Raw genomic sequence first — 57,671 nt, forward strand, 5'->3', positions numbered from 1 at the left:
AGTTGCTTTAGCACGACCTAAATCACTAGAATATACTTTGGCAAATGGCACTCGATTGATCGTTTTTCCAACATGAGAAACATTATTAACTCCCTCATGAGTTAACAAAGAATCTGACCAACCTTGTATTTTTTGACAAGTATTAAAATATGTTTCACCGTGACGAACAAAATATAATTGAACTTTTTTTAACATTTCAATTACCCAACTTTTCTCGCAATTGCATGGCCATCTCAAAATTATCTGTAAAAATACCAGTCATTTGAAGAGAAAATAATTTTTTCATCTGTTCTTCATCATTAATCGTCCAAATCCGCTGTTCAATATTAGTTTCCGATAAAGACTCGTAGTTTAAATGTAATGCTTGAAGATGATTATCTGATATCACTTTTTCTGGATTTAATACCTTAAAAGGGCTTAAGAATGCTAGGTTCTGTGTGTTATCAATTTGATACAAACGATTTAAGGTTTGAATATTAAAAGAAGAAAATACTATTGGCTGTTTAAAATCATAGTTTTTAAGTGTATTTAATACTATTTCTTCTATACCTGGATATTCGACTTGATCTGTTTTTAATTCAATATTTAATTGAATATTCGAATGATTAAAAACTGCTAACACATCGTCAAGGGTTGGGATATGTTCATCATGAATTTTATTTTGACTTTTTCTGTTTTCATCGTTTACTAGATAAACAGTGTGTAAATCTGCAAAATTGACATCTTTAATATATCCAGAACTGTCAGTTGTTCGATCTAACTTTTCGTCATGAATAATAACAGGAATATTATCCTTTGTTAAATGTACATCAAATTCAACAGCTTCACCATTTTGTGCTAGATATTCAAATCCAGCAATGGAATTTTCAACAAATTTCACTGGCATACCGCGATGACCAAAAATTTTTGTTGACATGTGTTATTCTCCTGTTTGTTCGTTTGCTTCCTTAATATCAGCAGTTGTTTGCTTAGCCGCCTTGCTAAGCTCCGAATCAACATCCTTACCATTAATAACATTTTCCATGGCATTTTGTGTATTAACACGTTCTTTGGACATTGCTGTAATCAATGCACCTGCACTAGCTGCGTTAATCTTTGTTGCTTTCAATTGGTTTACTGGTGCTGCCAAAATAGGTGTTTCCTTAAAGGCATCTTTCAGTAGTTTCGTATCATATGATTTAGTATTAACAGCAAAGTACCCTGTGTCAATTGACCACTGTGCTTGTTCCTTAGCCGATGTAGCAAACTTCAAAAATTCAAGTGAGCCTTTTTGAACTTTAGTAGACTTACCCTTTGAAAGCCAGATACTAGCACCACCAATAACAACACCGTTGGCTTTTGTACCTTCTGGATGAGGCAAATAAGTTACGCCAACATTAAAATTAGCATTTTTCTTGATATTACCTAATGAAGCTGATGAGTTCATAAACATATCTATTTGACCAGAAGTAAAGGCTGAAACTTCACTGTCTCCTGCATTTGCGCCGGTTCCATAATCAACTAATGTACCAGCTGTAGCATTTGTTTTTATCCAGTTGAGAATGTTTTTACCAGCTTTATTATTAAAGGTAGCTTTGGTAGCTGTCTTTTTACGACCGTTGTTATTGTTGACTAACGTTTGATTTTGATTAGCAAGCAATTCCTCAAAAGTCCATCCGTAAGGAAGAATTGATAACTTTGCACTACCAGTTTTTTCTTTCAGCTTTTTTGCAGCAGCAGTGACTTGTTCATAAGTTGGATTTGTTGGCAAATCATCAATACCTGCATCTTTAAAGGCATCCTTATTGTAATAAAGCACTGGTGCACTTGAGTTGAAAGGCATTGAATACAATTTTCCATCAATAGTATAATAATTCAAAATGTTTTTTCGCAAATTTTTAGTATTATAATTATACTTTTTAATCAATGTCTCCATAGGCTCAATCATACCTGATGTAGATAATTGCTTAGTTGAAATTTCGTTTGACTGGAATAAGTCGGGTGCCTTACTTGTGCCACCAACAGACAAAAACTTTGGTAATGCTTCAACATATTGCCCCTGAAATTCTGGTGTAACTTTATACTTTGTTTGTGACGCATTGAAATCATTAACAATACGTTCAATTGCTTGTTGGTTTTGTCCCGTCATCGAATGCCAAAAAACAATGTTTTGACGTTTAGTTTCTGCAGCATGAACCTGCGTTAATGGCAACAGAGAGCTCAATCCGATAGTTGCCAGCGCAGTATACTTTGCAAAATTCTTAAACATTTTATATTCTCCTATTTACTATATCAATTAATAAACTCTTCTCTATGAAAAGGTAAATAAACTATTTAATTACACCGTTTGTTAAACCCTTTTTAAAATATTTCTGACCTAAGAATATGATCAACAAGGTCGGAATGACTGAAACAATTGTTGCCGCCATAATCAGTCCCCAATTACTTGCTGTATCTTGCGAACGTAATTGTCTCAACCCAATTTGTACCGTTCGAACCTTATCATTTGTTGTGGAAATCAGTGGCCACAAGTACATATTCCAATTTGTTAAAAAGCTATACAACGCAAACGTAATAATGCTAACTCTTGTATAAGGCATTACAACTCTTGTAGCAAATTGAAAATGATTTAACCCCTCAATGTCACTTAATTGTCGTAAAGCCGTAGGAATTTGTTCAAAGCTTGTCTTCATCATAAATGTACCGAAGGCCGAAGCCAAAAATGGCAATCCTATTGCTGCGTACGTATTCAATAAGTTCAAATCACGCATTGTTGCAAAATTAGGAATAATTTGAGCTTCAAATGGCAACATCATCGTACTTAAAAATAATATAAAGGCAACTTTTTTAAATTTAAAATTCAAAAAAACAAACGCATAGGCTGCCATAATAGACAAAATAACTTGTCCAATCATAACTAGTCCCGAAACAATAAAACTATGCAATAGAAATTTAGTCATCGGTGTATTAGTAAAAACTTTAACATAATTTCCAAATTCAAGATGTTTGGGCCAGAGATTTCCCTGAGCAATGGATTGACTTGAAGACAAACTCAACGAAATACCTAAAAAAAGTGGTAACAACAATAATATTGTTAAAATAATTAGTGAAATTAGGCGAAAGGTTTTTTGAAAGTTACTAGTTTGCATTTTTAGCCCCTTTCTTATTTTTCACATAAAATTGAATCATCGTGAATACCATAATAATTACTGTCAAAATAACAGATTGTGCACTTGCTCGACCAACACTATGGTTGACGAAGGCGTCTTGATAAATAGCATATACTAGCAAATTAGTATGATAATCCGGACCACCGGAGGTTAAAATATCAACTTGTCCAAATGTTTGAAATGCATTAATCAACGTTACAACAGTAACAAAAAATATCGTAGCACTGGTTGCTGGAATCGTAATTTTTCTAAGTCTCATCCACCAAGATGCGCCATCTAAATCAGCAACTTGATACAAGTCTTGTGGAATCCCCTGAATGGCGCCTAGTAAAATTAAAAATGAAAATCCAAGATTCATCCAAACTGTTGTACCAATAATTGCTACCAGTGACCATGTTTGATCAGACAAAAAATTGATTTGTGGTAAATGTAGTAAAGTAAGTATTTTACTAAACAAACCAATTTGTGGATTAAACATAAACAACCATAAAATTGAAGCAACAGTTACAGAAACACCCATCGTCGATGAAAACATGGTTCGAAAGATGGCGATTCCTTTCATTTTTTGGCTAGCAAGTACAGCCATCAGATATGACATGATTAACGTTAATATCGTTGAGAAAAATACAAATATCAATGTCACTGTAAATGATGTACCAAAACTGTCTGAACTAAACAAATTTGAGAAATTTTTAAACCCTATAAACTTAATTGGATTTCCCATTAAATCAGTTAATTGCATGCTAAGAATAAATGTTTTTACCATTGGATAAAAAACAAAAATTCCTAGAATAATGAACGACGGTAACAATAGTGACCATGCCAATAAATTTTGACTTGTCAATTGCACCTTTTTATTTTTTTTCATAATATCTTAATCCAACTTCTTAACGGGTATTTTTTTAAATAGCAGCTAACTCTGATTGACCAATTTTAATCAAATTGCCTTCTGGTGTGAAAAGTAATACCTTATCTAGCAAGATATCGAAGTTAACTGAATCCCCCAAAGTTAAATTAATTTGTTCACTGGCTTTAATTCTAAAAGATTTACCAAAACCAATCTCAACTTCTATATTTGTGCCATCCCCCAATGGCTCAATATGCGTCACTTTCCCTGTTAGCTTTCCAGTATTATTCATAACTATATTTTCTGGACGAACACCTAACTTAAAATTACCTTGAACATGTTCAAAATTAAATGGCATTTTGAAAGTATTATTTAATTCTAAAACATCATTTTTAATACTGACATCTACTAAGTTGATTGCTGGAGATCCAAAGAAATCAGCTACAAATGTATTGGCAGGAACATTATAAAGATCTAAGGGCGAACCAATTTGCTCTATCTTACCATCATTCAATAACATGACTTGATCGCCCATCGTCATTGCTTCTGTTTGATCATGTGTGACATAGATAACTGTTATACCAAGTTGCTGTTGTAGTGAACGTATCTCTTTGCGCATTTCAGCTCGAAGTTTAGCATCTAAATTTGATAATGGTTCATCCATTAATATAATTTGCGCATCAGATACTAATGCTCGCGCCAAAGAAACACGTTGTCGCTGACCACCAGATAAATTACCTGGTTTTTTATCTTTATATTCTTCTAAATGAACTAAATTTAATACTTCACTTAGTTTTTTTTGTTGAATATCTTTAGCAGTATGTCTAGCTGCTAAACCAAATACGATATTTTCTGAAACTGTCAAATTAGGCATTAATGCATAATTTTGAAAGACCATAGACAAATTTCTGTCTTTTGGCGGTAATTGTGTTACATCTTTACCATCAATAACAATTGCTCCCTCGTCTATGGGGATAAATCCTGCAATAGCATTTAAAATAGTACTTTTACCTGATCCTGATGCACCAACTAATATATAGAATTGTCCATTTTCAATTGTTGTATTAATATCTGTTAAAACCTCTTCTCCATTTTCATACGTCTTTTTCAAATGTTGCAATTCAATCGACATATCATTAGCTCTCTTTCATTTCGCATCGATGACATTATATTTGTTAACATTTCAACTATAACAACTGTTTGTAAATGCAAATACTAAAAAATGTAAATTTTATAAACGCAGAGTAATCAATACGTATTTTTTGCGTAAAAAAACATCACATGACTATTTAAAGCCTGCGATGTTTAAAAAATGTAGTTTTTTATGAAATTTAGTTGGCTGCATATTCGCTCAATACGTGATCAATTTCAAGCAACTCCTCTGGTGAAAATAATAGATTGTCCAAAGCTTTGACATTTTCTATGACCTGTTTTGGATTACTAGCACCAATCAAAACACTAGCTAATTCAGGAATTCGTAAATTCCAAGCAAGTGCCATTTGTGGTAACGTTTGACCTCTCCTTTGTGCAATTTGATTCAACTTTTGCACCGTATTAATTGTTGGTTCAACTTTTTCTTTTGTCAAAAAGGGAATTGTTGCTTTGTTCGCACGTGAATTATTTGGAATACCTTTCAAGTATTTATCTGACAACAGTCCTTGAGCTAGTGAACTAAATCCGACCGCACCTTTTTTGTTTTCTCCTAATGTCGTAAACAAATCTTGTTCGGCTTTACGATCAAACATGTTGTAACGTGGTTGATGAATGATGAATGGCGTCTTTAACTCTTTAAAAATATCGATAATCTCTTGTGTTTCTTGACTTGAATAATTAGAAATACCAATATAAAGCGCTTTCCCTTGACGAACCAGTTGGTCTAAAGCTTGTGCAGTTTCTTCAACCGGCGTCATCGGATCAGGGCGGTGACTATAAAAAATATCAAAATAGTCTAAACCAGTGCGTCTTAAGCTTTGATCTGCACTGGCAACGATGCTTTTTCGAGAATTCCAATTACCATAAGGCCCTGGCCACATTTCGTGACCAGCCTTGCTTGCAATGACCATCTCATCACGGTAAGGTTTCATATCCGTAGCCATAATCCTGCCGAAATTTTCTTCAGCACTTCCTGGTATAGGACCGTAATTATTGGCTAAATCAAAATACGTGATACCCAAATCAAAAGCTTGGTGAATAATTTCCTTTTGGTTTTCGTAGGGATCCACACTACCAAAATTATTCCAAAGTCCCAAACTAATAGCTGAAATCTGTAATCCACTATTGCCAACTCTGTTATATATCATTTTATCGTAACGATTTTTATTAGCGCTATACATTTGCTTCTCCTTCTGTATTTGACCACGAAAAACTATAATGATAATGCTCGTTTGATAATAAAAACTCTGGCGACACGCTTGGAGACCAAGAATCATCTCCACCAACACCCATATGATAGCCATCAATGTTCAACCAAACACCCTCTTCAGGTTTTAATAGGTGTCGATGAGTAGCAGCCGACAATTGTTCTTGACTAAATCGACTCAAATTAAATGAAAAACGTCGTTCAAGTGCCCGAATGACATAATGATCAAATTTAAGATACGCAACTTCTGTTCGCAAGCCATTTTCACTAGGAAAAACATACGGTGTATAAAGTTCCTTCAAGGAAGCATCCCATTTACCACGAATAGCCGATGAACGCCTATCTGGATAGTTTTCCATTGGCCCCAATCCACTATACGCCACTGCGTCAGTCGTTGCGTTAATTTGAACACTCAATCCAATACGTGCTGGTTGTGGATCGGCAACTTGCCGCCAAACATCCACATACACTTTTAAATCACCAACATGATTTATTAGATATTCTTTACTGGATGTAAACATGATATGTTGATCAATAGGTGATAAAAATTGATGCTGTGTCGTGATTCGTACTTCACCCTTTACTGCTGTCCAGTTGAATTGCACAAGCTTTTCATTCAAGTGATTGAACCCAGTTGCTTGCCATCTTTCAAGCCAGGCATTTGGATCAATATTTGTCACCTCACTCACCCCAATATCATTGTCTAAAGCCGCTCTACTAAATTGATCTTTCAATGGAGTCAGTATTTTTTCCTGTCCATTCTTTATCCAATTAGATAACCAACCTGTACGCTTATTAAATTGCCAGATAGCATCATTTAAAGAAATGGACAAGGAATTTTCCTCATCATTTATTAGGAAATTTCCATAATCATCAAATGATGGTACGTCACTAATCATTAATGGTTTATTTCTCAAAATAAACTGCTTGTAAGCAAGTAATGTTCCAGAGCGGATAAGGCCATCGGTGCTATCTTGAACAATCTGACAGTTCATGTAGACATCTTCATTATTGTTATCGGAGAAATTTAAACTGACTCTCTCTTCAGTTTGGGGTGCCAAATTGAGTTTGATTTTTTTAGTCTCAATCACCTGATCATTTGACAAAATTTGATAAATTAAGGTTGCATCATTGACTGTTTTGAATAAGTACTTATTTGAGACAGTCATATAGTTAACTTTTCCAGTTGGATCTTTTTCCAGTTGGAAAGCGAAATATTGTTGACAGTATTTGGCCTCCAGCAAAGCTGGTTTTGGGGTGCGATCGGGAAATAATAATCCATCCAAGCTAAATTGGCGATCATTAGGATAATCACCAAAATCGCCACCATAAGCATAATATGATTGACCTTCGTTATTTTTTGTAAGCAAGCCCTGATCTACCCAATCCCAAATGAAGCCACCCTGAAGTCTTGGATATTTTTCGAAAGCCTCCCAATATTTATTAAATCCACCTAAACTATTCCCCATGCTATGCGCATACTCACACAATATCAGTGGTCGATTTTCTTTTGGCAAACCAATCCATTTTTTAATAGCCCATTTTGAGTTGACCTCTTCCACTTGATCTTGGTCAACACGTGCATACATCGGTGCAATAATGTCCGTTGCCGGTGTATCAGCACCACCACCCTCATACTGAATTGGACGAGAAGGGTCGGTCTTTTTAAGCCATTGATACATTGCATCATGATTATGTCCATAGCCAGACTCATTCCCCAAAGACCAAATAATAATGGATGGATGATTATAGTCTCTCTGAACCATTCGTGTCACTCGTTCCATCATCAGTGGTAAGTATTTAGGATCATTTGTAAGGTAATTCATTGGCCTGACACCATGTGTCTCGATATTTGCCTCATCTACTAAATATAATCCATATTGATCACATAGCTCGTACCATCGTGAAGCGTTAGGATAATGAGAAAGCCTTACTGCATTAAAATTATGCTCCTTCATCATCCGAATATCATCAATCATTGTTTTTTCATCAACATAATATCCTGTTTTTGAATTAAATTCATGCTTATTGACACCACGAATTAATAACGGTTGATTATTTAAAGTCAGTAAACCATCTTTAATCTGAACCTTTCTTATGCCAACTTTCTTATTTTCAATCTGATAGTTTTCTTCCTCATTGTGCAAAGAAACTTTTATATCATATAAATTTGGTACTTCAGCCGACCATAATGCCGGATTTTTTACTGGTAATTCTAAACTAACTTGATCATCATTAGCACCACGTTCGTCGATTACTCGATTACCAAATTGTTCTGTCGTTTTGAACAAACTCATACCATGGTAAAATAATTCAGCAGTCACACTCAAGTTATCCGCCGAATTTCCAACTAATTGTGCCCTAACCTCAACGGTCGCATCATCCAGATCTTCATCCAGTTTTGTCTCAATTGCTAAATCCTGAAATCTTGTTTTTGGAACACGAATGAGATCAACATCACGAAAAATCCCTGACATTCGCCACATATCTTGATCTTCAAAATAGCTCGCCTTGCTCCACTTCAACACCAAAACCGCAATACGATTTTCACCAACTCGCAATTCTTCAGTGATGTCAAATTCTGCTGGTAAGCGACTGTCTTCTGAATAGCCAACCCACTCTCCGTTAACCCAAAGATAAAAGGCAGAGCCAACGCCATTAAAGACAACATGCGATTCTGTATTATCTGCTAACCATTTATTATCAAGAAAGATTTTTTTGGAATAAGCGCCAATCGGATTCTCAGTCGGCACATACGGTGGATTTACAGGGAATGGATAAGTAACGTTTGTATAAACAGGAACATCGTAGTCCCCCTGTAACTGCCAATTACTAGGAACATGAATATTTTTTGACGTAGGCAAGTCTTTTTCTCGCCATTCTTCATCAATTTCTGATAGGTTTTCAAAATAACTAAACTGCCAAGGACCATTAAGGCTTTTTCGTGGTTGTTTAATTTCCTGTTTTTCTCGTTCATTAGTGTAGCTCATACTCGTGTGTAGTGGTAATCGATTCCAATTCGTTACCACTGGATTTTCCCAATCATGGCGCGCTAATATTTGTTTTATACTTGTCATATTTAATCCTCGAGAATTCTTCTGCCAAATTATACACACATCTTATCATCGATGCTCAAAAATGTAAACGCTTACTTATTGAAGTTCATCTACTTTTGGGACGCAAAGAACTTGTTAACCCTTTATTCATCACTATTGAATAGGTTGAATACGACAGCAACTGCAACTATAATGAAGGAATTAGAAGTGTTGTATTAATTTCATTGATTCATTGGAGGAAATAATGGACAAGAATAATAATCCACACGTGTTAAAAAAAATACCTTTGTCTTTACGCCACCACATGACGATTCCTTGGGCCAGTTTTATTAAAAGCGAAAATATTCCAGCTAAAAAGGCTAGCCTCCAGGAGCGTGCCTCAATTGTTGGTCGAATTGGTATTCTCATGTTGTCTTGCGGTACTGGAGCATGGCGTGTGCGAGATGCAATGAATAAAGTTGCTAGAAAACTAGATCTTACATGCTCTGCCGATATTGGATTAATTTCATTGGAATATACTTGTTTTAGCAGTAATCAAAGTTATACTCAAGTATTATCCCTGCCAAATACAGGTGTAAATACCGACAAGCTAAATATTTTAGAGCATTTCGTTAACAATATCCAAGATGATTTTTCATCTTTAACTATTGGTCAAATTCATCATACGATTAACGACATTCAAAATCGACCAAAGCAGTATACGCCGCTCATCTCGGGTCTCGCTGCTGCTCTAGCATGTAGTGCGTTCATTTTTTTACTTGGCGGTGGTATTCCAGAGATGATCTGTTCATTCATTGGTGCTGGGATTGGAAACTATGTCCGTTCAATTTTAGGTAAACATGCTATAACTACTATTGTGGGCGTCGCTATCAGTGTTGCCACGGCATGTATCACCTATATGTTTGCATTTAGAATATTCGAATTTTATTTCCATATTTTAGCTCAGCATGAAGCCGGATATATTGGGGCTATGCTCTTCGTTATTCCTGGTTTTCCTTTTATTACTAGCATGTTAGATATCTCGAAATTAGACATGCGTTCTGGTTTGGAAAGGCTAGCTTACGCCATAATGATCACGCTAATTGCCACATTAGTGGGCTGGTTAGTCGCTTCGCTGGTTCAGTTTCGACCAGCAAATTTTTTGCCACTTGGCTTATCGTCAGTCACACTGATGTTACTTCGTATCCCAGCCAGTTTTTGCGGTGTATTTGGTTTCTCAATCATGTTTAATAGCTCGAAAAAAATGGCTGCTGTGGCTGGATGCATTGGTGCAATTGCCAACACTTTGCGACTAGAACTAGTCGATTTAACTACTATTCCTCCCGCAGCGGCGGCATTTGTTGCCGCGTTAGTTGCCGGATTAATCGCATCCATGGTCAATCGTTACAATGGCTATCCAAGAATTTCCTTAACTGTTCCTTCCATCGTCATTATGGTGCCTGGTTTATATATCTATCGTGCAGTATACAGTATTGGTAATAACCAAATTGGTGTTGGCGCGCTATGGATGACCAAGGCTGCTTTAATTATCATGTTCTTACCACTCGGATTGTTTGTGGCACGTGCCATACTAGATAAAGACTGGCGGCATTTTGATTAATATAAACAAAAAAAGCAGTAATACGCTAAATCAGAGTATTACTGCTTTTTTAAACAAGTATCAATATCCTTTATCTAGATCAACGACATTTTGAACAAACGTACCATTAGCCATAAATGAAGGGACGTTTTTTTCAAACAAACGAAATAGCCCACCAACACGACCAGCACTTTCTTGTTCACCCCAACTCGTATGTTGTGTCAATAAGATTTGTGGTCGCTCAAATAATGGATGATTCATTGGTAATGGTTCAGGTGTTGTGACGTCTAATGCAGCATATTTGACACGAGAATCATCAATTGCTGAAAGTAGATCGTCCTGATTCAAAGTTGTGCCACGCCCAATATTGATAAACAAAAACAATTGATTAAATTGTTGGAAAAAATGCTCATCAAAAAAGTTTTCGGTTTCTTTTGTCCCTGGTAACCCGTCAACAACAACTTGCGATTTAGCTAGCGCTTCTTGATAATCAGAAATTGCATAAGTTGCATCGAACCCTTCAACTGGACGACCTGTAGTATTTACACCAAAAACTACACCGCCCAATGATTTTACAGCGTGAGCAATTTGCTGCCCAATTCGACCAGTACCAAACACCAAAACTGGTAATTCACTCATCAAATACTGATCTGTAAAAGGTTCCCAATGTTTTCGTGTAGTATAAACATTTAAGCCACGAGCAAAGTGGAGAATATAGCCCAAAACAGTTTGAGCTATAGGTATCGCTTTTAACCCACTCGCATTTGTCACAGTAATTTGACGCTCCTGTAGTGTTTTCAAGGGTAAGTAGTCAACACCAGCCGATTGCGCCTGAATCCACTTTAATTTAGATTCTGGGTTAGCAAGGATTTTATGTCCAATTTCTGTATCCCAAGCATAACTTATCAATACCTCAGGTAATTGTTCATCGGTAATTGTGTCTGGTGTCACAACGCTAATATCATATTGTGCAAGAAATTCACGGTTTTCTTGCGTAATTGCTTTCACTGCCAGTAATAATGCCATTTTAATTCATCTCCAATAATACTTGATTTATCACTGATATGATAAATAATTTTAGTGATGTTGTGCGATGACCTAATTCATAGGGTTCAGCACTACCTTTAATTATACGAGATTTCTAAATAATTAACATTAAAAAGATTCCTCGTTAGCTATTGCACAATTCTCTTCTAAGCGTTATAGTAGTTTTATCATATTTTTCTAAGAAAGAAGGACGTATTATGTCAGAACAACGAAAGGCTAAAGCTGAAGATTTTGATTGGGACAACTTGGGATTTGAATACCATGACCTTCCTTATCGTTTTCGTGCCTATTATAAAGATGGTAAGTGGAGCGAAGGTAGTCTTGAAACAGACTCAAACATTCCAGTTAATGAGGCAGCAACCGGACTTCATTATGGTCAAACAATTTTCGAGGGGTTGAAAGTTTATCGCCGTAAGGATGGTGGTGCAAACATTTTCCGTCCTGACCGTAATGCAAAGCGTCTACAAAATTCAGCCGCTCGTTTGATGATGGCTCCCGTCCCCGAAGAACTTTTTGTGCGTGCTTTAAAAGAAGTTACGAAGGCAAACCAAGGTTTTATACCACCCTACGGAACTGGCGCAACACTTTATCTACGTCCTTTTGAATTTGGTGGTGGTCCAGTTGTCGGCGTGCATCCAGCAGATAATTATGTCTTTGAAGTATACGCAACCCCTGTCGGTGCTTACTACAAGGGTGGATTAACACCAACAGCCTACGTTACTAATCATTATGATCGTGCTGCTCACGGTGGTACTGGTGCAGCCAAGGCCGGTGGTAACTATGGTGCCTCAATGCTTGCTGGTGATGAAGCCCATGCTGCTGGTTATTCTGATGTTGTTTACTTGGATCCTCGTTTGCATGAGAATATTGAGGAATTGGGATCAGCCAACTTCTTCGGTATCACAAAGGATGGTCGCTTCTTAACACCAAAGTCACCTTCAATCTTGCCATCTGTAACCAAATATTCATTGCTTCAAGTAGCTGAAGAACTTGGCCTAAAAGCTGAAGAAACAACTATTTCAATCAATGATCTTGATCAGTTTGCTGAAGCTGGTGCAATGGGAACTGCTGCTGTAATTTCTCCTGTAGGTTCAATTACACATAACGGTAACAAGCACGTATTCTATTCTGAAACAGAAGTTGGTCCTTGGACACAAAAGCTTTACGATCGTTTGACAGCCATCCAATATGGTGACCAAGAAGGTCCCAAAGGCTGGGCAGTCGACGTACCACTTGATTAATATACTAAAAAACGAAACGTCTTAGTGACGTTTTTTATTTTGTATCTAAAAAGTATTGACAGCACTGCAGATTCTTGTTATTCTATTATAGTTGTTTGATTCAAGCAAATAACAAATTGATCATGGCTCGTTGGTCAAGTGGTTAAGACGCCGCCCTTTCACGGCAGAATCGAGAGTTCGATTCTCTCACGAGCTACTAATTAAGTTACAACTTCGGTTGTAGCTTTTTTGTTTTTATATCAATAAATCAAAAAATAAGAGCCTAAGACGGGCTCTTATTTTTGCTTAATCACAAATGATTTCTTGTTTTTTTGTTTAGCTGCAGATACTTTTGCTTTTGATTCTTTTTTATGAGTTACGGGCCGATGATTCTTACTCTTATTCTTATTTTTGGAACGCTCGTTCACCTCAGGAACACGAGGATTAATATTTTCTAGAACAAAGTACGGTGCGCCAAAATTCGCATATTCATATAGATAATCCTGTAACGATTGAATTTTATCATGATTATTCACTGCTCTATTATTATTATAAAAGCCCTTCAAGCGTAATTGTTCAGCAGAAATATCCCCTACAATATAATCATACTGAGCTAATAGCGGTGTGTATCGTATGGCCAGTTTATCTTCATCAAAAGCATCTTTAAAGTCTTCTACTATTTCTAGCGTCAAACGGTCAATTTCCACCTCATTACCCAGCTTTTTAACTTTATAAGCCCCTTTGCGTTCCTCTTGTTGTTTGAGCGTACGTTCTTTTAGTGTGTCGTGATCCATTAGTTATCCTTATATTTATTCGCATAATAATTTGCCATAAGTTCACGCAAAAGTAGATTTAATTCTATTTTTGCTGGCGCTTGCGCTACATCTGGGAAAAAAGAAATCCACTTGTAATGATCGAGTGTTGCTATTTTATACAATTTACCTTTATCAATCGCCTCTCCATTATACAAAACTTCACCATTCTTTTGTCGATCAATACCATCAAAGCGCATATAACCAAAAATTTTACCTCGAAACCCACTACCTTTCATAGGGTACTGCGCTAGGTTAGTCATCTGTTCGTCAATACTTTGTAATAAGGACAGTAGTTTTTCTCCAGATATGGTAATTAGCATTGGATTAATTGCGTGCGGCATACTTTCTAGAAGTTCATAGCGACTGAGTTTACCTTTTGGTAACTCTTCACTAAACATTCCTGTAGAAATCATTGATACCGGCACATTATAGTACTGCCTCAAAGCACGTAGGGCATCATAAACTTGTTCATCTGGGGTTATTTCACGAGGCAATGTGCACACGTACTGTTGTTCGAGTAATTTTCGCCCCTTAGCAATCCAACCCCGAATCATTTTATAATCATCATCATTTTCTGCTAACTCATAAGTGGGTGTTGCTATCCCTGACTTATGAATAATTCGATGATCCTTAATGGTTAATGTAATATCACCAACATTTTCGCCATAACGCCCTGCCGCTGCTAACAGAGTGCCACTAACCATTTTACCTTGCGGGAGCAAATGATGCGTATGGGCGCCCATAATAACATCTACGTCATATTTCTGAGCAATATGCTCATCTGTTGGCAAACCCAAATGAGAGAGTAACAAAATAATATCTACTTGATCACGCAAAACTGGCAAGTACTTATCTAATGTCGCATCAATAGCAATGGGATCCCAGCCAAGTGCCGGATAAGTTAGCTGGTATGGCGCTGTTAATCCTATGACACCTATTTTCGTGTCATCCTTAGTGGTCAAAATTTTGTAATTTTTTGCCCATTTAGGTTGTGTATCATGTGGCATTTCCTTCAAATTAGCCAATAACACATCAAAGTTAGCATAATCATATAAATGATTCATGGTGTCATGTGAGAAAACAAGCCCCTCGTTGTTCCCAATAGTCACACCGTCATAATGTACATCATTCATTAACGAAACATTGCTCAACCCCTGAGTTGCTTCGGTCAATGGATGTAACCTGTCAATCGCATCCCCAATATCAAATGTAAAGCTCTCATCATACTTAGCCTGACCTGCTAGTAGATATCGTGATATACGTGGCCAATTTTCGAAATGCGAATGAATGTCATTTGTATGTAATAAGTGAATTGTCCCCATTGGTTTCCTCTCTAGCCGATTACGAAATGATTTATATTCTAATTTTACACCTATCTACGTAAAAAGACGTCAGCCGACGTCTTTTTATTGTCCAAAACGATACAAAAAATGACTAAAATCGTCCAAATTCGCAGGAAAAGCATTTAATCCCCAAATAAATTGCTCTTTTTTCCCTGGTACTTTGAAACGAACGCCCCATTCATCATTTTTACTTGGATCATCATAAGATGGGCCACGGTATTCACTCATCCAAGTCGTAATATAGGCCATTGCCTCCTCTGAAAAATGATCCCAAACTTTTGTCATATCAACCCAATCCTCACGATAACGCCAATTAAAAGGCTCCCCTTTGTCATTTAAATGTGGATTATAAAACATAAAGTCCTTATCTAAAATGTCTTTTGCTTCCTGCGCCTTGAGATCACTCTGCCAGAAAGCATGTCCTTCTTGACGTTTTGCGTATATGTAATCAAAGCCCGTAACCAAATTACCTCGATAAAATACTAAAAAGTCTAATCGTTCTTGTGTCATTCTATTCCTCAATAACTATTAAATCTTTAGGCAAAGCCACTGTCAAATTTTCAAAACCATCTGCTGTAACAATAACATCATCCTCAATACGGACACCACCCTGATTAGCTAGATAAATCCCTGGTTCAATTGTTAGCAAATGCCCAACTTGCATTTCATCACTAGAACGTGGGCTAATTGCTGGACCTTCATGAATGTCCAGACCAACGCCATGACCACCACCGTGATTAAATTGCTGACCATAGCCATGTTCTGTAATATAATCACGTGCCACTTTATCAATTTCGCTACCCGATATTCCTGGCTTAACAACATCAATAGCATTTTGATTAGCCTGTTTAACAATTTCATAAATAGTCTTCAGTTCATCACTAACATTTCCCACAGCAATTGTTCGTGTTACATCCGAAGTATAACCATCAACATAGTATCCAAAATCGATGGTCACTAACTCACCATTTTCAATCACTTTGTCAGTTGCTTCACCGTGTGGTAATGCTGATCGATATCCAGATGCAACAATTGTATCAAATGATGCTTTTTGTGCACCGTATATTTTTTGTAGTCTATCCAATTCATTAGCAACTTCACGCTCTGTCTTACCCGGTTTTATAAAGGGTAGCAAGTCCTTAAAGGCTTTCACTGATGCGTTAGCCGCCTTGCGTAAAGCTTCTAATTCTTGCGCGTCTTTGACTTCGCGTAACACTTCAATAGCTTTTGGCAATGCATCAAAATCAATATCTGCTGGCAATAATTCATCCAAGTAATCATAAATGTCATAAGGTAAGCTTGCTTCGAAAGCCAACTTCTTGATACCAAATTCTTGCGCTGCTTCTACGGCAACACCGTAATAATCACGTGTGACTTTAAAATCAACACCCTCAGGTAATCTATTTTTGTAATCCTCTTCGTAACGAGCATCTGTAATTAAGCGAGCATTCTTCTTGCCGATAACTACAATGCCATCACCTGTGCCACCTTCAAATCCGGTTAAATACTTTGTATTAAAACCTTGATAAACAATCATACCGTCCAAGTTAAGCTTGGCCAGTAGCTTCTGCAATTTAGCAATACGTGCCTCATAGTACTTTGACATAAAAATCCTCTTTCCTATAACTGATTTAATTATAACATCTGCAACCTTAATCATTTGTAAGTAAAAAGGCTAACATATTATCTGCATAATACGTTAGCCTTTTCAGTAATTATTACTTACTTTGCAGCAGCAACAATTTCATTGTATTGTTCACGTGTGTAAACAGATACTTGACGCTTTTCGCGACCTTTACGTTCAAACTTAACAACACCGTCTGTCAAAGCAAACAATGTGTCATCGCCACCTTTTTTAACGTTTACGCCTGGATAAATATGCGTACCACGTTGGCGGTAAATGATTGAACCAGCAGTTAAGTCTTGTCCGTCAGCAACCTTAGTTCCTAGACGACGACCAGCTGAGTCACGACCGTTGGCTGAAGATCCGCCACCTTTGTGGTGCGCGAACATCTGCAAGTTTTCTTGATTCATCAACATAAGTCTATTCTCCTTTACAAGTAATGATTACGCGATTGAATCAATCTTCACGCGTGTATATGGTTGGCGGTGGCCTTGCTTAGTATGTGAATGCTTCTTGGCACGGTACTTGAAAGTAATAACTTTCTTTTGCTTGCCTTGCTTTTCAACAGTACCTTCGACCTTTGCACCCTCAACAAAAGGTGTACCAATCTTTGAATCAGTTAATACAACTTGGTCAAAAGTAACCTTTTCACCTGCTTCTGCATCTAACTTTTCGATGAAGATTGTGTCGCCTTCAGCGACTTTGTATTGTTTGCCGCCAGTTACAATAATTGCGTATGCCATTATTGGTTTCTCCTTATACTTAGACTCACCATCACAGGCGGTCGGGCCCTTGTCCCGAGCATGCTTTGACCTGTTCTGAGTGGTTGTAGCTATGCTAACAACCGTTTAATTATAACAAAAATAGATCATCGAGTCAATAATTTCCAAAAGAGCTTCAAATAATTCAGAAGAATTCACATGATCATCAAATCAGTTCATTACCATTATTAAAATCGAATAGGTTCAATCCGTTGCTGGCAACCGTGTTGGTATTTATTCGCCATAACTCTGTAAATTCTTTGAACAAGTCAGATTGCGAAATGTTCATATTATCTGCCAACCACTTGGCCATGATGGCCCAAAAACCAGCATTGATAACTTCCCATTGATATTGTTGCGCTCGTCGTTCTTCGTCGTTTAACTCACTGGTACGTGTTGCCATTTGGGTACGCAGTCTACTATATAATGCATCACTAAATGGTTTATCAATATCATGGTTCAAAACAGCATTATAAAAAGCCGCTTGTTTACTAACCGTATTTATCATGTCGGTTATTTTAAAAGTTTGTTGCGTATGTTCTAGAAGATCATTAATCAAAGAATCATTAATCTCAGATATAAGATGTTCTTTGTTGCGATAATATTTGTAGAATGTGCCACGCGTAATGTTCGCACGAGCCAATAGGGTTGTGATAGAAAAATCTGGCTGAGTTGATAGTAATAAAATTGTTTCAGCTTGAATAATGTGTTTAGTACGTACAACACGTGCATCAGTTTTATTTGACATAAATTTACTCCTGACTAAAATATTATGGTTATTCCCACTTTATTTAATATATTCTTTAATCGTCAATTTCAGTTAGTAATTATTAACCAATCAGATATTCTAATTATTCACTCTTAGTAAATCATAACATATTGTAATTAAATGAAATATTACTTTTCATGTCACAGGCAGTGACAGCATATTCACTAATCTTTTCCAATAAAAAAGCACCCTAATCAGGCACTCGTTAAATAGTTTACTATAACTATAATAAACTATTGTATTTAACAGACATGATTATCCCCATCCCCGTCTATGTATGGTGATCCCCCAATAATGAAATGAATAAGGATCTTATGAAATAAAATAGAATAGAATATAGAAAAGATCACCGTATGTTTATAATAGCACATTTCTGAAAAAGGTAAAAATTAATATGACAAATATTCTAAAATTACAATTATTTGGATAAAAATCGTGAACCTTATTTTGAACATTTTTATCCAATATGGTAAAAGTTGTGATTTTCTTCACTTCGTTGTATTATTAAAGCGTACAATAAAAAAGGGAGAAGAATATCATGCAAGAAACAAATTTCATAAAGTATTTAAGCTGGATTGCGACCGTCATGGCTGTGTTAATGTATGTTTCGTATATCCCTCAAATAGCAGATAATCTAGCTGGATCCAAGGCAAACCCCTTACAACCACTGGTGGCGGCTATCAATTGCACCTTGTGGGTTATCTACGCACTAAAAAAGAATCATCGCGATATACCTGTCGCCTTAGCTAATTTTCCAGGTATAATATTTGGACTAATCGCTTTCGTGACTGCTATTTAACTTTTGGACAGCTCACATTGTGATTTTATAAACATTTTTAAATGTTGTGTTCATTAAAATTAGGGAAACATTTTTTATGATGTTCCCCTGATTTTGTGTCGTTTCATTTGTGATCTTTTTTCTTTTTGTAAACAACGCGAAAATTAACCAAGACATCGGTTATAAGAACTGTCGTCAAAACTTTAACCTGTGTTTCCTCAATGACTATGTTAAATAGTTGATACATCGAAACAATCAGCTGTTTGCAGTTTCATCATTAAACTCGTAAATTACTTTTTATGTTCTGCTATTTTTGTTTCACTAGTCTCCTTAGTACCAACCATAATAAGATTTTCAAGAGTGAACTGGACTTATAGATGCGCAATACTTATCCGCAATGTCTTTGTACTTCAAGCCAGACAAATAATATTGCTCGGCTTCTCCATGTTATTTAAGGCACCTTCTTTCAATGTGTTAGTGCTATCGGATCGTTTTCATAATCCTCTTAAACCAATTTTTAAAACAACAACGATTAATGCAAAATAAAAAGCGCCTCAGCGCCTTATTTTAATGAATATATATTGTAATGACAGTCACTAATCCAAAAATGATACCCGGAACGTTAGAAATTATGATTGGCCAATCCTTATAAGTTTTATTCCAACCATAACCAGTCCAAAGAGAAGCGTTAATCATAGCAACTAAAGGCTGTAAAAAGCCTACAGGATGACCCGAAAAGTTACTAATAATTTGTGGAATATAAGATATATACATAGCAATACACATAAATGTTGCTAATTTACTAAGTAGTTTTAATCTTCTTACTCTTGCTAGAGGTACTGCGTCGTCACCTTCTGGATATTTTGATGTATCAATTCTCATTGTGTAAGCCCCTTCTTATTTTGGTTAATGATAAACATCATAACACTCTTTAAGCAACTTTTCTAATTTGAGGAAACCTAAATGACCATTCCACCACGTCATATATGGTCTCTGTAATCAATCTGACTCTTTTCATCACTACTGACATAACGTGAATACGTGCGATTGTGTCGTGCAACACTCTTTGCTTTCATAATGTCAGCGATTAACTGATTAATGTGTCTGCGCCTGCTGCTTATTCCTTCTCTGATTCATTCATGTTTCTTGACTAACAAAACTTCAAGACTTCACTCCAGCGGTCGCCACAAAACAAAATTTGCTCTGTACATCGAAAACTTTATCACTCACCTCAAAAATGATAGATATTCCAACCCAACGTATTCTTACAATACGCCGTGATTTTCCCGAAGCTTGTATAACGGTGCTTTAATAGATGAGCAATAATTCTGTTTATTTCGTTAACTTGATCTTTACTCCAAACAAAAAGCCCAACCTATTTAAACAGTTGGACCTTTAAAATATTTGACTTATTTTTGAGTAGCCTTACGCAGAAATGCAAAGTACTCATAAAGAGCTAATGCTACTAGCATGACCATCGCAATGTAGATTGAACTAGACATTGCTGTGACGGTCACCACAGTCAATCCAATCGCTGAAGTTGTGAAAATCAACGAAAACTTTTGGAGCTTAGTCAACTTGTCTGTGTCACCTTGAAATGACACAGAAGTCATAATAACACCAACTAATATCATTAATCCAAAGAAAATATGTAATGCGATCATAATTATTTCTCCTTTTTTTAATTATTATATACTAAAAAAATTACAATGCATATACTCTGTTTCACTCATTTTCTCCAATAAAAAATTTTATGTCACATATGTAAAACCAATCGAAATCAACCAATTTTGTTTTTAAACCAAAGGAACGTTTGTTTCTTCATATTTATTTATGTAAACGCCCACGTTTTACCGATTAAACTAACAAAAATCATTAAGGAAAATAAAATAATAATTGTTTGCATGTGGATAGAGAACTTAGTTTCGCATATTTAAAATCCTTTACGATAGACAAAGCAGTCAAATAAATGTTATTCATATTATGATAGATTTATTTAAAATTGTAAGCACTTCTGCAATGGCTTGAATACTTTTATAAAAAAGATTTTTGCTGAACATGATCTATAATTTCAAACAAGGATTATCTGTCGAGGATACCTCTTCACTGGGGAAATGTTTTTTAAAAATGTAGTACTCACGTCAAAAAAATTAAAATTCATCAAAGCCATTATTGATCCACTACTTGTTGATTCATTAGACAAAAAAGCATAAAAATTAAAAATACGATTTATAAAAGTTTAAGAAGAATTACAATATCACTTCTTAATACCTACATAGCAACACTTAAGCAAACAAAAACCGTCTTATCAACATTCGTGATAAAACGGTGTAAATGCGCTGAGGGGGATTCGAACCCTCGACCTGCCGGGTAGAAACCGGCTGCTCTATCCAGCTGAGCTACCAGCGCGTACTATAATATAATAACATTTTATTACGTTTGATGAAAGTATTTTTTTTAATCTTAATTTGATTTATACTAACAGTAGATAATATTGGGAGAATACCACATGAGAAAAGCATTTATTGCCTTGGGTGTCGTGATTGCAGCGCTGCTCATCGCCTTTATAACTTTTAATCAACAGCCAAAGTACGCAGATGTTTCTATGCCAAAAGCTGATTATACTCATTTACAAGAATCGCGTACAAATATAAAAAGATTGATTGACGATTTAAGTAAATTTAATTACAAAAAAGACAGCACAATGACGGCAATTGAAAAAGATGCTAAAATTATTGCTAACGAAAACAGTAAAGATCTAAGTAGTTCTGATGCGCAGACGCTTCGTGATGCCTTATATGGGCAAAATGGTATTGTCACGATCGTTAAAGCCGCACAAACTGGCAAATACAACATTGATGCTAGTGTTGCATCACGTTTCCATACAGGATTTGATTCAATCATTACCATGTCTGTCAACGCAATCAATAAAAGCTCTGCTCAGCGCGCAAACATTGTTACTCAGATGAAAAAAGACTTAAATATTGAAGAAGCTATATACCAAATTGGCGCCAAGCATGAAGAATAAAAAGCGACTCTAGGTAGTCGCTTTTTTTTGCTCTTTTCACAATAAACGAACCTTATCTCAAAATAACTCCTATTTTCTTGAACAAATTGACTACATTTAACTATTTATTATCCTACTATCTCATGTTAAAATGGTTACCTATTATTTTTTATCCCAAAACTAGGAGTAATAATATGATGAATGTCCGCACGGTGAAGTTAGCAGACGCACCAACATTATTGAATATCTACAAACCTTATGTCGAAAGAACAACCTCCACTTTCGAGTATAATGTTCCTACTATTCAGGATTTTGAAGACCGAATCGCAAATACGCTTGAGAAATACCCTTATATCGTCATAGAGGAAGACAACATGATTTTAGGCTATGCATATGCTCACGAGTTTAATAGTCGTGGTGCGTACAAATGGACCGTTGAAATTAGTGTATATGTCTCCCAAGAAGCTCTTAGTCGAGGAATAGGTAAAATGCTCTATTCCGAAATTGAGAATATACTAAAAAAGCAAAATGTTGTTAATATTATTGCTTGCATTACTGAAGAGAATGAAACTAGCAAGAAATTCCATGAACGAATGGGTTATGAAAATGTTGGCTTGTTTAAAAAAATAGGTTTTAAATCTGGAAAATGGCTAGATAACTTTTGGATGCAAAAAACACTCTGTCCTGCTGATGAACCGAAAGAGTTTGTGCCTTTTAGCTCATTATAATTATCCGTACCAATTCAAATACTTAACATAAACATGATAAATCGTTTGCAACAAGTGGTATTATAATAGGTATATTTAATTCGGGAGTATAGCTATGGAAAATAAACGTCTAGGAATTATTTCAGGTCTCTCTGCATATCTTCTGTGGGGTATGCTAGGTGTGTTCTGGGAACTATTAAGCGTTGTTCCCGCAATGGATACCTTAGCCTATCGGATTGTTTGGTCGCTTGTAACCATTAGTGTGGTGTTAACCTTTCAAAAAAGTTGGAAAGAAGTCTGGCACGTCATTATTGAATTAATCCAAAGTCACAAATTGGGTTTGATCATATTAAGTGCCTTCCTAATCTCAATTAACTGGTTTTTATATATTGATATGGTAACTCATGAGCAAGCTACTGAAGCAAGCCTTTCTTATTATATAATGCCACTAATGAATGTAGTTGTCGCAGTTATTTTCTTACATGAAAAACTATCAAGATCCAAAATCGTCGCCCTATTACTTGTCATTATTGGCGTTATCATCCTAACCATTCAAACTGGAGCATTGCCTTTAAATACACTACTAATGGCGGCTGCATTTTGTTTCTATGGCTTGATCAAAAAACAAGTACCCTTGCCAGCTACAATTTCATTAACACTGGAAACCCTCTTCGTTGCACCTATTGCTTTAGTTTACCTGTTCTTATCTCCACATGTGATGATACAAAATGGGCCTAAAATTACGATTCTATTGATTATGAGTGGTATCTTAACGGTTATCCCCTTACTCTTATTCGCTGTTGCCAATAAAAATACTGACTTTATCACATTGAGTTTTATTCAATATCTTAATCCAACTATTCAACTGCTTATGGCCATTTTTGTTTTACATGAAGCCTTTAACTGGCATAAGGTTATTGTGTTTGCTTTTATTTGGACTGGCATACTCGTATTTATTATTGGTAGTTTGAATAGCTATCATAAATTGAAAAAAACAGTTTCATAATAAAAAACATCCAATAGCATATTGCTTGGATGTTTTTTATTCTCTACATGTCGCTTTACTTATAACAAGTGACAGTCAACTTCACATACTACTCTCCTGCGGTCATCTTTATTCCAATAATTGCAATAATTAATAGAACGACAAAGAACCATGTAGCATTTGAAAATTTATCGTGAAAAAGTACAACACCTACGATAACTGACCCCACAGCCCCAATACCTGTCCATATCGGGTAGGCAAGACTAAACGAGAGATGCTTCACAGCTTGTAATAGGCAAAGCATACTTGCAATTAAGCCTAAAATTGTTACGGTTGCCCAACCCACTTTAGAGAAACCATCACTTAACTTCATAGCAGTTGACCATAATATTTCCGAAATACCCGCAAACAACAAAAAGATCCAAGACATAATTATCCTCCAAAATTAAAGTAGTTAAATAATCTAATTAGTTCAATGCTTTTTAAACAATGGTAACAGCTTAGTCAATTTTTTATTTTTTAATACAATTAAAGTCAACAATGCAAGGACACTGATCCAAAATGAAATGATTTGAACCGGCGTCTTTACATATTTCACATCAATTTTACTAATACCTTTTTCTATAGAAACAACGATGGCATTGTTTTTATTATATTTTGCAGGTATCCTTTCCCCATTCACGTATATTGTAAACCCAGGATAAAAGATATTTGGCAAGACGACATCAGTATACTTTTGTGCTGAATTAATTCGATAGTGTATACTGTCGTATCCTGTTGTCCAACGTGTTTGTTTTATCTCTTTCTTTGGATTCATCAACGGAATAGAATGTTGCTCTAACTTATCTTTGATCTTGAATGCATTATGTGGCAAATAATCATATACATAATTATTTAGTGTGGCATTCTGAAAATCATTCCAAGAAACTATGTTAACGGCATTACCATTTGGATTTCGCTTAATACTAAAATTAAGACTAGTTATAGAGAGCAAACCAATAGAACAAAATAGTGTTACCAACAAATAGCGACTCTTTCTATTTTCAACAATATTAGCAATGGCAATTGCCCCAAGAAAAGCTGAAATAAAAGTTGCAGTATAAAGAAATCTGCCAACGAATTGTATGAACCCTAAGTATTTATCAAGAATTGGCCAAGGAAAAATATTAGTTACAAGTATTAAATTGATTAGCAAAACTACTGATAAGTATTTTAATGCGGGATGAAACTTATTCCAGCCATTAATAACAAAGAATACAACGATTAGTCCTGATAAACCTAAGCTGTACGAAGCCAACTTGTCTGTCAAAAATACACTCATTGTAGGTAAAACAGTATTTGACAACAATAGTTTATTGACAGAAATATTTTTAACAAATAACAAATTTTGTAGAAGTGGTGCTAAGAAAAACGATGAAAGTAGCGCTGAAAGTATTCCTGCGTAAATTAACTTTAACATACGCGTTAATTTAATATTCTTAGCTTCTTTAAAACTAAATGTCATTGTGAATGAAAAAACCATCATCAAAACAACAACAACCGCATCAGGTAGATCACATAAAATGAGTCCAGCAACCCCTAGAGACATTATCCACCATTTTTTATGATCTTTTAATGCAATCTGATACATTCCATAAAAAGCAATTGGCATAAAAATAAAAATAAAAGATCCACCAAAGCTACGGTAAAATAATGTTATAGAAATCGTGAAATGGCTAAACCCATATAGTGAACTACTTAATAGAGCAATGAAACGACTTTTTGTTATTTTTAATGTACAAATGTACATTGACATAAATGTTGAAAAAAATATTAAAGCAATAAATGCCAAATAACCACCGTAAGCATTCCCAAAAATTATGTGCAAGAGCACCTCTGGAAGCATGGTTATCAATGGATAAAAAAGATTTTGTGGATATCCAAATGATCCAAAAGTTTTAGTCATCACACTGGGAATTGCTTGATCCAAATGACCCTGACTTAAATTCAAATAACTTTCTGCGACACGAGCCATATGGAAACGCCCGTCCCAACCCTCTTGATGGATATAGGCTGGCCCATGCAAATAAGGTAAAATAATCAAACAACTGAATAACGCAAAAAGTAAGCAAACACTTATGTTTAAATGCTTACCAATCATATACTTAACTTTATTTATCATACTATTCTACTTTCCCCAAAAAAGAGCGAAATAACCCTCGTTAACATCTCCAAAATAAAAAACACGCTCCTATGTATCATAACAAAAGTCATAGTGTTTTTAAAGCAGAAGTTTCTATAATAATTTCTGAAGTGAACTTTCACCATGATTTGCACCTAATTTTTCTAACATTAGAAGAATAGAAATAATTTGCTACTTATTACTGTTCGATTTTCAGAAACAGTAGCTTACTATCACATGCTATATAATCATTTAATATTTTTTAAATCTGGTTACGTTTTTATATAGAATACCCCATATACCATATTTGTGATATTCTTTAATTATTAGCGCTAAAATGATACGTAATTTTAAAAAGGAGAGACTTTCATGGATTGGAAAAATTATTCCTTGCAAACTCAAAATGCTGACTGGGCATTTTTGGATGAAATGTTAAGACGATCAAAAAGTAAAAAATTCGAGCTATCAAATTTTTTTGAAAATTATCAACACAAAAGATATGTTCTCGAAAACTGGAGTCATAACCATTTGCACAAACAAGTATTTTTTTCAAATTTTGATGAAATTATTCGGATTGAATGATTTTAAAATTGAAAATCTACATAAACATTTTTGCAGTTTAGGTTAAGAAGACAGTAAATAGCTCCGGCTGTAACATTTTCTAACGTTGTATTAAGTTGCGAAAATAAAAAAACGTTGATATAACAACGTTTTTGTACATATAAGAACATGAAATAACGCGCATAAGAAAGGAGCTAGCGGGATTTGAACCCGCACACCGCGAAATGCGGCTCGACGGATTTCGAGTCCGTTGCAGTACCGGATTGTGCCATAGCTCCATAACGAAGAACCTAAGCAGGTTCTTGATTATTAAATAAATGTTAGTTTGTTGATGCCTTACGACGCTTTGCAGCCTTTTCACGTTCAGCTGTGTTCAAGATAGCTTTACGGATACGTACGTTTTCAGGAGTTACTTCAACATATTCATCATCATTCAAGAATTCCAAAGAAGCTTCCAAATTCATGATACGTGGTGTCTTAATTGAAGACGTTTGGTCTTTGTTTGATGAACGAACGTTTGATTGTGGCTTTAATTTTGTAACATTGACAGAGATATCATTGTCACGCGCATTCATTCCAACAATCATTCCTTCATAAACTTCAATACCAGCGCCAACAAACATTTGTCCACGGTCTTCAACACCCATGATTGCATAGTTTGTAGTTGTCCCTTGGTTAATAGAAACCAAAGCACCGTTACGACGTCCTGGTTCCCAGTTACGAACAACTGGACGGTATTCAGCATACGTATGATTAAAAATACCATATCCACGTGTAGCTGACATAAATTCAGTTGAGTAACCAATTAATCCACGTGAAGGTGCCATATAAGTCAAACGTGTTTGTCCGTTACCAACAGACTCCATGTTGACCATTTCACCCTTACGCTGGTTCAATGAATCAATAACTGTTGATGAATATTCATCAGGTGTATCGATTTGAACTGATTCATATGGCTCTGATTGAACCCCATCAATTTCACGGTAAATAACCTGTGGACGAGAAGCTTGCAACTCAAAGCCTTCACGACGCATCGTTTCAATCAAAATTGACAAGTGCAACTCACCACGACCAGACACTGACCAAGCACCAGCTTGTCCAATATCTTCAACGCGCAATGACACATCAGTATGCAATTCACGACGCAAACGGTCTTCAATTTGACGTGCAGTAACAAACTTACCTTCTTTACCTGCAAATGGACTGTCATTTTGACGGAATGTCATTTGCAAAGTAGGTTCGTCGATACGTAAAATTGGTAGTGCATCTGGATGAGCAGGATCTGCAACTGTTTCACCAACAGAGATATCTTCCATACCAGAGACAGCAATCAAATCACCAGCTTTAGCTTCCTGGATATCTACTTGGTCTAACCCGATGAAACCAGCAAGCTTAGTTACACGGAAACTTTGTGTTGAACCATCCAACTTCAAAACTTCAACATTGTCACCAATTTTAATTGTTCCGCGCTTAACACGGCCAATACCGATACGACCAACGAAATCATTATAGTCCAACATTGCCACTTGGAATTGTAATGGTTCATCTGAGTTGTCAACTGGCGAAGGAATTGTATTAAAGACAGCATCAAAAATTGGCTTCATTGTATGTTCTTGATCGTCAACATTTGGTGACAAAGAAGATGTACCATTCATTGCTGAAGCAAAGATAACTGGGAAGTCCAAATCTTCTTCATCGGCACCTAATTCAATAAACAAATCCAATACTTCGTCAACAACTTCTTCAGGACGTGCACCAGGACGGTCCACCTTGTTAACGATGACGATTGGTGTCAAATGTTGTTCGAAAGCTTTCTTCAACACAAAACGAGTTTGTGGCATTGTACCTTCAAAAGCATCAACAACCAACAAAACGCCATCAACCATACCCATGATACGTTCAACTTCACCACCGAAGTCCGCGTGCCCAGGTGTATCCAAAATGTTAATTTGCTTGTCCCCAACCTTAACGGCTGTGTTTTTTGACAAGATAGTGATACCACGTTCTTTTTCAATATCGTTAGTATCCATTGCACGATCACCCAATTCCTTGCGTGAATCCAATGTGTCTGATTGCTTCAAAAGTTCGTTAACCAGCGTCGTCTTCCCGTGATCGACGTGGGCAATGATAGCGATGTTACGAATATCTTCGCGATTTGCCAATTTTCTAGTACTCCTTTAATTTAAATGTTGCTCACATACAAAAGCTAGGGACTCATTGTTCCCTAGCTTCCATGCAACGCCAAAATATCGCGATGCGCTCGATTCGTAGCAACTAATACTATGTTAGATGATAACATATCTAGCTGCTTCCCGTCAATATCTGAAACAACTAATCCTAACGTTTTTGCTAAAACTTGTCCAGCTGCAAAATCCCATGACATCATTTTTGAGGAATATCCAACGGCCTGTCCACGTAAGACACGAATAAAAGACGGACCCGCAGCGCCAATAACGCGGTATCCCAAGGCGCTTTTAGCAATCTCGTCATATCCAAACATCCCATACAGCAAGCGCGCACCACTCAATAAAACAATTCCTTGATTAAGCGCATCATTTTCTGGCGGATCTAATCGCAATTGATTGGCAAACACACCCATTTGCGGACCACCATGATAAACAATATTATTTACCACATCCATAATCCATCCCAAAATGGGTTGGTTATCAATGTAAAGTGCTATCATAATAGCAAAGTCATCATGCTGTTTATAAAAATTCATGGTGCCATCAATTGGATCGACAAACCACACATGCCCAGCCATACTAATTGTTTTATCACCGAATCCCTCTTCACTCACAATTTGTGCATCTGGGTCAAATTTTCGAATGTACTTGTTGATTATTTGCTCATTGCTTTTATCAACATTTGTAACTAAATCACGTGCATCGTGTTTAGTAGCTACATCTAAATGCTGATTCATTGCCGCTAATGTCGATTTTTGCAATTCATCAAGCCACATTAATACAGTTTGGTCAATTTCTTGAATTTCAAATGGGCTTAATGTGCTCATAAGCGTACTCTGTCTTTCGTCGAACTTTGGACAAATTTTATGGTTTTATATATGCTGTACCCCGTTTGGCGTTCAAAATCCTTATCAAATTTTTTCTGCTCGCTTTTGGCAGGCATTATTTTTCTGTATGCATCGTAACTTTTTAATACCTCTTCACGAGCAGATCCTTTTTCATAAACACCTAACACACTGTTTATAAAATTTGTCACAATAATAATATCTTGGGTTGTCCAATCACCATCGATTGGTAATACATAATTTTCATTCATAATTTTATTTTAACATGTTATAACGTTTGATATACTAGATTGTGAGGTAAAAAAAATGACAATCAGATTTACTATGGATAAAATCACACGGGACGGAGATCCTGTACTACGTAAAACAGCTGCGTCCGTTCCTTTTCCTTTGAATGAAGAACACGCACAATTGGCTAAAGATATGATGGAGTATTTAGTTGTATCTCAAGATGAAAAACAAAATGAAAAGTATGGTCTACGTCCAGGTGTTGGATTAGCTGCTCCACAAGTGGGCTACTCTTTGCGCATGTCATCTATTTTAATACCTGCACTTGACCCAGAAGACACAGCTGACGAACCTTATTTTAAGGGTACAATTTTCAACCCTGTAATTATTTCAGAGTCCGTCAAGCGCGGTGCATTAAACGTCGGTGAAGGTTGTCTATCAGTTGATGAAGATGTACCTGGTTTTGTACCTCGTGCTTATCGAATAACAGTGCGCTACCAAGATGAAAATGGTAATAAGCAAACAATTAAATTGCGCGATTACCCTGCGATTGTTTTCCAGCATGAAATTGATCACTTACATGGGCACTTATATTATGATCACATTAATATGCAATCGCCTTGGGAAGTTGATGAAGATACAAAATATATTGATTAATATTAATTTGGTCAATCTAAAAAAGCTCTGCAGATAATCACTGCGGAGCTTTTTAATTACAATTTATCGAAGAAACTTTTTTTCTTAGTTGTACCATCGGTAGCTTCTTTGAAAGCTTCCAACGCCTTTTTCTGATCTTTATTCAGTCGTGTCGGTACTTCAACAGTCACAATAACAAATTGATCTCCGTGTCCATTGCCACGCAAACGCGGAGCACCTTTACCACTCAAACGGAAACGCTTACCTGTTTGAGTACCCGCTGGAATTCTCAACTTCACTTCACCGTGAACCGTCTTGACTTGAATTTCGTCACCTAATGCTGCTGTAGCAAAACTGATTTTCTGTTCTAAGTAAACATCTGCACCATCACGTTCAAATCCATCCCTTGATGGGGATACTTGAAATACTACAAATAAGTCACCTTGTGGTCCACCATTAACACCACTTTCGCCTTGACCACTTAAGCGCATTTGTTGACCTGTTTCAACACCAGCAGGTACGGTAACTTTAATTTCATGTTGCTTACCGTCACCGCGGTTAAACTTAATTGTGGTTTCTTTACCAAAAATAGCTTCTTCAAAAGTTAAGTTCATTCGATACTGTAAATCTTGTCCCTTACGAGGACGATTAGGATCAAAGCCACCACCAAACATTTGACTAAATATATCACCTAAATCGGAGAAGTCACTAAAGCCACCTTGACCGCCAAAACCGCCTTGACCACCAAAACCACCTTGTGCGCCGTTAGGTCCAAATTGATCATATTGCGCACGCTTTTGTTCATCACCTAGCGTCTCAAAAGCTTCTTGAACTTCTTTATATTTTTCTTCAGCACCAGGTTCATGATTCAAATCTGGATGGTATTTTTTTGATAGCTTACGATAAGCCTTTTTAATTTCATCTTGACTGGCGTCTTTACTAACGCCGAGACGGTCATAATATTCAGTGTTATTCACGCGCCCGCTCCTTCTAATTTATGTACACAAACCGCACTCAACGAATGCGGTTTGTTTTAATCATTACTTCTTGTCGTCTTTTTTAGGATCAACTTCTTCAAAATCGCCATCAACTGTGTTGTCATCAGCAGACTTTGTTTCACCCTCAGCACCATCCTTTGGAGCTGCTTGTTGATACAACTTCATTGCTAATTCACCGGCTACCTTAGTCAATTCTTCTGACTTAGCCTTCAAATCTGTCAAATCAGCATCATCAGCTGCGGCATCTTCCTTAGCCTTTTTCAAAGCTTCCAAAGCATCCTGTGTTGGCTTCTTTTCATCGTCACCCAACTTGTCACCAACTTCTTCCAAAGTCTTTTCAGTTTGGAAAATCAACTGATCAGCTTCGTTACGCGTATCGACAGCTTCTTTCTTCTTAGCATCGGCCTCTTCGTTCGCCTTGGCGTCATTCATCATCTTTTCAATTTCTTCGTCTGACAAACCACCAGCAGCTTGGATTGTAATCTTTTGTTCCTTTTGTGTTCCCAAGTCCTTAGCAGAAACATTAACAATACCGTTACGATCAATGTCAAATGTTACTTCAATTTGAGGCACACCACGTGGTGCGGCTGGAATATCTGCTAATTGGAAACGACCCAATGTCTTGTTGTCGGCAGCCATTGAACGTTCACCTTGCAAAACATGGATATCAACAGCTGGTTGATTGTCAGCTGCTGTTGAGAATACTTGTGACTTCGAAGTTGGAATTGTTGTGTTGCGTTCAATCAACTTAGTGAACACACCACCCATTGTCTCAATACCCAATGACAATGGTGTAACATCAAGCAAAACAACGTCCTTAACATCACCAGTGATGACACCACCTTGAACGGCAGCACCCAAAGCAACAGCTTCATCAGGGTTAATTGAGTGGTTAGGTTCCTTACCTGTCATCTTCTTAACAGACTCTTGTACGGCTGGAATACGAGTTGAACCACCATTCAAGATAACTTCATCGATGTCAGAGAATGATAATCCTGCATCTTTCAAAGCATTAAGAACAGGTTGCTCAGCTTTCTTAACCAAATCAGCAGTTAATTCGTTAAACTTTGCACGTGTCAATGATGTCTGCAAGTGCAATGGGCCATTATCACCTGAAGCAATAAATGGTAAATCAATTTGAGCTTCGTTTGCAGATGACAAAGTCTTTTTAGCTGACTCTGCAGCATCCTTCAAACGTTGCAAAGCTAATTTATCATCCTTTAAATCTACGCCATTTTCTGACTTGAATTGTTCTGCCAAATAGTCAATAACTTTGTTATCGAAGTCATCACCACCAAGATGAGTATCACCGTTTGTTGACAAAACTTCAAATACACCATCTCCTAATTCAAGAATTGACACATCGAATGTTCCACCACCTAAGTCATAGACAAGAATTTTTTCATCCTTATCCAACTTATCCAAACCATAGGCTAATGCAGCAGCTGTTGGTTCGTTGATGATACGTTCTACTTCCAAACCAGCAATCTTACCAGCATCCTTAGTAGCTTGACGTTGTGCATCGTTAAAATAGGCAGGAACTGTGATAACAGCCTTTTCTACTTTTTCACCTAAGTAATCTTCAGCATAACCCTTAATATATTGCAAAATCATTGCTGAAATTTCTTGTGGCGTATAGTCTTTACCATTGGCATTAACTTTATAACCAGCTTCACCCATGTGAGACTTGATTGAAATAATCGTGTCTGGGTTTGTAATTGCTTGACGCTTTGCAACATCACCCACTTGACTTTCGCCATTTTTAAATGAGACAACTGAAGGTGTTGTACGACCACCATCTGGATTTGTGATAATCTTTGGTTCGCCACCTTCAAGGACAGCAACAGCTGAGTTTGTCGTTCCTAAATCAATACCAATAATTTTTGACATAAATATTTCTTCCTTTACTTTAAAATCATTTTCATCTTTTTAAGGTGTAGTATCTCATCGATTGAATCACCATGCAAAATTGTGCTTATTTCGCCACTGCAACCATTGCTGGTCGAATTACGCGGTCTTGTAATATGTAACCCTTTTGCAAAACTTGTGCGATCTGGTCAGATTCAACTTCATCTGACTCAACACTTTGAATTGCTTGGTGCTTAGTTGGATCAAAAGATTCACCAATTTCACCTGTTGACGTAATACCATTGTCTGTTAAAGCTTGATTTAACGTCTTAAGCGTCATCTCCACACCTGTTTTAATTTGCTTCGACACTTCATCGTTAGCTTCAACTTGAAGGGCCCTTTCCAAATTATCAACGGCTGGTAATACTGCACTGGCTAATTTTTGTCCATCATACTTGCGTACATTTTGTAGTTCACGCGCATTGCGCTGTTGTATATTTTGAACTTCTGCTTGTGAACGTAATAATTTTTCTTCGAGATTGTTAACTTGCTCTGTTAGCTTATCAATTTCCGCTTGTTGTGGATCAGGCTCCACCTGTAAATCATCGGCTTCAGATTCAATTTCTTCGGTCAAGTTTTCATCAGTTTGATCAGAAATATTCTTATCTTCTACAACTTCTTCGTTTTTTTCTGTCACAGGTGTGACCTCCTAGCTATGTATATTCAATCATTTTGCGACTCAACGCTTCACCAAACGCGTCTGTAAGCAACGTATTGGTACTATATGACATCGGAATTGGACCAAGTAAAGCAATAATACCACTTCCTTGATTTGGCACCAAAAATCCACGAGTAATCATGCTAAACTCTGAAAGTAATGGCTCACCAATCTCGCGTCCAATTTTAACTTGAACATCTCGCGTTGGCGAAGCAATTTGTCTAACATCTTCAGCGTTGTTCAAAAATTCCAACAGAGGCTTCACATCAGCGATATCTGTTTCTTTACTAAAGTCTAAAACATTCAATCGGCCACCAATATGGACGTTATCACCGTTCGAGCGTGCCAACACGTCGCCAAATAATTGCAAAAAAGCAGCTGGCGTTTTAATCATTCGACTCATTTGCGTAGGCAACTCATCAGACTGCATCATATGCAATACATCATTAACCGGTCGACCGACCATCTGATCATTGATGTAGGCGACCATACTTTCCAACGATTCAATCGCCATTTCATTTGGTAATTTAAATGTCTGGCTAGTCACTTTGCCATCATTAGTGACCAATACTGCAATCAACTGATGACCCTCCAATGGAACCAATCGAAATCCCGAAACTTTAATATCAAATCGCCTTGGCTTCAAAATCAACGCAGTATAACCGGTTAAATTTGATAGAGTCCTAGCTGTTTCGTCTAGTAAATCATCTATCTCATGGAAGTTTCCACGGAATGATTGTATGACTGCTTGTACATCTCGATCAGTCGCTCTGCGTGTCATCATTAGGTGATCTAAATAATAACGATACCCTTCGTATGAAGGTACTCGACCAGCAGAAGTATGCAATTTTTTTATAAGATCATCGGATTCTAGCGCTGCCATTTCATTACGAATCGTAGCAGAACTAATTTTAATATCTAGATGTTCTTGTAAACTTTTTGAACCAACCGCATGCTCACGCTGTGTATACTCATAAATAATGGCGGTTAAGATTAACTTTTGTCGTTCTGTTAGCGCCATATTATCGACTCCTTTTAGCACTCACTATATCTAACTGCTAACACTTATTATAATACACTATTTAAAAAATAATGCAAGTCTTTTTAGCACTCTTTTTATAAGAGTGCCAACAAATTGCATTTTATAACTTTGTATTAAAATAATACTTTGTTTGTCTTGCATCTTCACTAAGTTGATCTATCAGTGATTGAACGTTTTCAAATTTCACTTCACCACGCAGATAATGACACCATTGTATCTGAACAAATTCACCATATATTTCTTCTTGATAATCTAAAATGTTAATTTCAACTGTGATTGGACGAGCATCACCAAACGTCACATTGCGTCCGATGCTAGCCATTCCCAGATACCAAGTATCATACACTTTTATTTTTACAGCATAGATACCAATTCCAGGCAACCATTCCTTTTCAGGCGTTTGTATATTAGCAGTTGGGAAGCCTAATTCACGACCTCTAGCCTCACCATGGACGACTATACCTGATGTCGAATGGGCACGACCAAGCTGCTGTGCGGCGCCATCTACGTTCCCTTGATCTAACATCGATCGAATTGTTGAAGAAGAAACTTTTCGACTATAATCATCAAATTCAGACACAGTAACAACGTCAAAGCGATTAGTTGCATATGTTGCTAAATGTAGCATATCACTATTCGTACCCGCTGCACCGTACAAATGGTCAAATCCTGCTACCACCGTAGCAGGATTTAATTGCATGACCACCTCATCTACAAACTGTTGACCACCTAATTTAGCAAGTTTAGAAGTAAACTGCATAACATAAACCCGATCAACACCTAGTTGGCTCATGATGGACTTCTTTTTGGCTAAAGGTGTTAAATAGCGTAGTGGTTGTTTCAACGTCTGAAAAGCTACGATTGGATGTGGATCATAGGTCAACACAGCCAAAGGCACCCCTTGTTTTTCAGCTTCTGCTTTCGCACGAGCTAAAACAGCCTGATGCCCGCGATGAACACCGTCAAAAAAGCCCATTGCAACAACCTGTTGAACCGGCTTTTTAAAATTTAATATGGGATAATGTAAACGAATTAATTCTGTCATAGTCATTGGTTATCAAATACATAACGAGAACGCCATAATTGCTCAATCTCGTCATATTGATATACTGCTTTCAGTTTGTTTTGATAATATAATTGTAAATAGCTGTCATTTGCAGGCCAACTAGAAATTTTCTGACCATTTTTTACAGCAAACCATTCATTTTCACTCAAAGTTTTAGTTGGCCACTTCAATACTTCTCTAATAGGTATTACTTGTTTTAATACTTCTTCGTACGCTAGTGTGGACAAAAAATCAAGGTCGCGTGCTTCAGAAATTTTGAATCCGCTCCCCATCGTTCGAGTCAATTGTGTCATTGTTGCCGGGGTCCCAATTATTTTGCCTGCATCTACCGCTAAAGTACGAATATACGTGCCCTTGGAAACTGTGGCTTCAAACTTGAATACCTGCTTACCATCTATAAATTTAATACCGGATGTACGTTTAAAGTCATGAATTACCGCTTTACGAACTGGACGTTCAACAGTCTCACCATTTCGAGCATACTCATAGAGCCGCTTACCATTCACTTTTACAGCAGAGTACATAGGTGGCTTTTGTGTGATTTCACCATTTAATTGCTGTATTGCTTGATCAATTTTCTGATCAGAAAAAGGCGTTACGATATCCAGCTGATCAACGATTTCACCATCAAGATCCTCTGTTTCTGTTGAAAACCCTAATGTAATTTCTCCAATATAACTTTTTGGCCGTGTTTGCAATTCATCAATCAACTTTGTCGCTTTACCTAAAGCAACTACTAGGACACCATCAACATTCGGATCTAAAGTTCCAGCATGCCCAACCTTTTTTTGACCAATAATACGGCGTACTCTACTAACAACATCAAAAGATGTCATACTACGAGGCTTATTGATAACTAACAAACCATCAACTATCTGATTCTTTGTCATCTTGTAATTCCCCTACTTGCCACACGTTTTGTCCTGCATAAACAGAACCATACCGAATATTTGGTAGGGCTTGGTTTGCCCAAACAACATAAATGCGTAGTGCTTCATGATCAGCAGATAGCACCTTCTGATTTGTCGTTCCAATAACATCACCTGCATGTAATTGTTGTCCTAAACCGTATTGAGCCAACCGAACAACATTTGATGTGCCCACGACAGTGACAGTTACAGTCTGTTCTGAAATATCTGTTAGCGTCAAATAGTCATTAGTGGACTCAGTAACAATCCCCGAAACTGGTGCCATTAAATTACCGCCATGCGGCACTAGCATAACCCCGTTTTTAGTTTTAAAGGGTTCATCACGGCTGTCGGTAATTTTTTGTAAATCCCCAGTCACTGGCGCCACTAAAACAGGCGTATCATTATTACGCGCTAATCTAGTCGCATTGATTTGACCCGTACTCTTCAATTGTGATAATTTTTTTTCTGAACCAAAAAGTCGTTTCCAGAAGTTCATCTTTAGCCGCGTACCTTTTCAATATATTTTGTCATTCGCTTCATTCCTTCAGCCAAGTCTTCATCGGACGCAGCGTATGAAATACGAATATAAGCTTGCGCTGCATCGCTGAAGGCCGAACCAGGAATAACCGCCACTTTACCTTCTTTTGCTAACTGTAAAGCAAACACATCGCCATCGGTGCCTAAATCAGCAGGCAATTTAGCAAATAAATAAAATGCCCCTTCTGGCTCAACCACATCAAACCCTAGTGCCTGCAACTGTGATAACACCTTATCTCGACGTTGACGATAAATATCACGCATCTTTATTGGTGTGTCGGTTACATCACGTAAAGCAACCAAAGCTGCATCTTGAACAAATGTAGGTACAGCGAAAACCAGCGTTCCATGCGTTTTTTGCAATTGCGCAATTGTCTCAGCTTGGCCTAAAATAAATCCTACACGATAGCCTGTCATGGCATGAGATTTTGATAAACCATTAATGTAAATTGTGCGTTCAGGTATGTACTCAGCAAAAGATACATGTTCTTGCTCGTAGGTTAGGACGGAATAGATTTCGTCAGAAATGACCCACAAATTATGCTTTGTAAATGTTTCAGCTAGTGCAATAATCTCATCACGTGAATATGTTACCCCTGTGGGATTAGTTGGGTAATTCATTAAAATAGCTTTGACGGGTACTGTCGCATTTTTGATGGTTTCTTCGACCATATCAGGTGTTAATTTAAAATCGTTTGCCGTTGTATCAATGGACAAACGCACACCATGTGCTAAATCAAGAGAAGAAAAATAAGGTCCATAGGCTGGTTCTGGGACCAACAAGCCATCATTATCATTCAAGAGGGTTTGAAATATAACATTTATGGCTTCACTCACACCCTGTGTGATAATAATATTTTCTGGCCCATTATAATTTAAATGATACTCACGATTAAAATACGCAACAGCAGCTCTTCTCAAATCTGTTTCACCTTGACTTTCCGCGTAGTGAGAACGATCGTTTGTAATTGCATCAATAGTTGCTTGCTTAATACGTTCATCAACAGCAAAACCAGGTTCACCAAAGGTTAATCGTAAAATATCTGGAATATCACGAACTTTTAATTGAAAATCCAATAGTTTGTCAGGCGCCATATCCAATACTATAGAATTGAAGGGTTGAGTTGGATTAGTCATATTAAATCTCATTTTCTTAAAAATTAATTGTATAGAACTATTTTAACACAAAAAACGCTCATCCTAATGGAGAGCGCCCAATATTTGATAATTTATTAATTTTCAGTGTGCAGCTTGCGAATCAGGTCTTCAATATGATTTCCGTATTGAACAGATGTATCACGCACAAACTTCAATTCTGGCGTTTTGTAAACCGTCAATCGTGAACCTAATTCTTTACGAATCAACCCACTAGCAGCTTCCAAGCCGGCTTGAGTTTTCTTAGCATCACTGGCCAAATCAGATAAAATGGAATAATAAATTGTTGCTATCTGCAAGTCACCAGACAATTCAACACTTGTTACTGTAACCTCTTTTACTCGTGGATCATTAATACGCTTAAGTAATAAATCAGTAACATCACGTTGTACTTCTTGAGCGAGACGACCTGCACGTTGTGGATTTGCCATAACTATTTTGCCTTCTCTTTCTTTCTATTAAAAGACACGACCTACTAAAAAGCATTCAGCGTAATCGGTCTCTTACTTAGGTTTAACTTCTTCCATTACATAGGCTTCAACAACGTCCCCAGCGTGAACATCATTAAATTTAGCCACTGTAAATCCGAATTCAAATCCCATCTTCACTTCGTTAACTGCATCTTTACCGCGCTGTAATGAGCCAACTTCACCGTCAAACACCACTACATTATCACGTATGACACGAACCTTAGAATCCTTAGTAATTTTACCTTCTTCAACCATGGCACCGGCAATAGTTCCGACTTTAGAGAATTTGAACAATTCTTTAACTTCGACTTTTCCAATAACCTTTTCTTCGTATACAGGTTCAAGTTGGCCCTTCATAGCTGCTTCAACATCGTCAATCGCATTATAAATGACATTATAGAAACGAATATCAACCTTTTCAGAATCCGATTGTGATTTTGCCAAAGGTGTAGGACGAACGTTGAATCCGATGATAATTGCGCCAGATGCTTCAGCCAAAGTAACATCCGATTCGTTAATCGCGCCAACAGCTGTATGGATAATATCCACACGAACACCATCAACCTCAATCTTCTTCAATGATCCAGAAAGTGCTTCGACTGATCCTTGAACATCAGCCTTGACAATAACTGGCACCGTCTTCATCGCTTTTTCAGCCATTGTATTGAACAATGTATCCAAAGTAACAACTGATCCTGAATTACGAACTGCTTCTTGTGCTCGCTTTGCACGTTCTTCACCAGCTGCACGAGCGGTCTTTTCATCAGCCATAACGATGAAACGATCACCAGCTTGTGGCACCCCATTCAAACCAGTAATTTGGATAGGTGTCGCAGGCAAAGCTTCTGATAGCTCAGCACCACGTTCGTTTGTCATCGTACGTACACGGCCGTACGTATTACCAACAACAATTGGATCACCAACATGCATTGTTCCTTGTTGTACAAGAACAGTAGAAACTGGTCCACGTCCCTTATCCAAGCGGGCTTCAATTACTGAACCACGTGCTGGCATATCAGGATTTGCTTTCAATTCCAAAACTTCAGCTTGCAACAAAATCATTTCAAGTAGTTCGTCAACATTTTGACCAAACTTAGCTGAAATTTTAACGAAGATTGTGTCACCACCATACTCTTCAGGAACTAAGTCATAGGCCATTAACTGGTTCATAACATCGTCAGGATTTGCTCCAGGCTTGTCAATTTTGTTAACAGCAACAATAATTGGCGTTCCCGCTGCCTTAGCATGATTAATCGCTTCAATTGTCTGCGGCATAACACCGTCATCAGCAGCAACAACAAGAATTGTCAAATCAGTTACGTTGGCACCACGCGCACGCATCTCTGTGAAGGCGGCGTGTCCTGGTGTATCCAAGAATGTAATTAATTTATCATTAATACGTGTTTGGTACGCACCAATATGTTGTGTGATACCGCCTGCTTCACCTTCAGTAACATGAGAATTACGTAGATAATCCAACAATGTCGTCTTACCATGATCAACGTGTCCCATGATCGTTACAACTGGTGGACGAGAAACTAACTTGCTCTCATCAATATTTTCATCATCAAAGAATCTGTCAATATCAGCAACGTCTTCTTCTTCTTTTGCTTGTGCTTCGATACCATAATCAGCTGCCAAAATTTCGATTGTATCTTCATCCAAACTTTGGTTTTGATTTGTAACAATACCCAGTAAGAATAACTTTTTAATAATTTCTGCTGTATCACGATGCAACAACTTTGACAAATCTTGCACGTTCATACCAATGCGATATTCCAAAACTGCTGGTAATGGCTGTTCTTTACGTACTGTTGCTGGAGTTGATGGTTGGTGTTTAGCAGCAATACGTCGTGACTTTTTAGAACCACGTGGACGATCATTACGACGTGGTGTTTGTTGACCGGTACCATTAGTATTACGCTTACGTGAGTTATTGCGCGCAGAATTATTCCCAGAAGCGAGAGCTCCACCAAACTTTCCTGCACCAGTGGTTGTTGATGTAGTAGCTGGTTTAGCTGCACTAGTCTCTTTCTTTGCAGCTGGTTTAGTTGCTGCGGCTTGCTTCTTTGGATGCTTAGCAGCTGCAGAAGCTTGTCGTTTCTTTTCATTTTCGTTCACGTACTGCTTCAAGCTATTATCCGGTTTAGCAGAATAATCGACTTGCCCTTCACGTGGCTTCGTTGACCAATTTTTCTTCTCTCGAATCATTGGGCGCCCTTCAGCAGGCGCAACTCGTGAACCTGGACGACTATTGCGGTTCCCACCGTTATTTGAACGGTTTTGACCACCATTATTGGATGTATTCGAGCGATTTGGATTATTGCGATTTTGGCTTTGTCCACCATTATTTGGACGATTTTGATTGTTATTGTTAGGACGTGCAGGACGGCTTGGACGTGAGCCTCCTTGGGCTGGCGTTGTACCATCTGCTAACTTTGCCGCATGACGGCGTTGTGATGCGGGCAATTCCTTACGTTCTGGGACTGCCTGTTTTCGTGCAGGACGGTTTGAACCTGAGAATTTCTTTTCTTCTGTCATTTAGTTCCGCTCCTTTTCTGAAATTAATTGTTTAATTTTTCGACTAAAACCTTGATCAGCAATGGCGAAGACACCTCGGTTAACACCAATGGCATCCGTTAATTGCTTTTTAGTATAGTCTTGTACTAGTTTGATATTATAGAAGTTTGATTTATCGGCGAATTTTTTTGCTTGGCTTTTACCACCATCACTGGGAAAGAAAACTAGAAAAACCTTTTGCCCACGAATAGCTGACAACGTAGGCTCTGTTCCAAGTACTAGTTTACCAGCACGCATTGCTAAACCAACTAAATTCAGTATTTGGTTATCCTTATTTATCACCAAACAACTCCCGACGTGCTTGTTGATGGTCAACGTAAGCAATGAGTTCATCATAGAATTCATCTGCTACTTTCACACCAAAAGCTTTATCAAAAATACGCTTTTCTTTAGCCATTTCTGCATTTTTTACATCTAGGCTAACATACGCACCGCGACCATTGGCTTTCCCTGTTGGGTCTAAAGTCACGTCACCTTCTTTACTACGAACGACTCGAACGAGTTCTTTTTTAGGAAACATTTCACCCGTTACAATGTCTTTTCTCATTGGTATTTTACGAGGTTTCATATGTACCAGTATGATTATAAATCACTTGATTTATGATCATATTTCCTTTCAAATTATTCTTCGTTTTCGTCAGCAGCTGTAGCAGCTGGTGTTGGGTCTAAGCTAACTGCTGCTTCACTTTCAGATTTAATGTCAATCTTAAATCCAGTTAAACGTGCTGCTAAGCGAGCATTTTGACCCTTTTTTCCGATTGCTAGAGATAACTGATTATCTGGAACAATAACCGTTACCGCACGATCATTGGCTGAGTCAAAAATGACATCAGTTACTTCTGAAGGATTCAAAGCATTCGCAATATACTGTGCTTCATCTTCAACCCACTCCACGATATCCATATTTTCACCAGCTAGTTCGTTAACAACGCTTTGTACACGTGCACCACGTTGACCAACCATGGCCCCAACTGGATCTAAGTCATCATCATGCGTATAAACAGCAATTTTTGAGCGATCACCCGCTTCACGCGCAATAGACATGATTTCAACAGTACCATCATAAACTTCTGGCACTTCTTGTTCAAACAATCGTTTAACCAAATCAGCTGCTGTTCGCGATACAAAGACTTGTGGTCCTTTGGCATTGTTTTCAACTTTGTTAACCAAGACCTTGATACGATCCCCCATATGATAACGCTCGTTTGGCATTTGATCATTTGGTGCCATGACAGCTTCTTGATTACCAGGCAAGTTCACATATAGGAATCGTGCATCTTGTCGGTCAACTTCACCTGTTATAATTTCATCTTCATAATCTGAAAACTTGTTATAAATAGCTTGTCGTCCAGCTTCACGCATTTTTTGCACAATTACTTGCTTTGCAGCTTGTGCCGCCATACGACCAAAATCTTTTGGTGTAACATCAAAGCGAATCTCATCTCCTGCTTCATATGCTCGATTGATTGCCAATGCATCGGATAAAGAAATCTCTATTTCTTCATCTTCAAGATCATCATCTAAAACAACATGCTTTACTTGTTTAATACTAATGTTGCCCTTTTTATCGTCGAATGTTGCTTCGACATTATCAGCGGTATTGTATTGCTTCTTGTAGGCGGCTTTCAATGCGTCTTCAAGTGCTTCGACAACAACTAAACGATCAATTCCTCGTTCTGATTCAAGAGCATTAAGTGCTTCCACTAATTCTTTACTCATTTGATTTTCTCCATTTTTAACGATTTAAAACTGGACATCCAGTATTGCTTTAGCTATTTCGTCAAAGGTTAATGGCAAACGTCCATTAGTTGTCGTCAGCGTCAAGCCATCTTTGTTTAGATCAGCAATTTTTCCTTGCCACTTTTTTTGGCCTTCTTTGGCAACAAACAAGGATACTAAAATATTTTCATTGGCCTCTTTAGCCCACTCAAAATGCCATAATTCCTTTAATGGTCGATCAGCGCCTGGTGATGAAATATCTAAAACATAGGCTTCAGGTATTGGATCTGGATCCACGGTATCTAACAACTCATTAACTTCTTGCGTGAATAGTGTCAAATCATTCATCGTAATAAATTGATGATCAGGTTTATCCAGCAAAATTCGTAAAACTTTTTGTCCACCTTCTTTGGTAAACGTTAAATCCCACAGTAAATCATTATGTGCTTCAATGATTGGCGAAATCAAGTCAACAATTGTCTGTTCGGTTTTGTTTGCCATTTATTTTCCCCTTTCGATGAATAGTTTTGTCAATTACGTTTACTAATATAGCGTTAACACCATCTTATATTGACAATAAGCGTGCTAATCCCATAAAAAATGAGCCGGCCGCTTTTCCAAGTGACCCGCCCATTTACAATTGCTATGTAAATTAACTATATTTATTGTACCCTATTTATTAAAATAGTGCAAATTACAGCACACATACGTCGACAATATAAAAAAGCCCGCAAGCTGGGGCTTTTTTATACTAAACCTTCGAATGAAGGAATTAGAAAGAAGTTACTGGTTTCTTTTACCAAGAAGCCTTACGAACACCAGGAATTTGACCCTTGTGTGCTAATTGACGGAAGTTCAAACGTGACATTCCAAATTCACGCATGTAAGCGTGTGGACGGCCATCGATCCAATCGCGGTTATGAACGCGTACTGGAGATGAATCCTTTGGCAAAGCTGCCAATCCAATATAGTCACCCGCAGCCTTCAATGCTGCACGCTTGTCAGCGTACTTTGCAACTAAAGCTTCACGCTTTTGTGCCTTAGCAATCTTTGACTTCTTTGCCATTACTTAATCTCCTTAAATGTTACTACTTTGCGAAGTTTTGGTGAGTACTTCTTTAACTCAAGGCGGTCTGGCGTATTACGACGATTTTTAGACGTCAAGTAGATACGCTCACCAGTTTCATCATTTCCTAGAACGACGTGGATACGCATAATCCTTGCTCCTTAGTGTTTTTCTTAAAATTTTTATTTGCTTGTCAATACAAATATCTATTATACATGAACCAATTACCAGTGTAAAGGTCTATGAATAAATTTATCAACATTTTATCCCCCAAAATTTATAATTTGAATTAAATTAATTTGGGATGAATTTTTTAGAGTTGGTTTTCTAATGGTGGAACTACTTGCTTCTTTCTAGAAACAACACCAGGAAGATCGATTACATTATTGTCAAGTTTTTGATCAAATGCTGCTTCAATTGATGAAGCAGCATCTCCAATGTACAAGCCCTTAGAGTTTGAATTCAAGATATCAGTAATCACAAATAAAAAGTCTTCATAACCTTCCTCTGCAATTGCTGCTTCAATTCCTGCCTGACGAGATAATACTTCATCAATATCAACAGTGTTGACTTGACCAATCCGGAATTGATGCCCACCCATTTCAAATGACTTTGCATCACCATCAATTAATTCTTTATCAGTGCGTGATGACAAATCTGTTCCAGCTTTCAACAAATCCAAACCATAGACAGCATAATCTTCAAGTCCGGCAATCTTAGCTAAGGCTTCCAAAGCGGGTTGGTCGTATGATGTCGTTGTTGGGCTCTTGAGCAATAATGTGTCAGATATAATTGCTGAAGCTAATAGTCCGGCAATTTCTGCAGGAATAACAATGTTTGCTTGTTTGAATTCGTAGTACAAAATAGTTGCTACAGAGCCCCATGGCTTAGCAGTGATATACAGGGGTGTAGAATTTGTGAACGCAAACTTATGATGATCATAAATGTTTTCCACGGTAACGTCAGCTAAATTATCAACTGATTGTGCAGCTTCATTATGGTCAACTAAAACAACTGTTTCCGTATCGGCCTCAGAAATTACACGAAGCGGCTTAACTTTAAAGTAATCTAACGCGAATTGCGTTTCAGCGTTGGGCTCACCTTGCGCGACTGCTTCTGTATCTTGACCTTGTTGGTTCAATAAATAACTTGCAGCGATTGCTGATGCGATTGTATCTGTATCTGGGTTCTTGTGCCCAAAAACTAAAGTCTTAGCCATTAGTTTATCTCCTAGCATTTTATATTTTTATTTTAACAAAAAATAATCATTTTGTCTCAGAAATTGTTAGCGGTTTTATAATCCACGGTTCGCCATTTTTATCGATGTCAACGACGTATTGTCCATTGCCAATACGTTGTGATTCATGATAATCACTTAATTGTAATTCTTGAATTTGATAACGCTTGGTCAAAATAGAAAGTGCTTTCACATTGCTATCAAATATTGTCGCTGTGGCAACTTTATAAGCTACAGTTTTCTTTTGTGTGAAAACGAGAACACCTTTATTACCACGTTTTGAGTGGTTAATTAACGATACTGGCATATACTTAAATGCGCCATTTTCAGCAACAATAGCAACACTTTGTTTATCATCGGTAATAAACAAGGCAGCTTTAATCGTGTCATCATCGCGTAAATCCATTGCCTTGACTCCAGCGGTACGGGAACCAATTTCTGGCACCTCTTTTATCGCGTATCGTAAACCAACACCGTTATGGGACAATAAGAGCACATTTTGGCGCTCAACTTTTTGGAAATACGCAACATTAACAACGTAGCTCATATCTTTTTTGAGCTTAATGGCCATCGAAGATTTCTTTTTATAAGCTTTGGGAACTATATCTACTAAAGTAGTTTGTTTAATAAATCCGTCATTTGAAACTATTGTAAATGCGCCACCTTGTTCGAGATTATCAACAGCAATAGCTTTAATCACAACCTCGTCTTTATCCCAGTTCGATAGTTGCTGTGAAAAATGTTCCCCAGTATCTTTCCATTTTGTATCAGGTAATTCATGAACCGGTCGATAAATCACATTTCCCTTATTGGTAAACATAAACAAATGATTTGTGGTGTTTAGGGTTCCTTGGAAAACAACTAAATCATCTTCTGCCAGACCATTTTCATTATCCGAAGCTTTAAAGGAACGCAAAGATGCACGCTTATAGTAACCATTACGTGACACTAACACTTGAACATCTTCTTCAGCAATCGTTACTGCTGTATCAATTACCAAATTCTCAACTTCTGCTTCAATAACACTGCGGCGTGGTGAAGAATAGGCCTTAGTAATTGCCTTAATTTCTTCGCGAATAACATCTTTCAATGCTGACTCTTCGTGAATAATTTGGTTCAAACGATTAATTTTATCATTCAACTGGGAGAACTCTTCTTCTAATTGCGTCACATCTGTGTTGGTCAATCGATACAATTGCAACGTGACAATGGCTTCAGCTTGTGCTTGTGTAAACTCAAAACGATTAATTAAGTTTTGCGTAGCGTCTTTACGATTCTTAGACGCTCGAATGGTAGCAACCACTTCATCCAATATAGAAAGCATACGGATTAAGCCTTCAACAATATGTTGCCGTGCTTGGGCTTTGGCCAATTCATATGCTGATCGCTTTAATACAACCTCTCTTCGGAACGAAAGGAAAGCTTCTAAACCAGCCTTCAAGCCAACGTGTACTGGTCGTTGATCATGAATAGCAACCATATTGAAGTTATAAGATATCTGCAAATCAGTTTTTTTGAACAAATAAGTTAAAATACCATTGGCATTTGCTTCTTTAGATAATTCAATAACAATAGACATCCCTTCGCGATCGGATTCATCGCGGACTTCTGAAATGCCGGTCACCTCTTTATTTAATCGGATGGCGTCAATTTTTGATACCAAATTTGACTTAACAACCTCATAAGGCAGCTCAGTAATTTCAATTTTTTTCTTGCCAGCGCGAAGATCAGATATTTCTGTCTTAGCACGCACAACGATTTTACCGCGTCCTGTTTTGTACGCTTTTTTTATACCATCAAGTCCCTGAACAATACCACCAGTCGGAAAATCAGGGCCTTTTACATAACGCATTAATTGCGATAAAGTAGCGGCTGGATGATCAAGTAAATAAATTAATGCGGAATTGATTTCTTTCAAATTATGGGGCGGAATCTCTGTTGCATATCCCGCCGAAATACCAGTTGCACCGTTAATAAAAAGACTAGGGATACGGGAAGGTAAAACTGTTGGCTCATAAGTTGTGTCATCAAAGTTCAAAACCATATCCACAGTTTCTTGCCCCAAATCAGCCATCATTTCACCAGCAATTTTAGATAATCGCGCTTCAGTATAACGCATTGCTGCAGCAGGATCATTGTCCACTGAACCATTATTACCGTTCATGTCTATCAGTGGCTCACGAACTTTCCAATCCTGCGATAAACGCACCATGGCTTCATAAATTGATGAATCACCATGCGGATGAAAATTACCCATTACGTTACCAACAGATTTTGCTGATTTACGATATGGATGGTCATAGGTGTTTCCATCCTGATCCATTGCAAACAAAATACGCCGTTGCACTGGCTTCAATCCGTCTCGAATGTCTGGCAAAGCACGTTCTTGAATTATATATTTTGAATAGCGCCCAAAGCGCTCCCCCATCACTGCTTCAAGTGAGAGTTCGGTTATACGATCTGCCATCTAAGTGCGGTTCTCCTTGATTAAAACATCTATAAAATTACTAATTACAAATAAATGTCATAAAAAGTTTAATTTTAAATATTAAGTAATAACCTAACCATAATTTGAATGGTTAGCTGTTTTTATCTAGTGACAAGTGAAATCAATCGTCACCATTCTGCCAAGTCTTAATGACTGGTACACTTTTTTGTTCTTTAAACTTTGTACCTGTTTCATGATTGCGCGCTTTTTCAAAAACATGACTAGACTTTGTGTCATCCCCATCAACTGTGTCCAGAATTGACCCGGCTTCATCCAATGTAAAGTGAACATTGGCTTCAATCCATTCACGTCGCGGATCAACTTTATCACCCATCAACGTAGTGACACGTTTTTCAGCTAACACAGCGTCATCAATTTTAACACGTATTAATGTTCTTGATTCAGGGTCCATTGTTGTTTCCCATAACAATGGCGCATTCATCTCACCAAGTCCCTTGAAACGTGTTAATTCATAACGCGCATCACTCTGACTCGTAATTGATTCTAACTCAGCATTAGTCCAAGCAAATTGGTCTTCCATTTTCTTGGAAGAGTACTTGACGCGGTATAATGGTGGTAAGGCTATGTAGACACGTCCAGCTTCAATTAATGGCCGCATGTACTTATAAAAGAATGTTAGTAGTAAGGTTTGAATGTGCGCGCCATCATCATCGGCATCTGTCATAATAATAATTTTGTTAAATGACGCATCTTCAACTTTAAAATCAGTTCCAACACCGCCACCAATAGCATAAATTAATGTTGATATTTCTTCATTTTTTAAAATATCTGCTAACTTAGCTTTTTCAGTGTTTAGTACTTTTCCACGTAGTGGCAAAATGGCTTGGAATTTACGGTCACGGCCTTGCTTTGCAGAGCCCCCAGCTGAATCACCCTCGACTAAAAAGAGTTCATTTTTATCAGCATTTTTAGACTGGGCAGGTGCTAACTTACCGGAAAGCAAACGATCTTTCGCCCCTTTAGTTTTACCAGTGCGACTTTCGTCACGAGCGCGACGGGCGGCTTCTCGAGCTTCTCGAGCGCGAAGTGCCTTACGGATTAAATTTTGTCCGAAGTCACCATTTTCCATTAAGAAGCGTCCAAGAGTTTCATTAACAACAGAGTCAACAATACCACGTGCCTCTGGCGTTCCTAATTTATCTTTTGTCTGTCCCTCAAACTGCAAAAACTGTTCTGGAACACGCAATGAAATAACAGCTGATAATCCTTCACGGACATCCGTACCTTCTAAGTTTTTATCTTTATCTTTTAGTAAGTTCACTTTTCGTGCATATTCATTAAAAGCCTTTGTCCACGCAGTTCGGAAACCAACTTCGTGGGTTCCACCATCCTGTGTACGGACATTGTTAACAAATGAAAGAAGTGTTTCAGAGTAACCATCATTGTACTGCGCTGCAACATCAACAACAATACCCTCTTGTTCACCCTCAAAGGTCATAACTGGTCCGATAGTTTCTTTGTCTTCGTTCAGAAAACCAACAAATGCTTCAAGACCTTTTTCATAATGATATTCTTCAACACGAATTGGATCAACTCTTTCGTCGGTTAACGTAAATTTAACACCACTCATCAAGAATGACGATTCACGCAAACGTTCTGCTAAAATATCAAATTTATACACTGTAGCACTAAAAATTGTCGCATCTGGCTTGAAAGTAACCGTTGTCCCTGTTGGTTCCTTAGTTTTACCTAAATCTCGTAAGGTACCAACTGGATTACCACCATTCACGAATTCTTCTTGCCACTTATGACCTTCGCGAACAATGGTTACCGTTAAACTCTCCGACAATGCATTAACAACAGAAGAGCCAACACCGTGTAACCCACCTGAAGTCGCATAGCCACCTTGCCCAAACTTTCCGCCGGCATGTAAAACTGTTAAAATAACTTCTGGTGTAGGTTTACCAGACTCATGCATACCAATTGGCATCCCGCGACCAAAGTCTTGTACAGTGATGGCGTTGTTATCATGTATCGTAACGCGAATTTCATTTCCATAGCCACCAAGCGCTTCATCGACAGCATTGTCAACGATTTCATAGACTAAGTGGTGCAAACCACGGCCATCTGTTGAACCGATATACATTCCTGGACGTTTACGAACGGCCTCAAGTCCTTCTAAAATTTTTATTGAATCTGAATCATAATGATTTTTTTCTGGCATATTAATCTATCCTTCGATACACGAACCAGTGTTCGTGCGCTAATGTCAATCTATTTTATCATAGATGAAAATCTTGTTTCTGACAAGTGTCAATATTTTATTTTCAATAAGTTATGCCATATACTACTTAAATATATGGTAAACTTGTACTTACTTTTATATTAAAGGGGTTTTTATGTTTACTACTATATTAATGTTTGTACTCTCTTACTTGATTGGATCTCTGGTACCAGGATTTTGGGTAGGTAAAATATTTTACCATAAAGATATTCGCGATGAGGGATCAGGTAACATTGGTACCACCAATTCATTCCGTGTTTTAGGTATTCGAGCTGGCATAACTGTGCTAGCACTTGATATGCTTAAAGGTACGGCAGCAGGTTTGCTTCCCTTATTATTCCATAGTAGCATTAATCCAATGTTAGTGGGTATTGGTGCTATACTGGGACACACGTTCTCTATCTGGATTGGCTTTAAAGGTGGTAAAGCAGTTGCTACCTCAGCTGGTGTATTACTTGCATATAATCCCATATTCTTCATCATCATTATTAGTATTTTCATTATTTTATTATCAATCAGTTCAATGGTATCTCTGAGCTCTATGATCAGTTTCTCATGTGCCGTCCTAATATCACTATACTATCATGATTGGATACTAACGATAGTTGCTAGCATATTGACCATTTTTGTTTTCTACCGCCATCGTACAAATATTTCCCGAATCAGAAATGGTACAGAAAGTACTATACCATTTGGCTGGTATTATAACCACAAGAAAAGCGCTCATTGAGCGCTTTTTGTGTCAAATAAAATTGTCACCGGTCCATCGTTTGTTAAGCTAACTTGCATATCTGCTCCAAATTCTCCAGTTTCAACCTGTAATCCACTTTTTCTTAATGCCGCATTGAATTGGTCATACAAAACAGTCGCAAATTCTGGTGCCCCTGCTTTGGTAAAACTTGGACGATTTCCCTTTTTAGTATCAGCAAACAACGTAAACTGTGAGATAGATAAAATAGCACCCGAAACATCTTCGATACTAAGATTCATGCGGCCACTTTCATCTTCAAAAATTCTTAAATTATGTATTTTCCGAACTAAATAATCTATATCTACTTGCTCGTCACCATCAGCAACGCCAACTAACAATAAATATCCTTTGTTAATTGCTCCTTTTACTTGGTCGTCAATTTTAACACTAGCTTTGCTTACGCGTTGCAATACAACTTTCATGCTATCTCCATTCTAAAAATACATTTATTTGCTAACATCATACGTGAAAAACGATATCCTATCAAGGACTTTCAAACGTCTTTCAGTTTTTAACACAATTTTTATCATAAAAAGCCTCAAAATTTTTCACTTGAGGCTTACCAATATATTTTGACATATCTTAATGAAATGTACGTTCCACATCGTATACTGCTGGTAGGTTGTTTAGAGAATCCATAATTGCTGTCAGCTGTTCTGAATTTTTGACACCAATTGATAGAGAAACTTGCGCCATTCCGTTTTTTGTCACATGACCGTTAACAGAATTAACATAGCGAGTTCGTCCATTAACACTACGAAGTACATCGTTTAGCAATCCACCGCGATTTTCACCATGCACAGTCAAATCAGCATCATAATTAGGTTTTGACCCATTTTCATCTTCCCACTGTACATCCACAAGACGTTGTCCTTGAAGCTGAGCAGCTCGAATATTTGGGCACCCCACACGATGAACAGAAATACCACGTCCTTTTGTGATATAACCTTTAACATCGTCTCCTGGAACTGGCGTACAACATCGACCTAAACGTACTAATAAATTATCCACTCCTGCAATAACAATGTCATCAGCCGTTGATTTTTGTCGTTTGGTGAAAGCTGTTTCGTCACGAGTAATTTCGTGGCCTTCCTCCAGCATTTCACGTTGCAATTCTGCTGTAGCAGCTTCTTCATTAGCCTCACGTATTTTTTCGGTTAATTTATTAACCACACCAGGTACAGCAATATCGCCAAAGCCTATTGCTGCCAACATATCATCTGGCGTATGATAATGCATCTTATCTGCGGTTTCTTGAATATTTTCTGGCGTCAGAATATCAGAAGGATTGAAATTATTGTCTCTCAAATTTTTTGATAACAATTCACGTGCTGCTGTGATGTTGTCTTCCCTATCCAACTGCTTAAAATACTGCTTAATTTTGTTTCGTGCTCGGCGTGTTGAAACAATCTCTAACCAGTCACGGCTTGGTTTAGCATTAGCAGAAGTGATAATTTCTATAATATCACCAGTTTTTATTTTATAATCCAGTGGTACAATTCGACCATTTATTTTTGCACCCGTTGTTTTAATCCCGATATTTGTATGGATTGAAAACGCCATATCCAATGGTCCAGCACCTTTAGCCAGTTCGAACACATCACCACGAGGTGTAAACGCATAAACACGATCAGAAAACAAATCTCCCGTTACACCATCCATAAAGTCTTCGGCATTTTTGGCATTTTCTTGCAGTTCTAATATGCCTTGGATGACATTTAAAGCTTGCTGACTGTTATCATCAACATTTGCCTCTTTATTTGAGCCCCGATTTTTTTTATATGCCCAATGTGCAGCCACTCCATATTCAGCCACTTCATGCATATGATGCGTACGAATTTGCACTTCCAATGGACGTCCGTCAGGACCAATAACTGTAGTATGTAAGCTTTGATATCCGTTCGCTTTTGGCAAAGCAATATAATCTTTAAAACGGCCAGGAATCGGTGTCCATTTTGAATGTATTGCTCCTAATACAGCATAAGTGTCCGGAATCGAATTCGTTAATACGCGAACAGCCAACAAATCATAAATTTCTTCAAAAGCCTTATGTTTATCCACCATTTTTCGATAAATTGAATAAATATGCTTTGGACGACCATACACATCAACATGACTTAATTCAAGATCTTTTATCGCACCATTAATCTGGTCAACTGCTTCCTGTACGTAGCTAATTCGTTCTTCGCGCTTCATATTCATCAGTGAAGCAATATGATAATATTGCTCGGGATCAATATAACTTAACGATAAGTCTTCAAGTTCCCACTTAATCGTACTAATACCAAGGCGGTCAGCCAGTGGCGCGTAGATTTCCAATGTTTCTTTTGCAATGCGCTTTTGTTTTTCTTCACGTAAAGCGCCTAAAGTACGCATATTGTGCAAACGGTCGGCTAACTTAACAATAATCACACGTATGTCTTTTGACATAGCTAAAAGCAACTTGCGATGGTTTTCTGCAAGCTGTTCTTGTGAACTTTGATATTGAATTTTACTAATTTTTGTTACACCATCAATAATTTGGGCAATTGTTTCTCCAAAATTATCTCGAACATCCTGTAACGTAGCCGTCGTATCCTCAACAACATCATGAAGATAGCCTGAAATAACCGTTGCCGTATCCATCTTCAGTTCTGCCAAAATACCAGCAACTTGAATTGGATGAATAATATATGGTTCCCCAGACTTACGCTTCTGCTCCTTGTGCAACTCTGACGCCCATTCGTAGGCTTTTTTAACATTTTTTGTATCTGATTCAGACATGTATTGTCCGACCATCTCAAGGACTTCCGGTCCTGTATAATGCTTTGTCTTTGCCATATTTTAGCGTATAATGTGTGACCATTTATCGATGTTTCAGTGCTTGATACACTACTGTCTTAGGAAGCTGTATCCACTGATTTCAAAGATGCCGCACACAATTCCCTTCATGGATTCCGGAGAGTACAAAATCACTTATCAAAGCGATTTGCACCTTATTAACGCTTTACAATGCGTACTCTCATTATAAGCAAAATTTAATTTTTTCACAAGCCACGTTTAAATTTGTGCACAAGTGGGTCATAAGCGCTAAAATTAAATAATAAACTTTACTTGTTTAATTATTTAAAAATAGGGAGATAACGTGACTAGTCATGCCAAAAAATCAAGAAAATTCTCTTTGGAAACGTAACGTATTGGTCCTTTGGTTTGGTGTGTTTATGACAGGAATCGCTCTGAGTGAAGTCATGCCATTCCTTTCTTTATACATTGACACCTTAGGCCATTTTAGTAAAAATCAGCTAACATTTTATTCTGGGGCAATTTTCTCTGTTTCATTTTTAGTTATGGCGATTGTGTCCCCCTTATGGGGAAAGCTCGCCGATAGAAAAGGCCGCAAATTAATGATGCTTCGTGCTGCGCTCGGCATGGCGATTATCCTATTTTTAATGGGATATGTCACCAATGTTTGGCAATTATTCATTCTTCGTGCCCTTCAAGGTGCCACGGGTGGTTATATTTCCAATTCGAATGCCCTAATTGCCACACAAACCCCGAAAGAACACGCCGGTCATGCACTTGGCATCTTGGTAACTGGTATGACAGCTGGTAATTTACTTGGTCCACTATTTGGTGGTACTTTAGCTTCAGTCGTTTCATATCGGATGTCTTTTCATATCACCGGTATCATTTTATTTTTGGTATTCATACTGACCATGTTTTTTGTTAAAGAAGAACCTCACGAAGCCCCATCTGATTCAAATCCAACTTCAACAGCTGATCTCTGGCACGCACTACCCAACAAACAACTAATTTTTGGGCTATTTATTACTACAATGTTAGTGCAAACTGTCAATACCTCCATCAATCCCATCATCAGTCTATTTGTCCGTGAGTTAACAAACAACAGTAACAACACTACCTTTCTTGCTGGTGTTGTTGCAGCAATGCCTGGTATTGCAACAGTTTTTGCAGCGCCACAGTTTGGAAAAATTGGTGACCGCGTGGGTACACACAGAATGATAAAAATTGGTTTTTGTATTGCTATCGCTGCATTAGTTCCAACAGCATTTGTGACAAGTGTCTTCATGCTAATGGTATTTCGATTTATTATTGGTATTAGTGATGCTACCATGTTGCCAGCTGTGCAAACCTTACTATCTAAAAATTCCCCCTCAGCAATGACTGGACGAATCTTCAGCTATAATCAAAGTTTCCAATCAATCGGAAGTGTCATGGGCCCAATGTTTGGTGCCTTAGTAGCCAGTGTATTTGATTATCGAGGTATTTTTATTTTCAGTGCTTTGCTAATTGTATTAAATGCTATCTTGTTTAACTTTAACACCAAATCTTTGAGAAAATAAGCATACAAAAAGGATGAACTTTATGATTCATCCTTTTTGTATGCTTCAAGTTTGTTCAAGTCAACAGTTGCTTCGGTCCATCTTTGTAATGGCACATAATCGTGGCGCTTATTAAAAGATAATTTTTCTTGTGTTAGCACAGCAATACTTTGATTATTTTCTGTCAAAAATACTTGCCCAATATGTTTGTACTTTCCCTTTGTATGTTTTCCAGTTCGCCACCTGTGCAAAGTCGCGCCATCTTTAGGAACATAGTTTCCAGACAAATCCTGCTCAACTACAATACCTGTAAACAAATGTGTTTCATATTTGTCTTTACTCATAATATTTGATGCCCACTCCTAATTCAAATCTTGTACCGTCAATAGGCTCCGTGGGTTGCAAGTGGAGCTCATAATCAATATTGGAAGCCACTAAGCGGACATCTGTTTGTAGTGTCAATTTATTAACATTATCCAATAACTTTCTATCTTGCTCCGTCATCCGATCTAACAATGATCGAACTGTCATACGTAGCCACTGAACCTGCATTACTTTGCTTATAAAGGCAACTTGTCCAAATGGCATAGGACGTAACCATGTATCATAACTGATGTTTGAGACTTCGACATGTTCTACCCAATCATTACCATTTTGGCACCAAATTACCTGGTACACGCCTGGATTTTCCAGATGTGTTTGCGTTAGCTCTTTTGGCAAATCAACAATTTGTGGCACAATTCGCATTTCACCAACCATATGTTGAGTGATGTTAATTGGATAAACTCGATGTCCATCAGAAAATACGTTTAGGGCAAATTCAGTTTGTGTTGTTTCCGGTCCACTTGGTGTATGCTTTTCCTTTGGCAAAATCAACACGTTCTGATTGAGTTCGCGTAATGCCGTAATTAACTTACGTCGATTTCCTGGAACAATTATGGCTATCGGATTTTCAAGTTCAACAACCTTCATGACGTCTGAAATTTCCAATGGCTCTAAATATTGCTTATCAGCCAAATTTTGCATCAGCGTTGCATCACTAGCGTTATTATTCATAATCACAGTATGGTATTGTAAGCGTCGTAGTTCAGATAAAACAACGGTTGTCGCATAACCACCAGATGCAGCATCCCCTAATCTAAAGGCCCCACTACCGATGACCAGAACAGTATTATCACTTACTTGTTCAGATTCATTTTCTTCTTCGTAAGTCGAGTAATATTGACGTGCATTCTCTGGAAACTCACCAGCCGATGGTTCTAAAGCTTTATAAGTTGGTTCAATGTTGTGCTCCTTTGTTAGAGCCCGAATAATTTTAAAATCTGTATCCCAAAAAAGAGCAATCAATCCATCTGACAAGCCATACCTTTTACCACGTCGCAATGATACGATACTGTCAACATCTTTTTCAATGTCTAGTTCTAATTGTAATAAGTGTCCTAATTGGTAAAAGTAAAATTCATCAATATTAGTCAATTCAGCTAATTCATCAATTTCGTAACCACGTTTAATGGCTTCAATGAGTAGTAACACACGATTATCTTCAGGATGAATCAGCTGCTGAATTAATGCGTCATCACTAACATGTGCCATATTTGTTGGTGAAAATGTGGCATTGTTAAAATGTGCTGAGCGAATGGCTTTTTCTAGCGCCTCAATGAATGTACGCCCAAATCCAATCGTCGAGCCAACAGATTTTTGTATACTATTCAGCTGTCTATTCACTGAAACATTGGACTCTTCTAACTCACCGAAGGGAAAAATTGGCAACTTTACCGTGATATGATCCATCATCGGTTCCATCATAGCCATTTTTTGACCAAAATCGTGTGAAAGCACAATGTCTTCTAACGCA

The 57,671-nt window shown here is 37.5% G+C and carries 56 protein-coding genes, 3 tRNA genes and 1 other annotated feature (2 of these 60 running past the window's edge); of the genes, 11 read left to right on the forward strand and 48 right to left on the reverse strand.

The features are described 5' to 3' along the window. The 8 genes from JNUCC76_RS07075 to JNUCC76_RS07110 form a co-directional block, all read right to left on the reverse strand. Positions 1-195, reverse strand: the start of a protein-coding gene (locus JNUCC76_RS07075) for a histidine phosphatase family protein (RefSeq protein ID WP_454153751.1). Its footprint begins 477 nt before the window's first position; only the first 195 of its 672 coding nucleotides appear in the window; its start codon is at positions 193-195; its stop codon lies beyond the left edge, outside the window. A 1-nt stretch (position 196) separates the two neighbouring features. Then, positions 197-916 carry a glycerophosphodiester phosphodiesterase family protein gene (locus tag JNUCC76_RS07080; RefSeq protein WP_454153752.1) on the reverse strand — a complete coding sequence of 240 codons (720 nt, stop codon included), beginning with the start codon at positions 914-916 and terminating at the stop codon, positions 197-199. A 3-nt stretch (positions 917-919) separates the two neighbouring features. Then, positions 920-2,248 (reverse strand): ABC transporter substrate-binding protein, encoded by a 1,329-nt coding sequence (locus tag JNUCC76_RS07085; protein WP_454153753.1) that lies wholly within the window; start codon positions 2,246-2,248, stop codon positions 920-922. Between the two features lie 61 nt (positions 2,249-2,309). After that, complete coding sequence (locus JNUCC76_RS07090) at positions 2,310-3,128, reverse strand: carbohydrate ABC transporter permease (protein ID WP_454153754.1); 819 nt, start codon at positions 3,126-3,128, stop codon at positions 2,310-2,312. Beyond that, positions 3,118-4,017, reverse strand: a complete 900-nt coding sequence (locus tag JNUCC76_RS07095; protein WP_454153755.1) for a carbohydrate ABC transporter permease — start codon at positions 4,015-4,017, stop codon at positions 3,118-3,120. Before JNUCC76_RS07095 ends, JNUCC76_RS07090 begins: the two co-directional genes overlap by 11 nt. Before the next feature lie 34 nt (positions 4,018-4,051). Then, on the reverse strand, positions 4,052-5,128 hold the full coding sequence (locus JNUCC76_RS07100) for an ABC transporter ATP-binding protein (protein ID WP_454153756.1): 1,077 nt from the start codon (positions 5,126-5,128) through the stop codon (positions 4,052-4,054). 199 nt (positions 5,129-5,327) lie between these two features. Then, on the reverse strand, positions 5,328-6,329 hold the full coding sequence (locus JNUCC76_RS07105) for an aldo/keto reductase (RefSeq protein ID WP_454153757.1): 1,002 nt from the start codon (positions 6,327-6,329) through the stop codon (positions 5,328-5,330). Next, positions 6,322-9,432 carry a beta-galactosidase gene (locus JNUCC76_RS07110; protein ID WP_454153758.1) on the reverse strand — a complete coding sequence of 1,037 codons (3,111 nt, stop codon included), beginning with the start codon at positions 9,430-9,432 and terminating at the stop codon, positions 6,322-6,324. The genes JNUCC76_RS07105 and JNUCC76_RS07110 overlap by 8 nt, the downstream gene beginning before the upstream one ends. Positions 9,433-9,655: 223 nt before the next feature. Between JNUCC76_RS07110 and JNUCC76_RS07115 the strand changes: the two genes are divergently transcribed. Beyond that, entirely contained in the window at positions 9,656-11,011 is a 1,356-nt protein-coding gene (locus JNUCC76_RS07115; protein ID WP_454153759.1) for a threonine/serine exporter family protein, read from the forward strand. A 60-nt stretch (positions 11,012-11,071) separates the two neighbouring features. On the opposite strand, the gene JNUCC76_RS07120 is transcribed toward JNUCC76_RS07115, so the two are convergent. Continuing rightward, positions 11,072-12,016 (reverse strand): NAD(P)-dependent oxidoreductase, encoded by a 945-nt coding sequence (locus tag JNUCC76_RS07120; protein WP_454153760.1) that lies wholly within the window; start codon positions 12,014-12,016, stop codon positions 11,072-11,074. Positions 12,017-12,234: 218 nt separating this feature from the next. On the opposite strand from JNUCC76_RS07120, the gene JNUCC76_RS07125 reads away from it, so the two are divergent. Both JNUCC76_RS07125 and JNUCC76_RS07130 read left to right on the forward strand, forming a co-directional pair. Then, positions 12,235-13,278, forward strand: a complete 1,044-nt coding sequence (locus JNUCC76_RS07125; protein WP_454153761.1) for a branched-chain amino acid aminotransferase — start codon at positions 12,235-12,237, stop codon at positions 13,276-13,278. Between the two features lie 124 nt (positions 13,279-13,402). Beyond that, positions 13,403-13,474 (forward strand) — tRNA-Glu (locus tag JNUCC76_RS07130). 79 nt (positions 13,475-13,553) lie between these two features. Here the strand turns inward: JNUCC76_RS07130 and JNUCC76_RS07135 are convergent. From JNUCC76_RS07135 to JNUCC76_RS07165, 7 genes are all read right to left on the reverse strand, one after another. Beyond that, on the reverse strand, positions 13,554-14,051 hold the full coding sequence (locus JNUCC76_RS07135) for a YutD family protein (protein ID WP_454153762.1): 498 nt from the start codon (positions 14,049-14,051) through the stop codon (positions 13,554-13,556). Then, entirely contained in the window at positions 14,051-15,394 is a 1,344-nt protein-coding gene (locus tag JNUCC76_RS07140; protein ID WP_454153763.1) for a bifunctional metallophosphatase/5'-nucleotidase, read from the reverse strand. The genes JNUCC76_RS07135 and JNUCC76_RS07140 overlap by 1 nt, the downstream gene beginning before the upstream one ends. 84 nt (positions 15,395-15,478) lie before the next feature. After that, complete coding sequence (locus JNUCC76_RS07145) at positions 15,479-15,925, reverse strand: hypothetical protein (RefSeq protein ID WP_454153764.1); 447 nt, start codon at positions 15,923-15,925, stop codon at positions 15,479-15,481. A 1-nt stretch (position 15,926) separates the two neighbouring features. Beyond that, positions 15,927-17,021: an aminopeptidase P family protein gene (locus JNUCC76_RS07150; protein WP_454153765.1), complete on the reverse strand. Its 1,095-nt coding sequence runs from the start codon at positions 17,019-17,021 to the stop codon at positions 15,927-15,929. Positions 17,022-17,137: 116 nt separating this feature from the next. After that, positions 17,138-17,455, reverse strand: a complete 318-nt coding sequence (rpmA, locus tag JNUCC76_RS07155) for a 50S ribosomal protein L27 (RefSeq protein WP_002814840.1) — start codon at positions 17,453-17,455, stop codon at positions 17,138-17,140. Between the two features lie 27 nt (positions 17,456-17,482). Continuing rightward, on the reverse strand, positions 17,483-17,782 hold the full coding sequence (gene rplU / locus JNUCC76_RS07160) for a 50S ribosomal protein L21 (RefSeq protein ID WP_454153766.1): 300 nt from the start codon (positions 17,780-17,782) through the stop codon (positions 17,483-17,485). Between the two features lie 11 nt (positions 17,783-17,793). Then, positions 17,794-17,877: a sequence feature (ribosomal protein L21 leader region), on the reverse strand. Positions 17,878-17,966: 89 nt separating this feature from the next. Next, on the reverse strand, positions 17,967-18,548 hold the full coding sequence (locus JNUCC76_RS07165; RefSeq protein WP_211636523.1) for a TetR/AcrR family transcriptional regulator: 582 nt from the start codon (positions 18,546-18,548) through the stop codon (positions 17,967-17,969). 559 nt (positions 18,549-19,107) lie between these two features. Between JNUCC76_RS07165 and JNUCC76_RS07170 the strand changes: the two genes are divergently transcribed. Further along, on the forward strand, positions 19,108-19,368 hold the full coding sequence (locus JNUCC76_RS07170) for a SemiSWEET family transporter (protein WP_211636524.1): 261 nt from the start codon (positions 19,108-19,110) through the stop codon (positions 19,366-19,368). A 546-nt stretch (positions 19,369-19,914) separates the two neighbouring features. Here the strand turns inward: JNUCC76_RS07170 and JNUCC76_RS07175 are convergent. The 3 genes from JNUCC76_RS07175 to JNUCC76_RS07185 form a co-directional block, all read right to left on the reverse strand. Beyond that, entirely contained in the window at positions 19,915-20,229 is a 315-nt protein-coding gene (locus JNUCC76_RS07175; protein WP_454153767.1) for a SemiSWEET family transporter, read from the reverse strand. A 527-nt stretch (positions 20,230-20,756) separates the two neighbouring features. Further along, positions 20,757-21,011, reverse strand: a complete 255-nt coding sequence (locus JNUCC76_RS07180; RefSeq protein ID WP_454153768.1) for a hypothetical protein — start codon at positions 21,009-21,011, stop codon at positions 20,757-20,759. 671 nt (positions 21,012-21,682) lie between these two features. Continuing rightward, positions 21,683-21,756: transfer RNA gene (locus JNUCC76_RS07185), tRNA-Arg, on the reverse strand. 100 nt (positions 21,757-21,856) lie between these two features. Between JNUCC76_RS07185 and JNUCC76_RS07190 the strand changes: the two genes are divergently transcribed. The 3 genes from JNUCC76_RS07190 (at position 21,857) to rarD (ending at position 24,067) form a co-directional block, all read left to right on the forward strand. Further along, positions 21,857-22,375, forward strand: coding sequence for a molecular chaperone (locus JNUCC76_RS07190; protein WP_454153769.1), 519 nt, complete (start codon positions 21,857-21,859; stop codon positions 22,373-22,375). 173 nt (positions 22,376-22,548) lie between these two features. Then, positions 22,549-23,082, forward strand: a complete 534-nt coding sequence (locus tag JNUCC76_RS07195; RefSeq protein WP_454153770.1) for a GNAT family N-acetyltransferase — start codon at positions 22,549-22,551, stop codon at positions 23,080-23,082. A 94-nt stretch (positions 23,083-23,176) separates the two neighbouring features. After that, positions 23,177-24,067, forward strand: coding sequence for an EamA family transporter RarD (rarD, locus tag JNUCC76_RS07200; RefSeq protein ID WP_454153771.1), 891 nt, complete (start codon positions 23,177-23,179; stop codon positions 24,065-24,067). An 88-nt stretch (positions 24,068-24,155) separates the two neighbouring features. Here rarD and JNUCC76_RS07205 read toward each other — a convergent pair whose 3' ends face one another. Further along, the gene (locus JNUCC76_RS07205; protein ID WP_002814974.1) at positions 24,156-24,476 is read right to left on the reverse strand and encodes a DMT family transporter; all 321 of its coding nucleotides are present in this window, start codon (positions 24,474-24,476) and stop codon (positions 24,156-24,158) included. Positions 24,477-24,518: 42 nt separating this feature from the next. Then, positions 24,519-26,207: a hypothetical protein gene (locus JNUCC76_RS07210; protein WP_454153772.1), complete on the reverse strand. Its 1,689-nt coding sequence runs from the start codon at positions 26,205-26,207 to the stop codon at positions 24,519-24,521. A gap of 369 nt (positions 26,208-26,576) precedes the next feature. On the opposite strand from JNUCC76_RS07210, the gene JNUCC76_RS07215 reads away from it, so the two are divergent. Further along, a complete protein-coding gene (locus tag JNUCC76_RS07215; protein ID WP_454153773.1) occupies positions 26,577-26,789 on the forward strand; it encodes a hypothetical protein in 213 nt (70 codons plus the stop codon). A gap of 168 nt (positions 26,790-26,957) precedes the next feature. On the opposite strand, the gene JNUCC76_RS07220 is transcribed toward JNUCC76_RS07215, so the two are convergent. The 4 genes from JNUCC76_RS07220 to JNUCC76_RS07235 form a co-directional block, all read right to left on the reverse strand. Then, a tRNA-Ser gene (locus tag JNUCC76_RS07220) sits at positions 26,958-27,046 on the reverse strand. Between the two features lie 42 nt (positions 27,047-27,088). Continuing rightward, positions 27,089-28,930, reverse strand: a complete 1,842-nt coding sequence (gene typA / locus JNUCC76_RS07225) for a translational GTPase TypA (protein WP_454153774.1) — start codon at positions 28,928-28,930, stop codon at positions 27,089-27,091. 62 nt (positions 28,931-28,992) lie between these two features. Continuing rightward, the gene (locus tag JNUCC76_RS07230; RefSeq protein ID WP_454153775.1) at positions 28,993-29,781 is read right to left on the reverse strand and encodes an inositol monophosphatase family protein; all 789 of its coding nucleotides are present in this window, start codon (positions 29,779-29,781) and stop codon (positions 28,993-28,995) included. Continuing rightward, on the reverse strand, positions 29,778-30,050 hold the full coding sequence (locus JNUCC76_RS07235; protein ID WP_454153776.1) for a UPF0223 family protein: 273 nt from the start codon (positions 30,048-30,050) through the stop codon (positions 29,778-29,780). The genes JNUCC76_RS07230 and JNUCC76_RS07235 overlap by 4 nt, the downstream gene beginning before the upstream one ends. Before the next feature lie 55 nt (positions 30,051-30,105). Here JNUCC76_RS07235 and def point away from each other — a divergent pair, with 55 nt between their 5' ends. After that, the gene (gene def / locus JNUCC76_RS07240) at positions 30,106-30,684 is read left to right on the forward strand and encodes a peptide deformylase (protein WP_454153777.1); all 579 of its coding nucleotides are present in this window, start codon (positions 30,106-30,108) and stop codon (positions 30,682-30,684) included. A gap of 56 nt (positions 30,685-30,740) precedes the next feature. On the opposite strand, the gene JNUCC76_RS07245 is transcribed toward def, so the two are convergent. The 19 genes from JNUCC76_RS07245 to parE form a co-directional block, all read right to left on the reverse strand. Continuing rightward, positions 30,741-31,640, reverse strand: coding sequence for a DnaJ C-terminal domain-containing protein (locus tag JNUCC76_RS07245; RefSeq protein ID WP_454153778.1), 900 nt, complete (start codon positions 31,638-31,640; stop codon positions 30,741-30,743). Positions 31,641-31,703: 63 nt separating this feature from the next. Continuing rightward, positions 31,704-33,551, reverse strand: a complete 1,848-nt coding sequence (gene dnaK, locus JNUCC76_RS07250; RefSeq protein ID WP_454153779.1) for a molecular chaperone DnaK — start codon at positions 33,549-33,551, stop codon at positions 31,704-31,706. Between the two features lie 85 nt (positions 33,552-33,636). Continuing rightward, a complete protein-coding gene (grpE, locus tag JNUCC76_RS07255; protein ID WP_454153780.1) occupies positions 33,637-34,206 on the reverse strand; it encodes a nucleotide exchange factor GrpE in 570 nt (189 codons plus the stop codon). Positions 34,207-34,222: 16 nt separating this feature from the next. Next, entirely contained in the window at positions 34,223-35,248 is a 1,026-nt protein-coding gene (hrcA, locus tag JNUCC76_RS07260) for a heat-inducible transcriptional repressor HrcA (protein WP_454153781.1), read from the reverse strand. A 121-nt stretch (positions 35,249-35,369) separates the two neighbouring features. Continuing rightward, entirely contained in the window at positions 35,370-36,314 is a 945-nt protein-coding gene (gene ribF, locus JNUCC76_RS07265; protein WP_454153782.1) for a riboflavin biosynthesis protein RibF, read from the reverse strand. A 2-nt stretch (positions 36,315-36,316) separates the two neighbouring features. Next, positions 36,317-37,225: a tRNA pseudouridine(55) synthase TruB gene (truB, locus tag JNUCC76_RS07270; protein ID WP_454153783.1), complete on the reverse strand. Its 909-nt coding sequence runs from the start codon at positions 37,223-37,225 to the stop codon at positions 36,317-36,319. Next, a complete protein-coding gene (locus tag JNUCC76_RS07275) occupies positions 37,203-37,742 on the reverse strand; it encodes a PTS sugar transporter subunit IIA (RefSeq protein ID WP_454153784.1) in 540 nt (179 codons plus the stop codon). Before JNUCC76_RS07275 ends, truB begins: the two co-directional genes overlap by 23 nt. A 2-nt stretch (positions 37,743-37,744) precedes the next feature. Then, on the reverse strand, positions 37,745-38,920 hold the full coding sequence (locus JNUCC76_RS07280) for an aminotransferase class I/II-fold pyridoxal phosphate-dependent enzyme (RefSeq protein ID WP_454153785.1): 1,176 nt from the start codon (positions 38,918-38,920) through the stop codon (positions 37,745-37,747). A 95-nt stretch (positions 38,921-39,015) separates the two neighbouring features. Then, entirely contained in the window at positions 39,016-39,369 is a 354-nt protein-coding gene (gene rbfA / locus JNUCC76_RS07285; RefSeq protein WP_002815019.1) for a 30S ribosome-binding factor RbfA, read from the reverse strand. Between the two features lie 72 nt (positions 39,370-39,441). After that, entirely contained in the window at positions 39,442-41,949 is a 2,508-nt protein-coding gene (gene infB, locus JNUCC76_RS07290) for a translation initiation factor IF-2 (RefSeq protein WP_454153786.1), read from the reverse strand. Then, entirely contained in the window at positions 41,950-42,270 is a 321-nt protein-coding gene (locus tag JNUCC76_RS07295) for a L7Ae/L30e/S12e/Gadd45 family ribosomal protein (protein ID WP_072613862.1), read from the reverse strand. Then, a complete protein-coding gene (gene rnpM / locus JNUCC76_RS07300; protein ID WP_014324890.1) occupies positions 42,260-42,556 on the reverse strand; it encodes an RNase P modulator RnpM in 297 nt (98 codons plus the stop codon). Before rnpM ends, JNUCC76_RS07295 begins: the two co-directional genes overlap by 11 nt. 53 nt (positions 42,557-42,609) lie before the next feature. Beyond that, on the reverse strand, positions 42,610-43,707 hold the full coding sequence (gene nusA / locus JNUCC76_RS07305; protein WP_454153787.1) for a transcription termination factor NusA: 1,098 nt from the start codon (positions 43,705-43,707) through the stop codon (positions 42,610-42,612). 24 nt (positions 43,708-43,731) lie between these two features. Then, positions 43,732-44,208 carry a ribosome maturation factor RimP gene (rimP, locus tag JNUCC76_RS07310; RefSeq protein ID WP_072613864.1) on the reverse strand — a complete coding sequence of 159 codons (477 nt, stop codon included), beginning with the start codon at positions 44,206-44,208 and terminating at the stop codon, positions 43,732-43,734. 295 nt (positions 44,209-44,503) lie between these two features. Next, positions 44,504-44,773, reverse strand: coding sequence for a 30S ribosomal protein S14 (gene rpsN / locus JNUCC76_RS07315; RefSeq protein ID WP_002815025.1), 270 nt, complete (start codon positions 44,771-44,773; stop codon positions 44,504-44,506). Further along, positions 44,773-44,922, reverse strand: coding sequence for a 50S ribosomal protein L33 (rpmG, locus tag JNUCC76_RS07320; RefSeq protein ID WP_002815032.1), 150 nt, complete (start codon positions 44,920-44,922; stop codon positions 44,773-44,775). The genes rpsN and rpmG overlap by 1 nt, the downstream gene beginning before the upstream one ends. Positions 44,923-45,086: 164 nt before the next feature. Further along, entirely contained in the window at positions 45,087-45,992 is a 906-nt protein-coding gene (locus JNUCC76_RS07325) for a manganese-dependent inorganic pyrophosphatase (RefSeq protein WP_454153788.1), read from the reverse strand. A gap of 46 nt (positions 45,993-46,038) precedes the next feature. Next, the gene (gene parC / locus JNUCC76_RS07330; protein WP_454153789.1) at positions 46,039-48,477 is read right to left on the reverse strand and encodes a DNA topoisomerase IV subunit A; all 2,439 of its coding nucleotides are present in this window, start codon (positions 48,475-48,477) and stop codon (positions 46,039-46,041) included. A 142-nt stretch (positions 48,478-48,619) separates the two neighbouring features. Then, complete coding sequence (parE, locus tag JNUCC76_RS07335) at positions 48,620-50,683, reverse strand: DNA topoisomerase IV subunit B (protein ID WP_454153790.1); 2,064 nt, start codon at positions 50,681-50,683, stop codon at positions 48,620-48,622. 175 nt (positions 50,684-50,858) lie between these two features. On the opposite strand from parE, the gene plsY reads away from it, so the two are divergent. After that, on the forward strand, positions 50,859-51,473 hold the full coding sequence (plsY, locus tag JNUCC76_RS07340) for a glycerol-3-phosphate 1-O-acyltransferase PlsY (protein WP_454153791.1): 615 nt from the start codon (positions 50,859-50,861) through the stop codon (positions 51,471-51,473). Here the strand turns inward: plsY and dtd are convergent. Next, positions 51,467-51,916 carry a D-aminoacyl-tRNA deacylase gene (gene dtd / locus JNUCC76_RS07345; protein WP_454153792.1) on the reverse strand — a complete coding sequence of 150 codons (450 nt, stop codon included), beginning with the start codon at positions 51,914-51,916 and terminating at the stop codon, positions 51,467-51,469. The genes plsY and dtd overlap by 7 nt on opposite strands. 160 nt (positions 51,917-52,076) lie before the next feature. Continuing rightward, positions 52,077-54,314 (reverse strand): RelA/SpoT family protein, encoded by a 2,238-nt coding sequence (locus tag JNUCC76_RS07350; RefSeq protein WP_454153793.1) that lies wholly within the window; start codon positions 54,312-54,314, stop codon positions 52,077-52,079. A 314-nt stretch (positions 54,315-54,628) separates the two neighbouring features. Between JNUCC76_RS07350 and JNUCC76_RS07355 the strand changes: the two genes are divergently transcribed. Continuing rightward, positions 54,629-55,837, forward strand: a complete 1,209-nt coding sequence (locus JNUCC76_RS07355) for a multidrug efflux MFS transporter (RefSeq protein ID WP_454153794.1) — start codon at positions 54,629-54,631, stop codon at positions 55,835-55,837. Between the two features lie 20 nt (positions 55,838-55,857). Here JNUCC76_RS07355 and JNUCC76_RS07360 read toward each other — a convergent pair whose 3' ends face one another. Both JNUCC76_RS07360 and JNUCC76_RS07365 read right to left on the reverse strand, forming a co-directional pair. After that, positions 55,858-56,160, reverse strand: a complete 303-nt coding sequence (locus JNUCC76_RS07360) for a DUF7671 family protein (protein WP_454153795.1) — start codon at positions 56,158-56,160, stop codon at positions 55,858-55,860. Next, positions 56,153-57,671, reverse strand: the 3' portion of a protein-coding gene (locus JNUCC76_RS07365; RefSeq protein WP_454153796.1) for a carbamoyl phosphate synthase preATP-grasp domain-containing protein. Its footprint extends 983 nt past the window's final position; the window shows 1,519 of its 2,502 coding nt (coding positions 984-2,502); its start codon lies off the right edge, out of view; its stop codon occupies positions 56,153-56,155. The genes JNUCC76_RS07360 and JNUCC76_RS07365 overlap by 8 nt, the downstream gene beginning before the upstream one ends.

Source organism: Leuconostoc sp. JNUCC 76 (genome assembly GCF_053667755.1).

Coding starts and splice junctions, on each gene's coding strand:
- JNUCC76_RS07090 (WP_454153754.1), bottom strand. CDS start 3,128: ATGCAAACTAGTAACTTTCAAAAAACCTTTCGCCTAATTTCACTAATT.
- parC (WP_454153789.1), bottom strand. CDS start 48,477: ATGGCAGATCGTATAACCGAACTCTCACTTGAAGCAGTGATGGGGGAG.
- rnpM (WP_014324890.1), bottom strand. CDS start 42,556: ATGAAACCTCGTAAAATACCAATGAGAAAAGACATTGTAACGGGTGAA.
- JNUCC76_RS07105 (WP_454153757.1), bottom strand. CDS start 6,329: ATGTATAGCGCTAATAAAAATCGTTACGATAAAATGATATATAACAGA.
- infB (WP_454153786.1), bottom strand. CDS start 41,949: ATGACAGAAGAAAAGAAATTCTCAGGTTCAAACCGTCCTGCACGAAAA.
- dtd (WP_454153792.1), bottom strand. CDS start 51,916: ATGAAAGTTGTATTGCAACGCGTAAGCAAAGCTAGTGTTAAAATTGAC.
- JNUCC76_RS07170 (WP_211636524.1), top strand. CDS start 19,108: ATGCAAGAAACAAATTTCATAAAGTATTTAAGCTGGATTGCGACCGTC.
- ribF (WP_454153782.1), bottom strand. CDS start 36,314: ATGACAGAATTAATTCGTTTACATTATCCCATATTAAATTTTAAAAAG.
- JNUCC76_RS07115 (WP_454153759.1), top strand. CDS start 9,656: ATGGACAAGAATAATAATCCACACGTGTTAAAAAAAATACCTTTGTCT.
- JNUCC76_RS07100 (WP_454153756.1), bottom strand. CDS start 5,128: ATGTCGATTGAATTGCAACATTTGAAAAAGACGTATGAAAATGGAGAA.
- JNUCC76_RS07165 (WP_211636523.1), bottom strand. CDS start 18,548: ATGTCAAATAAAACTGATGCACGTGTTGTACGTACTAAACACATTATT.
- hrcA (WP_454153781.1), bottom strand. CDS start 35,248: ATGGCGCTAACAGAACGACAAAAGTTAATCTTAACCGCCATTATTTAT.
- rarD (WP_454153771.1), top strand. CDS start 23,177: ATGGAAAATAAACGTCTAGGAATTATTTCAGGTCTCTCTGCATATCTT.
- JNUCC76_RS07215 (WP_454153773.1), top strand. CDS start 26,577: ATGGATTGGAAAAATTATTCCTTGCAAACTCAAAATGCTGACTGGGCA.
- JNUCC76_RS07230 (WP_454153775.1), bottom strand. CDS start 29,781: ATGAGCACATTAAGCCCATTTGAAATTCAAGAAATTGACCAAACTGTA.
- rpsN (WP_002815025.1), bottom strand. CDS start 44,773: ATGGCAAAGAAGTCAAAGATTGCTAAGGCACAAAAGCGTGAAGCTTTA.
- JNUCC76_RS07205 (WP_002814974.1), bottom strand. CDS start 24,476: ATGTCTTGGATCTTTTTGTTGTTTGCGGGTATTTCGGAAATATTATGG.
- rpmG (WP_002815032.1), bottom strand. CDS start 44,922: ATGCGTATCCACGTCGTTCTAGGAAATGATGAAACTGGTGAGCGTATC.
- JNUCC76_RS07150 (WP_454153765.1), bottom strand. CDS start 17,021: ATGTCAAAGTACTATGAGGCACGTATTGCTAAATTGCAGAAGCTACTG.
- JNUCC76_RS07085 (WP_454153753.1), bottom strand. CDS start 2,248: ATGTTTAAGAATTTTGCAAAGTATACTGCGCTGGCAACTATCGGATTG.
- rbfA (WP_002815019.1), bottom strand. CDS start 39,369: ATGGCAAATCCACAACGTGCAGGTCGTCTCGCTCAAGAAGTACAACGT.
- JNUCC76_RS07140 (WP_454153763.1), bottom strand. CDS start 15,394: ATGGGGACAATTCACTTATTACATACAAATGACATTCATTCGCATTTC.
- JNUCC76_RS07280 (WP_454153785.1), bottom strand. CDS start 38,920: ATGACTAATCCAACTCAACCCTTCAATTCTATAGTATTGGATATGGCG.
- JNUCC76_RS07350 (WP_454153793.1), bottom strand. CDS start 54,314: ATGGCAAAGACAAAGCATTATACAGGACCGGAAGTCCTTGAGATGGTC.
- JNUCC76_RS07355 (WP_454153794.1), top strand. CDS start 54,629: ATGCCAAAAAATCAAGAAAATTCTCTTTGGAAACGTAACGTATTGGTC.
- parE (WP_454153790.1), bottom strand. CDS start 50,683: ATGCCAGAAAAAAATCATTATGATTCAGATTCAATAAAAATTTTAGAA.
- JNUCC76_RS07235 (WP_454153776.1), bottom strand. CDS start 30,050: ATGAATGAAAATTATGTATTACCAATCGATGGTGATTGGACAACCCAA.
- JNUCC76_RS07175 (WP_454153767.1), bottom strand. CDS start 20,229: ATGAGAATTGATACATCAAAATATCCAGAAGGTGACGACGCAGTACCT.
- JNUCC76_RS07125 (WP_454153761.1), top strand. CDS start 12,235: ATGTCAGAACAACGAAAGGCTAAAGCTGAAGATTTTGATTGGGACAAC.
- rpmA (WP_002814840.1), bottom strand. CDS start 17,455: ATGTTGATGAATCAAGAAAACTTGCAGATGTTCGCGCACCACAAAGGT.
- plsY (WP_454153791.1), top strand. CDS start 50,859: ATGTTTACTACTATATTAATGTTTGTACTCTCTTACTTGATTGGATCT.
- JNUCC76_RS07120 (WP_454153760.1), bottom strand. CDS start 12,016: ATGGCATTATTACTGGCAGTGAAAGCAATTACGCAAGAAAACCGTGAA.
- JNUCC76_RS07145 (WP_454153764.1), bottom strand. CDS start 15,925: ATGACACAAGAACGATTAGACTTTTTAGTATTTTATCGAGGTAATTTG.
- JNUCC76_RS07110 (WP_454153758.1), bottom strand. CDS start 9,432: ATGACAAGTATAAAACAAATATTAGCGCGCCATGATTGGGAAAATCCA.
- JNUCC76_RS07360 (WP_454153795.1), bottom strand. CDS start 56,160: ATGAGTAAAGACAAATATGAAACACATTTGTTTACAGGTATTGTAGTT.
- dnaK (WP_454153779.1), bottom strand. CDS start 33,551: ATGTCAAAAATTATTGGTATTGATTTAGGAACGACAAACTCAGCTGTT.
- JNUCC76_RS07190 (WP_454153769.1), top strand. CDS start 21,857: ATGAGAAAAGCATTTATTGCCTTGGGTGTCGTGATTGCAGCGCTGCTC.
- truB (WP_454153783.1), bottom strand. CDS start 37,225: ATGACAAAGAATCAGATAGTTGATGGTTTGTTAGTTATCAATAAGCCT.
- JNUCC76_RS07095 (WP_454153755.1), bottom strand. CDS start 4,017: ATGAAAAAAAATAAAAAGGTGCAATTGACAAGTCAAAATTTATTGGCA.
- JNUCC76_RS07180 (WP_454153768.1), bottom strand. CDS start 21,011: ATGATCGCATTACATATTTTCTTTGGATTAATGATATTAGTTGGTGTT.
- JNUCC76_RS07325 (WP_454153788.1), bottom strand. CDS start 45,992: ATGGCTAAGACTTTAGTTTTTGGGCACAAGAACCCAGATACAGATACA.
- JNUCC76_RS07080 (WP_454153752.1), bottom strand. CDS start 916: ATGTCAACAAAAATTTTTGGTCATCGCGGTATGCCAGTGAAATTTGTT.
- JNUCC76_RS07275 (WP_454153784.1), bottom strand. CDS start 37,742: ATGAACTTCTGGAAACGACTTTTTGGTTCAGAAAAAAAATTATCACAA.
- JNUCC76_RS07195 (WP_454153770.1), top strand. CDS start 22,549: ATGATGAATGTCCGCACGGTGAAGTTAGCAGACGCACCAACATTATTG.
- rplU (WP_454153766.1), bottom strand. CDS start 17,782: ATGGCATACGCAATTATTGTAACTGGCGGCAAACAATACAAAGTCGCT.
- nusA (WP_454153787.1), bottom strand. CDS start 43,707: ATGAGTAAAGAATTAGTGGAAGCACTTAATGCTCTTGAATCAGAACGA.
- JNUCC76_RS07135 (WP_454153762.1), bottom strand. CDS start 14,051: ATGGATCACGACACACTAAAAGAACGTACGCTCAAACAACAAGAGGAA.
- def (WP_454153777.1), top strand. CDS start 30,106: ATGACAATCAGATTTACTATGGATAAAATCACACGGGACGGAGATCCT.
- rimP (WP_072613864.1), bottom strand. CDS start 44,208: ATGGCAAACAAAACCGAACAGACAATTGTTGACTTGATTTCGCCAATC.
- JNUCC76_RS07210 (WP_454153772.1), bottom strand. CDS start 26,207: ATGATAAATAAAGTTAAGTATATGATTGGTAAGCATTTAAACATAAGT.